At 58.8% G+C, this 57671-nt stretch carries 43 protein-coding genes, 1 other RNA gene and 1 pseudogene (2 of these 45 cut by a window edge); 29 read left to right on the forward strand and 16 right to left on the reverse strand.

The window, feature by feature from the left end; translation table 11 throughout:
- Positions 1–689, forward strand: the 3' portion of a protein-coding gene (locus KQI84_15600; GenBank protein ID MCB2156299.1) for a hypothetical protein. The gene continues 358 nt to the left of window position 1, outside the view; only the last 689 of its 1047 coding nucleotides appear in the window; its start codon lies beyond the left edge, outside the window; it ends in the stop codon at positions 687–689.
- A 28-nt stretch (positions 690–717) separates the two neighbouring features.
- A complete protein-coding gene (locus tag KQI84_15605) occupies positions 718–1152 on the forward strand; it encodes a GNAT family acetyltransferase (protein MCB2156300.1) in 435 nt (144 codons plus the stop codon).
- 16 nt (positions 1153–1168) lie between these two features.
- On the opposite strand, the gene KQI84_15610 is transcribed toward KQI84_15605, so the two are convergent.
- Both KQI84_15610 and KQI84_15615 read right to left on the reverse strand, forming a co-directional pair.
- On the reverse strand, positions 1169–1696 hold the full coding sequence (locus KQI84_15610) for a DinB family protein (protein ID MCB2156301.1): 528 nt from the start codon (positions 1694–1696) through the stop codon (positions 1169–1171).
- A 76-nt stretch (positions 1697–1772) separates the two neighbouring features.
- Positions 1773–3395 (reverse strand): hypothetical protein, encoded by a 1623-nt coding sequence (locus KQI84_15615; GenBank protein MCB2156302.1) that lies wholly within the window; start codon positions 3393–3395, stop codon positions 1773–1775.
- Between the two features lie 308 nt (positions 3396–3703).
- On the opposite strand from KQI84_15615, the gene bcp reads away from it, so the two are divergent.
- A complete protein-coding gene (gene bcp / locus KQI84_15620; GenBank protein ID MCB2156303.1) occupies positions 3704–4201 on the forward strand; it encodes a thioredoxin-dependent thiol peroxidase in 498 nt (165 codons plus the stop codon).
- Between the two features lie 6 nt (positions 4202–4207).
- Here bcp and KQI84_15625 read toward each other — a convergent pair whose 3' ends face one another.
- Entirely contained in the window at positions 4208–5044 is an 837-nt protein-coding gene (locus KQI84_15625; protein MCB2156304.1) for an alpha/beta hydrolase, read from the reverse strand.
- Positions 5045–5306: 262 nt separating this feature from the next.
- Between KQI84_15625 and KQI84_15630 the strand changes: the two are divergent.
- The 5 genes and pseudogenes from KQI84_15630 to KQI84_15650 all read left to right on the forward strand — a co-directional run bounded on the left by KQI84_15630 (position 5307) and on the right by KQI84_15650 (position 11492).
- A pseudogene (locus KQI84_15630) lies at positions 5307–6182 on the forward strand (4Fe-4S dicluster domain-containing protein).
- Positions 6168–7520, forward strand: a complete 1353-nt coding sequence (gene hybB / locus KQI84_15635; GenBank protein MCB2156305.1) for a Ni/Fe-hydrogenase cytochrome b subunit — start codon at positions 6168–6170, stop codon at positions 7518–7520. The pseudogene KQI84_15630 and the gene hybB overlap by 15 nt, the downstream one beginning before the upstream one ends.
- Positions 7517–8602 carry a cytochrome c family protein gene (locus tag KQI84_15640; GenBank protein MCB2156306.1) on the forward strand — a complete coding sequence of 362 codons (1086 nt, stop codon included), beginning with the start codon at positions 7517–7519 and terminating at the stop codon, positions 8600–8602. Before hybB ends, KQI84_15640 begins: the two co-directional genes overlap by 4 nt.
- On the forward strand, positions 8599–10884 hold the full coding sequence (locus KQI84_15645; protein ID MCB2156307.1) for a cytochrome c3 family protein: 2286 nt from the start codon (positions 8599–8601) through the stop codon (positions 10882–10884). Before KQI84_15640 ends, KQI84_15645 begins: the two co-directional genes overlap by 4 nt.
- 200 nt (positions 10885–11084) lie before the next feature.
- Positions 11085–11492 carry a heme-binding protein gene (locus tag KQI84_15650; protein ID MCB2156308.1) on the forward strand — a complete coding sequence of 136 codons (408 nt, stop codon included), beginning with the start codon at positions 11085–11087 and terminating at the stop codon, positions 11490–11492.
- Positions 11493–11562: 70 nt separating this feature from the next.
- On the opposite strand, the gene KQI84_15655 is transcribed toward KQI84_15650, so the two are convergent.
- The 3 genes from KQI84_15655 to rnpB all read right to left on the reverse strand — a co-directional run bounded on the left by KQI84_15655 (position 11563) and on the right by rnpB (position 14426).
- The gene (locus KQI84_15655; GenBank protein ID MCB2156309.1) at positions 11563–13071 is read right to left on the reverse strand and encodes an alkaline phosphatase; all 1509 of its coding nucleotides are present in this window, start codon (positions 13069–13071) and stop codon (positions 11563–11565) included.
- A gap of 151 nt (positions 13072–13222) precedes the next feature.
- Entirely contained in the window at positions 13223–14020 is a 798-nt protein-coding gene (locus tag KQI84_15660; protein ID MCB2156310.1) for a hypothetical protein, read from the reverse strand.
- A 25-nt stretch (positions 14021–14045) separates the two neighbouring features.
- Positions 14046–14426: RNase P RNA component class A (gene rnpB / locus KQI84_15665), an RNA gene on the reverse strand.
- Positions 14427–14611: 185 nt separating this feature from the next.
- On the opposite strand from rnpB, the gene KQI84_15670 reads away from it, so the two are divergent.
- Positions 14612–14899 carry a hypothetical protein gene (locus tag KQI84_15670; GenBank protein ID MCB2156311.1) on the forward strand — a complete coding sequence of 96 codons (288 nt, stop codon included), beginning with the start codon at positions 14612–14614 and terminating at the stop codon, positions 14897–14899.
- Between the two features lie 35 nt (positions 14900–14934).
- Here KQI84_15670 and KQI84_15675 read toward each other — a convergent pair whose 3' ends face one another.
- Positions 14935–18234, reverse strand: a complete 3300-nt coding sequence (locus KQI84_15675) for a VCBS repeat-containing protein (GenBank protein MCB2156312.1) — start codon at positions 18232–18234, stop codon at positions 14935–14937.
- A gap of 217 nt (positions 18235–18451) precedes the next feature.
- The gene (locus tag KQI84_15680; protein ID MCB2156313.1) at positions 18452–21643 is read right to left on the reverse strand and encodes a VCBS repeat-containing protein; all 3192 of its coding nucleotides are present in this window, start codon (positions 21641–21643) and stop codon (positions 18452–18454) included.
- Positions 21644–21921: 278 nt separating this feature from the next.
- On the opposite strand from KQI84_15680, the gene KQI84_15685 reads away from it, so the two are divergent.
- The 6 genes from KQI84_15685 (at position 21922) to KQI84_15710 (ending at position 29345) form a co-directional block, all read left to right on the forward strand.
- Positions 21922–22875 carry a radical SAM protein gene (locus KQI84_15685; protein ID MCB2156314.1) on the forward strand — a complete coding sequence of 318 codons (954 nt, stop codon included), beginning with the start codon at positions 21922–21924 and terminating at the stop codon, positions 22873–22875.
- Between the two features lie 217 nt (positions 22876–23092).
- Positions 23093–24613 carry a B12-binding domain-containing radical SAM protein gene (locus tag KQI84_15690; GenBank protein MCB2156315.1) on the forward strand — a complete coding sequence of 507 codons (1521 nt, stop codon included), beginning with the start codon at positions 23093–23095 and terminating at the stop codon, positions 24611–24613.
- A gap of 244 nt (positions 24614–24857) precedes the next feature.
- On the forward strand, positions 24858–25904 hold the full coding sequence (locus KQI84_15695) for a PepSY-like domain-containing protein (protein MCB2156316.1): 1047 nt from the start codon (positions 24858–24860) through the stop codon (positions 25902–25904).
- 202 nt (positions 25905–26106) lie between these two features.
- On the forward strand, positions 26107–27231 hold the full coding sequence (locus tag KQI84_15700; protein MCB2156317.1) for a metallophosphoesterase: 1125 nt from the start codon (positions 26107–26109) through the stop codon (positions 27229–27231).
- A 6-nt stretch (positions 27232–27237) separates the two neighbouring features.
- Positions 27238–27936 carry a response regulator transcription factor gene (locus tag KQI84_15705; protein ID MCB2156318.1) on the forward strand — a complete coding sequence of 233 codons (699 nt, stop codon included), beginning with the start codon at positions 27238–27240 and terminating at the stop codon, positions 27934–27936.
- Entirely contained in the window at positions 27933–29345 is a 1413-nt protein-coding gene (locus KQI84_15710) for a sensor histidine kinase N-terminal domain-containing protein (protein ID MCB2156319.1), read from the forward strand. The genes KQI84_15705 and KQI84_15710 overlap by 4 nt, the downstream gene beginning before the upstream one ends.
- Before the next feature lie 2 nt (positions 29346–29347).
- Here KQI84_15710 and KQI84_15715 read toward each other — a convergent pair whose 3' ends face one another.
- Positions 29348–30631: an Nramp family divalent metal transporter gene (locus tag KQI84_15715; GenBank protein MCB2156320.1), complete on the reverse strand. Its 1284-nt coding sequence runs from the start codon at positions 30629–30631 to the stop codon at positions 29348–29350.
- A gap of 160 nt (positions 30632–30791) precedes the next feature.
- Positions 30792–33266, reverse strand: coding sequence for a PQQ-like beta-propeller repeat protein (locus KQI84_15720; protein MCB2156321.1), 2475 nt, complete (start codon positions 33264–33266; stop codon positions 30792–30794).
- 432 nt (positions 33267–33698) lie between these two features.
- On the opposite strand from KQI84_15720, the gene yajC reads away from it, so the two are divergent.
- The 4 genes from yajC to ilvC are packed head-to-tail and all read left to right on the forward strand — an operon-like array spanning position 33699 to position 38637.
- Positions 33699–34061, forward strand: a complete 363-nt coding sequence (yajC, locus tag KQI84_15725; GenBank protein MCB2156322.1) for a preprotein translocase subunit YajC — start codon at positions 33699–33701, stop codon at positions 34059–34061.
- A gap of 42 nt (positions 34062–34103) precedes the next feature.
- The gene (locus KQI84_15730; GenBank protein ID MCB2156323.1) at positions 34104–34838 is read left to right on the forward strand and encodes an HD domain-containing protein; all 735 of its coding nucleotides are present in this window, start codon (positions 34104–34106) and stop codon (positions 34836–34838) included.
- A 27-nt stretch (positions 34839–34865) separates the two neighbouring features.
- A complete protein-coding gene (secD, locus tag KQI84_15735; protein MCB2156324.1) occupies positions 34866–37592 on the forward strand; it encodes a protein translocase subunit SecD in 2727 nt (908 codons plus the stop codon).
- A 52-nt stretch (positions 37593–37644) separates the two neighbouring features.
- Positions 37645–38637, forward strand: a complete 993-nt coding sequence (gene ilvC, locus KQI84_15740) for a ketol-acid reductoisomerase (protein MCB2156325.1) — start codon at positions 37645–37647, stop codon at positions 38635–38637.
- Between the two features lie 78 nt (positions 38638–38715).
- On the opposite strand, the gene serA is transcribed toward ilvC, so the two are convergent.
- Both serA and malQ read right to left on the reverse strand, forming a co-directional pair.
- Positions 38716–40305 (reverse strand): phosphoglycerate dehydrogenase, encoded by a 1590-nt coding sequence (serA, locus tag KQI84_15745; GenBank protein ID MCB2156326.1) that lies wholly within the window; start codon positions 40303–40305, stop codon positions 38716–38718.
- A gap of 157 nt (positions 40306–40462) precedes the next feature.
- A complete protein-coding gene (gene malQ, locus KQI84_15750; protein MCB2156327.1) occupies positions 40463–42049 on the reverse strand; it encodes a 4-alpha-glucanotransferase in 1587 nt (528 codons plus the stop codon).
- 252 nt (positions 42050–42301) lie between these two features.
- On the opposite strand from malQ, the gene KQI84_15755 reads away from it, so the two are divergent.
- The 9 genes from KQI84_15755 (at position 42302) to KQI84_15795 (ending at position 52025) form a co-directional block, all read left to right on the forward strand.
- The gene (locus tag KQI84_15755; GenBank protein MCB2156328.1) at positions 42302–42760 is read left to right on the forward strand and encodes an SUF system Fe-S cluster assembly regulator; all 459 of its coding nucleotides are present in this window, start codon (positions 42302–42304) and stop codon (positions 42758–42760) included.
- A gap of 105 nt (positions 42761–42865) precedes the next feature.
- Entirely contained in the window at positions 42866–44314 is a 1449-nt protein-coding gene (gene sufB, locus KQI84_15760; GenBank protein MCB2156329.1) for a Fe-S cluster assembly protein SufB, read from the forward strand.
- Positions 44315–44389: 75 nt separating this feature from the next.
- The gene (gene sufC / locus KQI84_15765) at positions 44390–45160 is read left to right on the forward strand and encodes a Fe-S cluster assembly ATPase SufC (GenBank protein MCB2156330.1); all 771 of its coding nucleotides are present in this window, start codon (positions 44390–44392) and stop codon (positions 45158–45160) included.
- A 16-nt stretch (positions 45161–45176) separates the two neighbouring features.
- The gene (gene sufD / locus KQI84_15770; GenBank protein MCB2156331.1) at positions 45177–46496 is read left to right on the forward strand and encodes a Fe-S cluster assembly protein SufD; all 1320 of its coding nucleotides are present in this window, start codon (positions 45177–45179) and stop codon (positions 46494–46496) included.
- Between the two features lie 16 nt (positions 46497–46512).
- Complete coding sequence (locus KQI84_15775) at positions 46513–47772, forward strand: cysteine desulfurase (GenBank protein ID MCB2156332.1); 1260 nt, start codon at positions 46513–46515, stop codon at positions 47770–47772.
- Entirely contained in the window at positions 47772–48239 is a 468-nt protein-coding gene (locus KQI84_15780) for an SUF system NifU family Fe-S cluster assembly protein (protein ID MCB2156333.1), read from the forward strand. The genes KQI84_15775 and KQI84_15780 overlap by 1 nt, the downstream gene beginning before the upstream one ends.
- Positions 48232–48564, forward strand: a complete 333-nt coding sequence (locus KQI84_15785) for a DUF59 domain-containing protein (protein MCB2156334.1) — start codon at positions 48232–48234, stop codon at positions 48562–48564. The genes KQI84_15780 and KQI84_15785 overlap by 8 nt, the downstream gene beginning before the upstream one ends.
- Before the next feature lie 6 nt (positions 48565–48570).
- The gene (locus KQI84_15790; protein MCB2156335.1) at positions 48571–49773 is read left to right on the forward strand and encodes a radical SAM protein; all 1203 of its coding nucleotides are present in this window, start codon (positions 48571–48573) and stop codon (positions 49771–49773) included.
- Between the two features lie 206 nt (positions 49774–49979).
- Complete coding sequence (locus KQI84_15795) at positions 49980–52025, forward strand: serine/threonine protein kinase (protein ID MCB2156336.1); 2046 nt, start codon at positions 49980–49982, stop codon at positions 52023–52025.
- Here the strand turns inward: KQI84_15795 and KQI84_15800 are convergent, their stop codons facing one another.
- The 4 genes from KQI84_15800 to KQI84_15815 form a co-directional block, all read right to left on the reverse strand.
- Complete coding sequence (locus KQI84_15800) at positions 52026–53276, reverse strand: HAMP domain-containing histidine kinase (protein ID MCB2156337.1); 1251 nt, start codon at positions 53274–53276, stop codon at positions 52026–52028.
- Positions 53276–54247, reverse strand: a complete 972-nt coding sequence (locus tag KQI84_15805) for a phosphate/phosphite/phosphonate ABC transporter substrate-binding protein (protein ID MCB2156338.1) — start codon at positions 54245–54247, stop codon at positions 53276–53278. The genes KQI84_15800 and KQI84_15805 overlap by 1 nt, the downstream gene beginning before the upstream one ends.
- A 400-nt stretch (positions 54248–54647) precedes the next feature.
- Positions 54648–56003, reverse strand: a complete 1356-nt coding sequence (locus KQI84_15810) for a sigma-54 dependent transcriptional regulator (GenBank protein ID MCB2156339.1) — start codon at positions 56001–56003, stop codon at positions 54648–54650.
- 13 nt (positions 56004–56016) lie between these two features.
- Positions 56017–56889 carry a DUF502 domain-containing protein gene (locus tag KQI84_15815; protein MCB2156340.1) on the reverse strand — a complete coding sequence of 291 codons (873 nt, stop codon included), beginning with the start codon at positions 56887–56889 and terminating at the stop codon, positions 56017–56019.
- Positions 56890–57227: 338 nt separating this feature from the next.
- On the opposite strand from KQI84_15815, the gene KQI84_15820 reads away from it, so the two are divergent.
- Positions 57228–57671, forward strand: partial view of a teichoic acid biosynthesis protein gene (locus tag KQI84_15820; GenBank protein ID MCB2156341.1) — the 5' portion only. Its footprint extends 681 nt past the window's final position; the window shows 444 of its 1125 coding nt (coding positions 1–444); it begins with the start codon at positions 57228–57230; the stop codon falls past the right edge of the window.

A 57671-nucleotide genomic window follows, 5' to 3' on the forward strand; every position in this document is an offset into this window, starting at 1 on the left:
ACGCCCTGATCGCTGCGCTGCTCGCCGGAGGATGGACGTGCTGGGCCTACGTCCATTTGGCATCGCGTTTCTCTTACCCATACGACTTTCCAGCACTTGCATTCAGCGCCCTCGGGCTCGTTGCGATCGTGAAACGTCGCTACTGGGGAATCGTCGCCTGCATCATCATTGGCGGATTCAACAAGGAATCGATCTTCTGGCTGGTGCCGGCCTGGTTCTTCTTTGCGATGTCAGAACCTGCCAATCGCCGCAGCCGGTCCGAATGGCTCCGATCGATCGCTCTGGGTTGTCTTTTTGTGCTCGTCTACCTGACCCCGCGGCTTTTCATTCCCCAGGGAGATGAGGCCTCCGCTCTGACGGTGTCGCTTGTAGAAAGCGATCCGCGTATGAAGCTTCACGGCTCGCCCCTGATCGTACAGAATGCTTATTACTTCTTTACATGCGCGCGAACGCGAGGATTCCCCTGGATGCAGATTTCCGTGATGCCGCACGTGCTGGTTCTGCTGTTATGGCGCCGCTTCCCGAGTGACTTGCGCTGGCTGTATGCCGCGTTGCCGTTCTTCCTGGTACCGACGCTGATTGCAGGAAATGTCTGGGAACTGCGGATCTTCAATGAGATTCTGCCTCTGACGACGACAGCGTTCGTGATTGGCATCTGCAGGACCGGGAGACAGAGAGGAGACTGCTGAAACGGCGGAGCCTATCGTGCCTCAAGAAATCGTCTTTCAAATACTGCGTTACAACGACTCGCATCACCGGGGCGGTGTGGTTGATCTTTGGAATGAGGTCTTCCAGTACAGTGCGCCTCACAACGAACCGGGCCTTTCGATTGATCGGAAAATGGCCGTGGACGATGGCTTGTTCCTGGTCGCTGTGGATTCGAACGGCATTGTGATCGGCACGATTATGGGAGGCTATGATGGTCATCGGGGCTGGATCTACTCTCTCGCGGTCGAACCATCTCACCAGAGAATGGGTATCGGCGCATCGCTTCTTGGGCACGTCGAGAAGATGCTGATCGCTCTTGGGTGTCTGAAGATCAACCTGCAGATTCTTCCCGGCAACGAGCAGGTGCAGGAGTTCTATCGCCGGTTCGGCTATGCGACGGAAGAACGCATCAACATGGGCAAGAAGATCGACGAGAATCAGTGATATTCTGGGGGCGCTCTCAGTCCCGTTTTGCGCCCCGCCAATCGATTCCCACATCGAGTTTCAGCCGCAGCCGGTCCGCCAGTTGCGCGGCACCGTGTTGGATGTGCCGAATGTTGACAAGCTGATGTTCGAGCTTCGGCACCTTGTACCACCAGAACCCACTCTCGGGGCTCAGAATATCCATCGAATCGATCGCGTCATTCACCAGCCCATCGCAGAAATCCCAATACTGCAGAATCTGCTCGCGTGTGTGAGGATCCGGAATCGGCGGCAGGTCGCTCGTCGGATCGGGCGGCCCCGGGATGCAGTCGGGGCACTGGACGTTCGAGACCTGCTGCTCCCATGGCTGGAAGGATTCGGAATCGGGCTGGATATAAAGGTGCGTGAAGAAAAGCGTATGGTAAGCCAGTTGCCAGAATGTGTTTCGGTATTCCCGGCTGATCCACAGGTCATCCGGGCATGGCTCGACGCACTGGCGCAGCATCGCCAGTGCCGCGTGATATTGGCTCTTCAACACGTCGCGAAGCAGTTCCGTCTCGCTCATTGGAATCTCCTGTTTGTTGCAGATTACGCGTAAAGGAGAGCATGGCTGGAACAAGAGGACAAAGAGATTCTCTCGGTCATCGATCGGGCTGAATACCGATGTCGCGAAGACCTATTCCCAGCAGGCGATCGTCGTCTCCCAAACCGAGTGCAGAAGGCGATTGGGCATCCGGGAATCGCAGCACCAGCAGGCAGCGCCCTTCCTTGTCGGGACCGGGCACATGGAATGTCTCAACCTGGTCGGCGAAATCCGGCTGTTCGATACGGGAAATCTCCTCACCATTCCACTCGACGATCATCAGGAAGCGATGGGATTCCACGTTGGGGCTGTATGTGAATCCGCCAATCGAGATGAGCTTTGGACCTGGGCGATCATCTTTCCAGACGACGCGGGCAATCTTCTCCTCGCTCCACCGGAAGTCGCCCTCCGGGCCACTCCACCCCCAGTCGAAGAACAACTGGAAGTCATCCGCCGCACCGATGTGCCCAGTTTCCGGAAGTTCCGGGATTCTGAGAGGTGGAGCCGGCATGTGGAGCCCCCACAGCGCCTGCATGCGTCCCCAGTTCCAGAGTTCCGCGGTGCTTGCCTCCAGCCGATGAATGCGATTCCAACGCGCCGTTTCCTCGTCGAATGCTCCCCTGCCATTGATCAGCATGGAGAGCGTCGAGAGAATTGCGAATGAGCCCCAAACCAGCCACTTGTTGGAATCTCTTCGCGACGCGACATCCATCGATCGCACAAGACAGATCGTCAGGAAAGGTAAGGCGCCGGTCATGAGTCGCGCCCCGTAGCAATGGCCGCCCCACCAGACCGGCCAGCAACTGAGCAGCGCGAGGTGCAGTCCAAAGCCGGCCAGCCCGAGAATCGCTATGTGATCGAGAAAGGACTTCCGATATGCCAAGCCGATCGCGAACACCCACAGGAAAATCGGCGCCGTCACGAGCAGGCCACGTGAGGGACTGAACAGAACGCCAGGCAGTGCCTGCGGAATCGACTTGAGTGTCAGTCCGGAACCCTGGTGGAAGTAGTATGGGAGAGAACTCCCCGTCAGCGCGTGGTGGATGAATGCGAATCCGGCCGCCCAGCAAAGGCCGGCAATCACCGTCGCGAGAAGAAGATTTCGACGGTAGATTGCCTGCCAGCCAACAACCGCGATCACTCCCGTCAGATTAATCGGTCTCACGAGAACAGCCAATGCGAGTAGTGACCCGACCAGGATTCCATGAAGCGTTGGCCGTTTGGGTATGCGCTCAGACGTGACAAAAAGCAGGGCGCCCATCAGGAAGACGATGCCTGTGGTGTCCCCCCAAAGCGCACGGCTGGTTGTGGAGAACACCATCGTCCCAAATGCCACAACGAGCGCAGCCACCGCGGCCAGATGCAGCGGGAGACTCCGCGCGGCGAAGAGGTAGACGAGAAGAACGAAGAACGCACTGAGGAGAGCTGCCAGGTCGCGTTGGATCCGAGTCTCTCCGTCCTGATCGGGCGAGCCATCCTCGCTTCGGGCGCTGACGCCGCCAACATGATTCCACAGCCAAACCATCGGCACGAGAAGCATCGAGGTCGTTGGTGGGTAGCCGTAGTGAAGGTGTCCATTCTGCCAGGTCAGTTGGTACGACGGCGGGGGCGCAGCGGGGTTTCCTTCGGAATCGAAAAGCTGCGGAAAAGCACTGTCGAGTTCCAGCGTTCGCTCGGACATAAGAACTTCAGAGAGCAACACAGTGTAGCGCGTATCGGCTCCATCCTGGTGGACTGGGGCGGTACGAAAGACACACGCGCAGAGAAGAAAGACAAGGCATCCGACAATCCACTGGAGGCGGCGAGCTGCGCGGAGTTCTCCTGTTGGAATCCCGTCATCAGACATAGAAAAAACGTGCTGCCACGCTCCCCGGCGGGCAACGGCAAAGCCTTGAGGATTCCGTCGCAAGACTGAGTTTGGACGATGGAAAGAGGCGCTCTTCTTGCTTCTATTGATGGAATCATCCAAACGAGGAGTCGAAGATCAACATGGCGAAGTCCCAAGATCCAACAACCTCCGAACTGGTGGGCAAGAAAGCCCCGACCTTCACCCTCCCCGACCAGAACGGGAAGAAGCGCAAGCTGTCCGATTACAAGGGGCAGTGGGTTGTCCTATTCGCGTATCCGAAAGACGCCACACCGGGGTGTACAAAAGAAGCCTGCGGCTTTCGCGATGCGGCGGCGGACTTCAGGAAACTCGGCGCCCAGGTGCTCGGCATCTCAATTCTGGACACTGCCTCGAAGAAGAAGTTCGCCGACAAGCATGGCCTCAGCTATCCCCTGCTGGCGGACGAGGATCATGCCGTCGCGGAGAAGTACGGTTTCTGGAAGGAGAAATCAATGTACGGGAAGAAGTTCATGGGGATCAATCGCGAGACGTTTGTGATCGATCCGGAAGGCAAGATCGCCGCGCATTGGCAGAAGGCCAGCGGGAATGAGGCACACAGCGCGGAAGTGCTGGAGTGGATCAAGGCGAAGGTAGAGTGACTGCTTCTACGGCCTCAGGAGCCGATCAAGAAACTCGAAAACCCTGGCGAAGTTCGTGGGAGATTCGAATCGTTCTCCTCCATGTCCCGCGCCATCCAGTAGGTCGAGAGTGACCGAGTCCGCGCCGAGCACGGTTCTGAGCTTCTTGGCGAAGAAGATCGATTGCTCGACGGGAACGATGCCATCCTCAGTTCCATGCTGGACGAGGAAGGGCGGATTGTCGGGGGCGATGTAGGTTTCTGGGTTGGCCTTCGCAACAAGGTCAGGAACTTCCGTGATCGTTGCACCGAGCATGCTGCTTTCGGGCGAATCTGGAAGGCTGTGTGTCGGTTCGCCCTTGCCGCTCTCTTGGAAATGCTCATCCATCTCGAGGAAGTTCGTCGGACCGTACCAGTCGACAACAGCCTGGACCCGACTTGAGAACTCGCGATTCCCAAGCGACAGGTCTTCCAACTCTTCGACTCCCCCGCTGGTTCCGGCAAGCGCCGCAAGGTATCCGCCTGCGGAATCGCCCCAGATGCCAACCGCATCGGGCCTCACGCGAAACCGCTCTGAGTTCGCGCGAAGGAAGCGGATGGCTGCCTTCACATCCTGAATGTTCGCGGGGAAGATTGCTTCGCCACTGAGGCGATAGTTGATCGCGGCTGCCAGGTAGCCGGAAGCCACGAGTGCCTTCGCCCAAACGTGGGTGCTCGACTTGTCGCCGAACATAAAGGCACCGCCATGGACGAGGATGACGGCTGGAAATGGTCCCTGCCCGTCCGGCACGAAAACATCCATCTTCTGTGCAGAAGATTTGTCGGCGTACGGGATATCCGAAAGCACATTCTCGTTCTGGCGCATATTCCCATATTCCACATAAGGTCGCGCCGCGAATTGCACGCACCGTTTCCAATATGAACCAAACGATTGGTGAACCAATGGTCAACGCGTATTGGCCTGGATAGAACACACACCTCCGCCTCCTTGGAGCCCTTCACAGGATCGATGCCACTTGACGCACATTCCCCCATTGCGATATACGTTTAGGCGGAGGATGCGACATTACTTGTCGCACACAAACTGGAGGACGGGAGGTCTCCGCGGGGAGCGGAGATGTGCGTTCATGCTATCAGATAGACGGGAGTTCCTGAAGCAGCTCGGAGCCGTTACCGGGAGTGGCTTGCTGGGGACCGGATCTGCCTTTGCATCCGAGTCCAAGCATGGCCCGGCAGTCTCCGAGGATGCTGTGGGTGTGTTGGTTGACCTGACGCTCTGCATCGGGTGTCGGCTCTGCGAGCACGCTTGTAAGAAGGGCAATGGATTCGATGCAGGACCGGTCGAGAAGTACGATGACCAGTCCGTCTTTGCAGAACAGCGCCGCCCAGCGCCGGACGCTTACACGGTGATCAACGCCGAACCAAATCCGGAAGTGCCCGGCCAAGACGTTTACATCAAGACAAATTGCTTCCACTGCAATTACCCGGCCTGCGTGTCGGCGTGCATTGTTGGCGCATTGCACAAGACGGAAGCTGGTCCGGTTGTTTACGATGCCTGGAAGTGCATCGGGTGTCGCTACTGTATGGTGGCTTGCCCATTCCAGATCCCGGCCTATGATTATCACAATCCGCTGACGCCGGAAGTTCAGAAGTGCGAGCTCTGTCACGAGCGCCTCGAGGCCGGCGGAATGCCGGAGTGCGTAAAGGCCTGCCCGCGCGAGACAATGGTGTTCGGCAAGCGCACTGAGCTTATCAAGCTGGCCCACGAAAGAATTCGCAAGAATCCCGGCAAGTACATCGATCACGTCTACGGTGAGCACGAGGTCGGCGGAACGAGTTGGATGTACCTGTCGAGTGTGCCGTTCGAGGAGATCGGATTCCTCGATCTGCCGAAGGAAGCGCCCCCCGCGCTGACGGAGAAGATCCAGCACAGCGTCTTCAAGTACGGACTGCCGCCGCTGATGCTATACGCTCTCCTGGGCGGTGTCATGTACCTGACGAAGCCGCGCCAAGGATTTGCGCCACTGAAGAAGGAGACCCTGGAGGCACTGGAGAAGGGACCCGAGCCGGAAGCGGAGCCCGAGGCCAAGGCAACCAGGGAAGATCATCCGTGGGAGGAATGGGAGCACGATCACCCGCCGGATCATCACTTACATGCGCACGAAGAAGAACCGGCCCCGGTGAAGGGGAGATTCTTCACGCCTGGCGTCATGGTGTTGATCGCACTCGCTGCCACGGGTCTGTTCTTTGGCCTCAAGCGTTTCATCTTCGGCCTGGAATCCACGACGAACCTGGATCACCAGTACCCCTGGGGTCTGTGGATCGGAGTCGACGTGGCAAGCGGCGTTGCGCTGGCGGCGGGCGGTTTTACGACAGCGTTCCTTGCTCATATCATACATCGTGAAAGATATCACGCAATCGTCCGACCGGCACTCCTGACAGCGATGCTTGGTTACACGTTCGTCTGTCTGGGTCTCCAAGTAGACCTGGGGCGATACTACAACGTCTGGCACCCGATGTTCATGTGGCAGGGCAACTCCGTGCTCTTTGAAGTCGGCATGTGCGTGATGTGCTATCTGACAGTCCTCTACCTGGAATTCATGCCCATCGCGTGCGAGACTTTCATGGCTCAGGATCGCTTCCCACGGATCAAGAAACTTGCAACCTTCGCTTACGGCAAGGTGAACAAGATCATGTTCCTTCTGGTGATCGCAGGCGTCGTTCTTTCCTGCCTGCATCAGTCGTCACTGGGAACGTTAATGGTGATCGCGCCGTCGAAGCTGCATCCTCTCTGGTGGACGCCTCTGTCGCCGTTGCTCTTCCTTCTATCCGCGATCGCGGTCGGTTTCCCGATGGCTATCTGGGAATCGCTGCTCGCGAGCAAGTCATTCAAACTGAAGCCCGAAATGGACGTCCTTGGACCATTGGCGCGCCTTATTCCATTCACGTTGGGCGTGTACCTGATCATCAAGATCGGCGACATGATCTGGCGCGGGACCTATACGTATCTGGGCGATGGTTCAGTGGAGAGCATCTGCTGGATCATTGAAGTCGGTGCCGGTGTGATTCTGCCGATCGTCATGTTCGCCATACCGAAAGTCCGCCGCTCGCCGAAGTTGCTCTTCATCCCGGCGACGCTGGCCGTGCTTGGCGTGTTGTTCAATCGCGTGAACGTATTCGTGATCGGCTACAACCCGCCGTACACGGACAAGACGTACGTTCCGTCCATCGGAGAATTCGCCGTCACGATCGGGCTGATTGCCACGTTGATGCTGGTCTATCGCGTGATCGTCACTTTCTTCCCAGTCATCAGCCAGCCGAAGGCGAAGGTAGCCGCATGAGAGACATCAGACCACGTTACATTCTTCTGCTTGCCATGCTGGCAGTCCTGGGAGTGTTCGCTTCGTCGCAGCTTGTTCTTGCCAATTGCGATGAAGACGAACCGGCGGAGAAGGGTCCGGAGATCGTGATCCTGGACGAGTTGGAGAACGAATACGAGCCGGTTCCGTTCGACCACCTGGCGCACGCCCAGATGGCCCAGATGTGGCACGGATGCGTGACCTGCCATCACTACAGTCCGCACCCGGAGGACGCCTCCAGCACGGCAACAATAGTTCTTTCGGAAACGCCGCGGCAGGAAGAGTCCGCGCAATTCCCGGCCTGTAGTTCCTGCCATGAAGTCGGTCTGGATGAATCGGAAATCACTATGCCGGGCTTGAAGGGCGCCTATCACCGCCAGTGCCTGAATTGCCACAAGGAATGGATGCACGAGAACGCCTGCGTGATTTGCCACGAACCCAAGGATTCAGAAGTGGAGCCCATGCAACCGACGTCGGGAGACATCGTTGGCCGGATGCACCCGCCGATTCCCGAGCCTGGAGACGTGTACTACAAGACACGGTTCACGCCTGCAGATGGTGGAAACGTCCTGTTCCGCCACCAGGAACACACGACGCGATACGACATCCGGTGCGTCGATTGTCACTTTGAAGACAACTGCTCGCACTGTCACGGCTCGGAAGGCGATACAACAGCGCAAAAGCCCCTGAAGCCGGGCATGACATGGGATGAATCGCACGGACCCTGCATGGCCTGTCACAAGGATGATCGGTGTCAGCATTGCCACTTCCACGATGAGACCGATCCCCCACCGATGTTCAGTCACGAAATGACGGGGCAGGTACTCGACGAAGATCACGTGGAGATCGCGTGTTCGGAATGCCACATGAACTTGCGGTGCGATGAAGTGCCGTCTTGCGGTGGCGTTGCTTGCCACAATGAAAAGCCCATCGAGTATCCAACAGATCTGCCAGGGCCAGTCCTGACGCCGACTCCATCGCCGACGCCTCTGCCACCCGTGCGAGGAACCGAAGAAGCAGATGGACAGCCAGATGCGCCGGCTGCAGAGGGAGGCGGTCTATGAACGCCTCCACGATACGGCAATTATTCGGAATCGCGTGCTTGCTGATGCTTGTCTCTGCAGCCCGAGTCTATGCCGTCGACAAACCGACAGAAGCGGTCGATCCCGGTGGCTGCGTCACAACCGAGTGTCACGGAGAAGTCGAAGACTATGCCGTGCTACACGGTCCGGTCGGCGGTCTCACGTGCGATGCATGTCACGAAGTCGTCAGCGTCGAAGAACACACCTTCCGACTCTGGCGAGAGGGCGAGAAGCTCTGCACCTATTGTCACGAGTTCGATACCGGCCTGCTGCCTGTTGTGCACTACCCGGTCACGGCCGGCGAGTGCCTCGGTTGCCACAATCCCCACGGCGGACCGGATCATGCACTGAGTCGCGAAGAGACAATGGCGGATACGTGCGGCCGTTGCCACGAGAGCGTTTCCTACGGCAAGGAATTCATGCACGACCCCATCATGAAGGGCGAGTGCACGAATTGCCACCGTCCCCACGCGTCGAGATTCCCGATGCTGCTGGACATTGTCGGCGACGACTTGTGCCTGGCTTGCCACAAGGACTTCGGCAAGGATATGCAGCAGATTAAGTTCCGGCACGAAGCACTGGATGAGGGCTGTGAAGCCTGTCACGATGTGCATGCTTCCAACTACCCGTCGGGTCTTTCGCTTTCGATCGCTGATGGCTGCCTGCAATGCCATGAGGATGTGCGCGAAAGCACTCTAGCAGATGTGAAGCACCCATCCGTGGTCGATGAACGCGCCTGTCTGTCATGCCACACGGCGCACGGTGGGGACCTGGATGCTCTGATGCGCGACGAGCCCGTTCGCGTCTGCATGGATTGCCACGACGAGAAGATCGAGAAGGACGGCGTGGAACTGATGACCGCGATGGTGCGCATCAACGATCCGTCGCGCTTCAAGCACACGCCGGTGGCGGAAGGCGAATGTGGAGGCTGTCACACGATTCACGGTGGCGATCAGGTCGCGCTACTGCAGAGTGCCTACTCGACAGATTTCCACCAGCAATTCTCCCCCGAGAACTATGATCTCTGCTTCGAGTGTCATGACGAACGCCTTGTGCAGGAAGAGAACGTCGGCGATCTGACTGGGTTCAGAAACGGCGAACGAAATCTGCACTTCGTCCACGTGGCGGAGGGTGAGGACTTCGCCCGCAACTGCAGAGTCTGCCACGGCGTACACACATCCACGTACCCGATGTTGATTCGCGACAAAGTTCCCTACGGCAATTGGATGATGCCGATTCGGTTCGAAAAGACCGAGACCGGCGGAACCTGCATGACGGGCTGTCACACGGACTACGCGTATGATCGCGAGCATCCAGTCGATTCGACAACGCTGATCGCCGCCGATTCGCCGCGTCTGCCACGAGCGGATAAGGATGAGCCGGTACTTGCCATGTTCACGGGGATGAACCTCGACGGAGAAGTCGTTGAGGTTCCCGACGGAAACCGTCCGAGCATCATCATGTTCCTGCGCGGTGGCCAGCCACAAAGCCAGCAGATGATGGAAACGGTTGCGGCAGAGAGCAGCGCCCTTCAGCCGGCGCAGATCGTTGCCATCTTCAGCGGCGAGACGGCCGGTGAGCAGGCAGAACCATACGCCGGCACAAGCAGCGCCCCCTGGCCAATCCTGATTGATCCGGAGTACCATCTCTCCAGCATGCTGGGCGTTGAGGTCTGGCCCGCAGCGTTCATTGTGCAGTCGGATGGCGTCCAGATTGCACACATCGGCGGAGCGCCTCTTTCCCTGGCGGTCTCGCTCGAATCCTACATCCAACTGGCTCGTGGCGAGATCGATCGCGAAGCCGTTCGCCAGCGTTTGGCTTCGAACCAAGTCATCGGCGACGGGTCCGCCAAGAGCGCCATCTGGCACCTGCAGATGGGCGGCAAGCTGCTTGATGAAGGAAAGCCGGAAGAGGCTCGTGCAATGTTTGCAAAGGGCCTCGAACTGGATCCGGAGTCGGTGGATCTGAAGGTTAAGATGATCAGCACGCTCGCGGAACTTAAGAATGCGAAGGATGCTATCAACCTTCTGGATCGCTTGCCCGAGGATGCACTGCCGGAGTGGCAAACGAATCTGCTTCGCGGCCAGGTCATGGCAGCCGTCGGCCAATGGGATGAAGCTCGTCGCCTTGCTGTTGAAGTCCTGAAGCAGCGCCCGAATCTCGGCGATGCGCACTACCTGATGGGCATGGTGTACGAGCAGAACAAGCAATTCGAACTGGCCGCTGAAGAGTACCGCGCAGCAATCAAGGCAGGGGGACGCTAACAGCGCCCCCACTCATTACGGGCGCGATTCCCTGGAGGATTCCCTCCGGCGGAATCGCGCCCTCTTTTGGATTTCCCCGTTCCAGCACTTTGGAGTTCTGATTGCTCTCTGTAATAGTCTTATCCCCTCGGGGTTGCATTGGCTCGGCGAGTGTGACAGGATCGCACAACCTGACGAAGAATGCACTCAAGGAGAGCGATATGTCGGACATTACGCTGGAACAAGCACACGAAGTCCTGATGGCGGCCGTCGCAGCATCGAACGAACTGGGACTGAAAATGGACGTCGCCGTCGTGGATGCCGGGGCGAACTTGAATGCCTTTGCGCGCATGGATGGAGCCTGGCTCGGCAGCATCGATATTGCGATCAAGAAGGCTCGCACTGCCCGGTTCTTCGATATGCCGACGGGAGCGATCGGCGAACTATCGCAACCGGGAGGTTCGCTCTACAACATCGAGCACTCAAATGGCGGGCTGATCACCTTTCCCGGCGGCCTACCCATCAAGAATCCCGCGGGCGAAGTTATTGGGGCCATCGGAGTCTCCGGCAGCACCGTCGTGAACGATCACGCCGTGGCATCGGCAGGTATAGCGGCGGTCTCCTGTTAGGGATCAACGAGAGAAGCCCCTCCCGGGAATCAGGAGGGGCTTCTTTCCTGCTTCTGTTTCGCGGTGCGTCTTACGCCCAGTCGGCCATGCGTCGCTCCGGCACAACATAGGCCATCGATTTTGCTTCCTGCGGCGTCATCGCAGGGTTGCGATACTTGAGGCCGAAGATCTTCGCGACGTTCTCGAACGCGTCTGTGTTCTTGATCAGGCCATTGAAACCATCCTGGCCTGGCCCGACGGCTGCCAGAACGACCATGTCCTGCGTGTGGTTGCAGCCGGTGAATCCAACGCCATTGTGATTGCCGAGAACCTGAGCAAAAATACCTGAGAATCCGCGTTCGAGCTCGTTGACTTCGCCAACGTCCTTGCCCTTTGCGCGATCGAGAATGAGTTGGCATTCATCGAGCGGAAGCTCTATGCCCCAGCCATCCTGGATCATTCCCTTCACAGATTCGGCGGTCGCATCGTTGGACTTCTTCAGTCCCCACTCCAGACCGTCGAAGGAACGCTTTGCCTTCGCAATCCGTTCGAAGAATTCCGTGCTGTCACCGTAGTAACTGCCCATGCCATTTAGGCCCGGATTTGAGTTTCCATGATCGCTCGTTACGATGATCAGCGTGTCGGGGTAGTTCTTCTGGAACTCGAGAGCGATCTCGATCGCGTCGTCGAATGCCAACTGATCCCAGAGCGTGGCTGCGATGTCATTGCCGTGCGCTGCGTGATCGACACGCGCGCCTTCGACCTGCAGCAGAAAGCCCTTCGGGTTCTTCGCGAGCCGATCGAGCGCTTCCTGCGTCATCTCGGCGAGCGTCGGAACGGTCTCCTGCAGTTCCTTGCTGTGATTCTGATCGATCGTGTAGGGAACATGGCTCTTGTCGAACACTCCAAGTAGCGGCTTGTCTTTCGGTGCACCAAGCATTGCCTTCTTCTCGCGAACGACCGCATAGCCGGCGGCTTCGTAGGCACCCGCAACGTCGTCCTTGTTCATGCGACGCATCTCGGGGAAGAAATGCCGCGCTCCCCCGCCAAGGATGACATCGACCTTGTCGATGTACTGCGGAGCGATCAGGTCTTCGTCATCGCGAGAAGACTGCACTGCGCCAAAGCCGGCAGGCGTCGCGTGCGTGACGCGTGCCGTCGTGACCAACCCGGTGCCGACGCCCTGCTCCTTCAGCAAGTGATGAATCGGGCGCAACTCACGACCGTCCGGCAGCACATTGATCGATCCGTTGAAGACGCGGGTTCCGGAACCCAACGCCGATGCAGCGGCCGCCGAGTCCGTAACGAGTGAACTCAACGAGTGCGTCTCGCAGAATCCATGGGCGACCTTGTGATCCTGCAGCAGTTCAGCGAACTTCGTTGGCTTATTGCGCGCGATTTTCGAGAACTCCTCGGCCATCGACGGGACGCCAATGCTCATGCCATCGGAGATCATAAAGATCACGCGGCGGGGCTTCCCCCCAGCAGGCGGGTTCAGACTGGCTCTGCCTTTCTCTTCGGCAGCCATTGCCGTCGGCGCGATCGCCAAAGCGGCGGCCCCCATCGACGCGTTCTTCAGAAATTGTCTGCGTGTGGACATCAAGTTCCTCCCTATCGGAGAGATAATATGGGCATTTTGAAAGATTTCGATCTGGCGACGGCCTGCAATCAGCGGCCATTTCAACGCGGCATTGAGGACCAACTGCCCCGCGGGTTCAACCCATATCGGAACCCGCAGAATCGGCCACTACTCATTGAAGACCGAGCCAAACGAGGAGAAGATAGGCCAGCCCGACGCCGAGTTCCGAGAAACCCACGGCCTTTGCGGTTGGCAGCAGCTTCGGCACGGCCATTCCCACGACGGCCCGTGTAGCCAGCAGCACCCCCGCGGCCACGACCGTAATCCCGAGATCCCCCCGGGCCCATCCTGCCAGCACGATCAGCAGAATCGCGACATGGATCGCGTGGACGGGCCACTGAGCGGGCGATGCTTGAGTGCCCTTTCCGCCCAGCCGATACCGCACGTACGGAATGGTGCCGACTTGGCGCAACGCCAACAGCCCCCACGCCCATGCGGCGACGGCCCAGGTTCCTCCCCCCGACACGACGATGGCCGCAGCCAGTCCCGTGGGGGACAGCGCGCCAATGAGTTCCACCGACAGCGCACGCGCGCCGAGTTTGACGCTCAGGTGGAAGAACGCCATTCCCAGCACCGCTCCTACCGCCAGCGGAACAATTACCGCGAGCGGCTGCTCCCCTGCCGACAGAGCCGCACCCGCCAGCGCCGCCGTCGCGATCGCGAACCCAATGGCAATGGCTCGCCCCGGACCGCCGAATCGCTGGGCCCGGCGAATCGCCTGGCCAGCCCAGAATCCCGTCACACCCGAGGCCGCCAGCAGCGCCCCCGCCCCCGTCGGCGCCAGCAGCAGACCAAGCACGATGGGCTCAGCCAGCGCCACGGTCGCGCCGTGTTCGCTCGGCAACATCACGCGCCGCAACGTCTGTGTGAACGCTCGATTCATCGGGTCCCAAACGAAAGAGGCGGGCACGTGGCCCGCCCCCTCCGGCGAAAGTCATGCGGGTGAACTTGTAAGCCGAATCCTGTACCCGCCCGAGGGCGGATTGCGGTCATTCATCTTGGGCCGATGTCACCATCGGCCTCCAGCGACCTACCCGAGAGTCCCGCGGCAGTGCCGCATCGAGCCGGGCCGGCTCTGCTCTCCTATTTGGTCTTGCACCGAGTGGGGTTTAGCCGGCCGCCCCGTTGCCGGGACGCCGGTGCGCTCTTACCGCACCTTTTCACCCTTGCCTGTGCTCTTGCGAGCCATCGGCGGTGTTGTTTCTGTGCCACTTTCCGTCGGGTTACCCCGCCTTGCCGTTAGCAAGCACTCTGCCCTGTGGTGTTCGGACTTTCCTCCCGCGCCGAAAGGCGCCGGCGACCGCACCGTCCACCCGCGGCGAGAAGCGTGCGTGCAACGCCCGCAGCTTGGCAAGCAGAAGTGGGGAGGGGAATTGACGACACTGATTCTGCGACGGAACATTTCTCCATGAACGGGAACGAGGAAACTAACTCAAGATCGCAGTTTGATCGGCTTCGAGTCTTTCTAGGAGTCGAGGGACTTCGCCGGATCCCATGGGCCATGGGCATTGTCTGCTCGGCATTCCTGATCATCGGCGGCATCACCGCCATCGCTGCGGGGGGACGGAGTTGGATCAACTGGAGCGGCGGCGCATACTTCGGATCGTACTTCTCCGCCAGCATCCTGCTCTACGCCTTCTTGTTCTGTCTCGTTCAGTTCTTGCTGCACGGCTGGAAGCGCCGCGCCGTGTGGCAGATCGTCTTGCTGATCCTATTCGCCTCTGTCCTGCTCGTATTCCACTTCTGCTTCCTGGACAAGGTCCGAGGCGTTGTCATCTGGCCAATGTGAGACGGTGCGTTCGGCCGGCGGCAGGTTCTTTATCCTCACGGCTCATAAGGCTGCGAAAGCACCTCGACTCGTTCCAGGTAAATTGAACTTCCGACGTCCAACAATTGCTGCGATGGGTTTGCGAGCAGGTCGAAGGAGCAGAGCAGGCTTCCGCCCGATCCCATGTTCGGTGGGAAGAAGACGGTGTACTGCTTTGAGTTTCCCACGGTCGGAAGGTCGGCGGCCGAGCCCGTTGCGGCGATGTTCGTGTATTGGCTCGCGCGGAAGCGCGATTCATTCAGGCGCAAGCGGAACTCGGGGACTTTCTGCGGATCCTCGATGTCCGTTCCCACGGTAAAGACGGCCCAGTAGCGACGACCCGATTCGATCGCGACGTTGTTGGACGAATTGAGCGATGAACCCCAGAAGCCAAATTGGAAGTCATCCGTGTCCGCAATGCTAATGCCAAGACGCCGGTTCGCGGCATCGTACGCGAAGGTCGGTTCAGCGAAGACGCCTGGAATCGTGTACGATTTCCAACCATCTTGCCCTTGAAGGAAGGGGTATTCGCGGTCGACGAGCGTGCTCGCCACAAACGGATCAGACATCGATTTGAGATCGACACGATCAAGCATCACCGTCGCCGTCGCCGAGTCCTGCGGATAGAAGTTCAGCATGTCGAAGTAGCACCGGAAAATCGAATCGTGTTCGTCGGATTGGAAGATGAGTGGGTAGTCGCGCCCTCCAGGCGTTGGCGAGAATGCCCCGTCGAAATTCGATTCGATCAAGAGGACCTCTGATTTTCCACCTCCCCCGGTTGTTGTGCGCATCCGAATCTGCGGGGAACGACTGCGATCTGGTCCGTTCGCCGCGACTCGGAAAGTGGCGACATAAATCGAGGTGCCCGGTTCGCCCGCCAGTCTCTCCGTATCCATCCGAGTCGGCATTTTGCCGGGCGCTACGATCTCGTAGGCGGGCGATTGCCAGATGCCCACCTGATTCGTGTTGTCCGTCGCCGTTGTGTCCAGCGTCCCCGGCTCACCCGGCGTGTTACCGAACACAGGCGAGGAAAAGCCGGGATACCCAAATGGCTGCCAGCCCTCTCGTCCAATGGCGAATTCGTAGGACTTGTGCCGGACTGACCCCAGGTTCTCGAACCACGCAACCCGATCGTCGTTTTCGGATGCAGAGAGAACGTCCTTGTCCCCATCGCCATCCAGATCCACGGCGAGCACCGACCTGGGCAGTCTGAGGTTGGTGGAGATGGTTTGCTGGGAACTGAAGGTTCCCGCTCCATCGAGGTTCTCGTACCATGCAATGCGGCCATCTGTACGGGAAGAGGAAAGAACGTCTTCGTCCCCGTCGCCGTCGAGGTCGGCAGCAAAGACCGAGTTGGGGTGATGGGCGTATACTGTGATGGTCTGCTGAGGGCCAAATGCCCCCTTTCCGTCGGTGTTCTCATACCATGCGATGCGGTCATCCCAAGAGGAGGCAGAAAGGACGTCGAGATCGCCATCGCCGTCGAGGTCCGATCCAAAGACGGAATTGGGGCCTTCGGGCTCGAGGGAGATGATCGCTCCAGGGCCGAAGTTCCCCTTTCCATCCGTATTCTCGTACCACACCACTCGGTCCTTTTGGTAGAAAGCGGCAAGGAGGTCGAGATCGCCATCGCAGTCCAGGTCCGCAGCAGAAACCGAGAAAACCACATAGGCCATAGTGGTGATGATCCGCTGGGGTCCAAAGGTCCCTTTCCCATCGATGTTCTCGTACCAGTAGATCCGGTCTTCCTGATAGGAGGCAGAGAGAACGTCGATATCCCCATCATCGTCAAGGTCTGCCGCGAGGATCAAAGAAGCGGTATCGGAGTCAGCGATGATTTGTGCCGGACCGAAGGTCGCTGCTCCGTCGATGTTTTCATACCACACGATCCGGTCATCCCAACCGGATGCCGAGAGGACGTCGTCGTCGCCGTCACCATCCAGGTCTGCCACAATGAGCGAATCAGCATAATCGATGTCGGTGGCGACTATTTGCTCGGGACCAAACGTCCCAGCCCCATCAACGTTCTCGTGCCACGCGATGTGATTGCCGCTGTAGGAGAGAGAAAGCACATCGAGATCCCCGTCGTCGTCAAGGTCTGTAACGGCCATGCAATGGGCTTTCCGGGCGAAGGTCGAGAGGATGTGCTGAGAGCCAAAGGTCCCCGCTCCATCGGTATTCTGGCACCAGGAGATTTCGCCCTCCCACGACTCGGCAGAGAGAATGTCGATGTCTCCGTCTCCATCCAGATCCGCCGCGAAGATGGAGTCGGCACCGGCGGGAATGGAGGTGATCGTCTGTCGAGGACCGAACGTCCCAGTCCCGTCGATGTTCTCGTACCACATGGTCCGACCATATTGGGAAGCGGAAAGGACGTCCTTGTCGCCATCGCCATCCAGGTCCGCCGCGAGAACGGAAAGGCAGCGATTTGCGGCGATCGTGATGGTCTGCTGGGGTCCGAAGGAACCTTCTCCGTCGATGTTCTCATACCATGCGACGCGATCGTCTTCATAGGAACCGGATAGAACGTCGATGTCCCCGTCGCCATCAAGGTCTGCTGCGAAGACGGATTCGGCACGATCTGCAGAGCTGGTGATGGTCTTCTGGGGGCCGAAGGTCCCCGCTCCGTCAATGTTCTCGTACCATGCAATGAGGTCATCGTTTTCGGACGCGGAGAGAACGTCGGCGTCCCCGTCGCCGTCCAGATCCACTGCAAAGACAGATGGGGGGGCATCTGTGGCCCTGGTGATAGTCCTCTCGGAACCAAAGGTCCCATTCCCATCTATGTTCTCATACCATGCAATTCGGTCGCCAGCATATAAGGCTGACAGTACGTCGAGGTCTCCGTCGCCGTCGAGATCTGCCGCGAAGATAGATTCGGCGTAATCGGCGCTGGTTGTGATAGTTCTTCGGGGACCAAAGGACCCTGCTCCGTCGATGTTCTCATACCACGCAATGCGATCGTCAGCCGGAGAGGCGGAGAGAACATCGATATCTCCATCGCCATCGAGATCTGCCGCCAATACTGAATCGGCACGAGTGGTTTCATAGGCAATGGTCCGCTGGGGCCCGAAGGTTCCCCCCCCATCCAGGTTCTCGTACCAAGCAATGTGGTCGTAATTCCCGGTGCCGAAGAGGATGTCAAGATCCCCATCGCTGTCCAGGTCCGCCGCGATGACCGAACGCGGAGCTCCCAGACTCGGGCCTACGACATTTTGCATGGGACCGAAGGTCGTTTGTCCCCGTGATAGGGCCGGGAGCATGGAAGCCAGAATGGCGATCAGGATATAGCAGCGAATCCGACTCGTAAACAGCATGATTACCTCTCTCCAAATCGTCCCGAGCAACATGATCGGAACGATTTTCAATCCTTCTCCTTCCGCTTCGTCACGGCATCCCCCTCCAACGGAAGGACACTTCCCCAGCAGAGGATTCGCGGAAGAATCGTTTACATCCGTACAGGGCGCAAGCAGAGAAACGATTGTCAGGTGCTGGCGAACACGAGATCAGAAATGTGAACCGTTCCGGCTAGGGCTACGGGTTTGGCAGCACCTCGTAGTCTTTCTGCCCGATCGACCAGTAATAGATGGTCCAGGCGTCGGCTCGGTCGACGATGTAGTCGCCGTTGACGTCGAACGCCTGCTTGTCGTTCACGGTGCCGGCGGCGAAATCGCGGGCGAGTTCGATCGCGTCGGACATGTTCGTCGAGCCGTCGAGGTTGTAGTCGCCGACGGGCGGATGGCTGGAGGGATCGCCTTCGTCGCTCGAGAAGTAACGTTCGGATTCGTCCGTAAACCCGTCGCCGTCGGTGTCCGTACCGATCGTCATGTTGTAGTAGAAACTGTAGCCGCCGGACGACAAATCGCGATCGGGGCGATGCAACTGCGGATAGGAACGGTACTGCCCGATCTCGAAATCGTGTTCGACAAGTTCGACGGCGTGCGTGCCAAACGCACCTTGGTACGCATCGTCTGTGCAGGTGACTGTCACAAAGTACATCTTCGTCTGGCCGGGAGCGATGTAGCGTTCGGGATCGGAGTCCACGGTGAAGCTGAATGTTGTGGATGACGAGTTCACGATTGCAGAGGACCGCATCAGGGAATCATCCCCGGCATCGAAGACTCCGTCGCCATTATCGGCGTACAGCTTCACCGAGCTGTATTGATCCCTGACGGATGCGAGCGTCTGTGGATTGCCGAGCACGTCGGTGAACTGGATGGTGAATCTCACAATCTCCAGTTCCGCATCCGACGAACGACCGAGGTGCTCGATATCTGCACGCAATACTGCGGCTTCATGGCCGGGGAACACGTACTTCGGCGCGAGCTTCACGACCTGCATGTCGTAGTCGCCGCCGATTTCCTTGAACATCAGAACCCAGTCGCTATCGGACGATGGAACGGCAATGTCCATCCGTCCATGATTGAAGAAATCCCCCGCCACAATGTCCGGTGCGTTCTCGACGAGATTAGTGAGGGAGGTCCGCGTGAATGACGGCGAAGCCAGGCCGTTATTGAGCAGAACGAGCGCATCGAACTCATTCGAAGCCGTCGTCAGAATGTCCATGTCGCCGTCGCAATCCACGTCTGCAACACGGGCCTCCCGCGGTGTATCGATGGAGGTCTTTCCGATCTGGTAGGTGAATGTCGGATCGGCTGCGCCGTCGTTCTTCATCCAGCCAATGGAGTTCGTCCCGGAGAGCGCCAGAACGAGATCCATGTCGCCATCGTTGTCGAGATCGCCCGCGGTCACCTTGCTGCCGGCATTCGTCAGCGCGCCGAGGCTGGCGGTTATAGTCTGAGAGTTGAAAGTCGGAATCGAGGAGCCATTGTTCTCGTACCAGGAGACGATCGACGCGTTGATGGTTGTGCTGTCCACCTTGTGATAAGCGGCCATATCGAGATCGCCGTCGCCGTCAAGGTCGGCGATTTCCAGAGATTCAACCTGGTCGATTCCGGTGAGCGCCACGGTTCGTTGAGTGAAGGATGGATCTGCAGCGCCATTATTCTGGTACCAAATCAAGTAACCGAAGTCCGTTCCGGCGCTGTTGTAGCTCCCGGTGATGGCCACATCGATGTCTCCATCGCCATCAAGATCGCCGGATTCGACCTGGTGGTTTCCTGGAAGTCCGATGATTGAGTTATCAGTGAAGCTGGGAGTGCTCGATCCATTGTTCTCGAGCCACGCGGCGCGTCCGCTGCCGCCGGACGAAGCATACGCGATATCCAGATCGCCGTCCCCATCGATATCATCGATACTGACATCTTCGGGATCCGTTCCCGTGTTGAACGTATCGATCTTTGTAAAGGTCCCGGGCGAAGAGGAGGAATTCAGTAGAACCCAGATTGCATCGTCATCAATGGAAGCGACAACCATGTCGAGCAGTCCGTCTCCGTTCACATCGCCCTTCTCGATCTTGACGGGATTCTGCATGTTCGTCGCGGCCGTAGGCGCCGGCGCTTCGAACCAAAGCTGACGATGGTAGGAGAAGTTCGTGAAGCGGAAGAGTTCGGACGGATCGATGCCTGAGCCGGAATAGACGCCTTCGCCTGCCAGCAGATCCAGATCGCAGTCATTATCGATGTCCATGAAGACTGACGAGCGGAGGTCTTGCGCTTCGGTGCTCTTGAAGATGGGGCTGAAGGTCAAATCGACGGATGCGAAACCCAGATTCGACCGATCGCCATTGGAGACGAAGTAACTGAAGGGCGCGCTTGTGTTGCCTCGCACAACCAGGAGATCCAGGAAACCATCCCGGTCAACGTCAATGGAGTGAAGACCGGTCAGATCCTGAGCCGTACCACTGGCGGAAACGAAGATCGTTTCAGAGGTTCCATTGGAAGGGGTGCCATCGTTGATTCGAATGCGAATCCATCCGGAGTCGAGATCGGCGACGGCGATGTCCAGTTGGCCATCCAGATTGTAATCTGCCACCTCGATGCGATCGATGCCGGTCGACGTGTAAGAAGTTCGCAGTGTGAACCCCGGAGTCGCTGAACCATCGTTCTCGTAGTAGTACAACCCTGCCGACGACGAGTCCGATCCCATGATGATGTCGTTGTCGCCATCGGAGTCCATGTCGCCGATCCGGACGCTGGTCGGCTTGTCGACCGGGCCGTCCGCGCCAGAACCCGGTGCATCGGGGTCGTCGCTGATCAGATGGAATGTCCAGTTATTCACGGCGTCGCCCGGGTTCTCGACCCATGCGATTCGATCATCCCGGTCATCGACGCCGACGATGTCGAGATATCCATCGCCATTGATGTCGCCGAGTGCGTGGTCGCGCAGGCCGGTCGTGAAGCTGCTGATCGTTGCGGTCTTCGCGCTGAAGCTCGGCACGCCGCCGCTCGGCAGGTTGAAGAGCACGATGATCTGCGATGTGGATTCAAACTGGACGGTCAGATCCGGAAAGCCGTTCTTGTCCAGATCCGCTGTGCGCATGACCTTGATGGGCGTTGAGTAGCCTTTCGCCAAGGTCCGCGTGAATGTGGGCGGATATGTTCGATTATTCTCGTAGTAGTAAATGTCATTCTGGTAGTCGAAGTACACAACCAGATCTTGATCGCCGTCCTGATTGAAGTCCCCTGAAACCATCATTTCCGGGGTCGAGGCGCTGGATCCGTGCGAAATCGTGTCGGAATCGGTGAAATAGGGGGCTCCTGCGAGCAGGCACGTGGGAACCAGTAGAATCATCAAGGCCTGTGCAAAGGCCACGGGGCAACGCATGGGCATCTCTCTCTGATGCCGGAGTGCATACATCCGAGCATCGATATATTTGCAGGTTTCTGACCTTGTGAGGATTGGAAGCTCCCGATCAAGGATAAAATATCTCGACCGCGCCTTGACTGCATCGAAGACACGGGCTTCGAATCGAGGAGGACAGTTGGCAGACCCACTTTGAGTGGGGCTGCCGCAGTCAGCAATGGCTTGTCCCTCCGGGCCTGTGAGTTCAAGCCCCCCATTCATCAGTTTCGGTCCTTCTTTTGCTCTGGACCCCAATCATCATGGCTCCTAAGTACTTTCTTCCCGATCATAGCGGACTGCTGACACGAGTGAGATATCGCCTGATCGATCACCGCGTCCCGACTCCGCCATTCCCCGAGAACGTGCAGATCCAGACTGTTTCCGGCTGCAACGCCAACTGCGTCTTCTGTCCCAACAAGAAGACGGAGCTGGACATTCCGCTGGGCAACAAGATGGAGGATGGGCTGTTCCGCAGCATCGTCGATCAGATCACGGAGCAGCCGACGGTCCGCCGGATTTCGCCGTACCTGATGAACGAGTCGATGCTGGATTCGGGGCTCCCGGAGCGCATCAAGTACATCACGGACAAGAAACAACCTCACCAGTACACGAAGATCAACTCGCACGGGAACGCTTGCACGGAGCGGATGGCCAAGGGACTGCTAGATGCGGGGCTGGATCGTGTGAATTTCTCCGTCCAGGGCATTGATCCAGACGTCTACCAGGATCTGATGTCGCTTCGCCTGGAGAAGACGCTGGAAAACATAGCCCGGATGCAGAAACTGCGCGATGAAGGCGGCTACAAAACGCGCATCCGCGTGTGCATGCTGCGCACGACGGCCATCGAACCGCATCTGCCGGCGATCAAGAAGTTCTGGGCCGAGCGCAATGTCACGCTGAACATCAATCAGCTCGAAAACCGTGGAAACCACAAGAAGATCAAGTCGGTCGAAATCGCGAACCGGGCCCTGCAAACCTATGATTGGTGTCCACGGCTGTTCAATCAAATCTACATCCTCTTCGATGGAAGAATGGTGATGTGCTGTGCGGACTGGGAGCAGACAGGCATTATGGGCGACGCGAGCAAGGACAGGCTATCCGAAATCTGGTCCAACGCGACTTACAAGGAGTACCGCCGGAGATTCCTGGACGGCGATGTAAAGGGCCTGATCTGTGACGGCTGCACCAAAGATAGCGAAGACGACGAAGATTGAGCTGAGTAGCCTCGCCTGGATGGGCGGTCTTGCGAAGAGCTTAGCCGCCCCACAGGCCATCAGGACAGCGGAGGGCCCGAGCCGATCTGTGGACAAAGCCCTATATGTCAATCCATTTGGGAGCCGGTGGGGAGGGTCTTGACAGGTCTTATTCCGGTCTCCTAACGTTCGATACTTGTTCGACCCGACTCTCTCCCGCCGGAGCTCCACCAAATTCATGGCAACAACCGTCGCACTACATCTCGCTTGTTTCCCCCAACTCACGAGGGAGTGGAACAACTTCGCACCGGTCGGACTGGGCTACCTGATCAGCTATGCTCAGACGAAAGTTTCGGGAAAGATGGACTTTATCGTCGAACGCAAGTTCGAGGACGTGCTGGCCGCCAATCCGGACATCGTCGGCATCACCTACGTGACGAACAACGTGAACCCGGCCGCCGATTGCGCCCGGCGAGTCAAAGAAGAGTTGGGATCCCACGTCCCGGTAATCGTCGGCGGCCCGCATATCTCCACGCTGCCATCGCACATGATTCCGAACGTCGACATCGCTGTCCTCGGCGAGGGGGAAGAGACATTCGCCGAACTGATGCAGTTGTGGGACCGCGCTGGGAAATTCGATCCGTCGGATCTCGCAAAGGTGAATGGAATCATCTATCGTGACGAAGATGGTAAGTACCAGCGGACGCCGCCGCGTGGCAGTATCCTGGAACTGGACGTCATTCCTCCCCCGGCGCGGGATCTGTACTTCGACCAATGGATCGACGACAAGAGCGAGGCGGTCCTGATCACCAGCCGAGGATGCCCCTACGACTGCGCCTTCTGCTCCACGGTGCAACACTGGGGACAGAACTACCGCTTCCACAGCAACGAGTACGTCATCCGCGAACTGGAGACCGTGATCGCCCGGTGGAATCCGGAAATGGTCCATTTCTATGATGACCTCTTCATCGTACGCCGCGAGCGCATTATCGAACTCTGCCGCATGATCCGCGAGCGAGGCCTGCACAAAGGGCGCATGTTCACGTGCTTCGTTCGCTCCAACCTGTTGCGTGACGATGTTATGGAGGCCTTCGCAAAGACCAACTTCAAGATCATTCACATCGGCTTCGAATCGGGGTCCGACAACGTCCTGGCAACATTCAACAAGCAGGCCGCGGACATGAAGAAGAACCGCCAGGCCGTGGAATTCGGCCGCAAGTACGGGCTGCGCTTCACGTCGTGCTTCATTCTCGCCGCGCCGGGTGAAACGCGAAGGGACATCCTCGACACGTACCAGTTTGTCGCCGATAGCACGGACGTCTTCTGGACGACCTTCTTCTCTCCGCTGGTCGTCCTGCCCGGCACGGCCGTTTGGCAGTGGGCGAAGGCGCAGGGCGTCTCCGACGAGCATCTCGAGCGGATCATCCTGACAAATGAAGATCTCGCCGACATGGAGGAGTACTACGCCACGAAGTGGGTCTACCTGAACGAGAAGACGATGCCGCGCGAAGAATTCCTCGACCTCTGGAAGATGGGCCGCTGCCTCGAAAATGTCGTCTCGAAGTACTCGGACATGCGTCGGCAACTGGATCGCCTCAATGAGGACAGCCGCAAGGCCACGTTCGCCGCTGAGAACACCCCGATCGTCGATATCGTCGTGGAGAAGACCAAGCGCCGGCTTCACAAGATCATGCCCAGCGGACGAGGCGTTCCGAATCTCGTGACGGGTGATGAACCCACAACACATACGCGCCAATAGTCGCACCGGGCTTCTCGGCCCCAAAATCGCAACATCTCCATCCTGGCACGCAGCCTGACCTGCAATGCGCGGCCTGGCTTCGACATGCCGTCGAGGTTACCGTCTGTCCAATCTGACTGATGGCTTGTATTTTCCCGACAATCCGCCCGGAAATTCAGGTTCACTTCAGGGACACGCTGCAACAGTCCGCCCGGTTGCCGGGGAGCGCGTCCGGCGAAACACTGTGAAAAGAGGAAATTCTTCGATGAAGATTCTGGCAACAATTCTCACGCTGGCGATTGCCGGCGGCGTAGCAGTCACACCGGTTCTGGCGGGCGAACACGAGGATGAATCGGGAGAACGTGGTGAATACCAGGAGCACGGCAATCGAGGGCTGGAGTCACTTCCTCCCGCGATTCAGGCGGCGATCGAGGCTGCTTCGCCGGGCGCAGAGGTGATGGGTGCTCGCATGGAGAACGAGGACGGCGTGAAGTGCTTCGAGGTACGCGCCACTTCGCCCAGTGGTGCGCGGATGGAATTTAAGGTCTCCCCGATCGGCGACGTGATCGAGATCGAAGAGGAATGCGAAGCCGCGGACGCCCCTGCTGCCATCCGGACCCACCTGAAGAATCTCTTCCCCGGCAGTGACATGGAGGAACTGGAGCGCAAGACCTGTACGGTCTATGCGGCCGAGAAGGAGTTCGGACCGACGGTCTACGAGGTCCAGATCGACGCATCAGGTCGATTGCTCTCGATCGAGGCGGAAAATGAAGGAGCAGATGAGGAGGACGAGGACAGCGCCGAGGCCGTGGATGTGACGCAACTGCCGGAAGCGGTCCGGAGTGCCGTCCCATCAGCGCAGGTGAAACGGGCCATGCTGGAGTCCGAAGATGGAACGTTGGTCTACGAGGTCCTGGTCACAAACAGCGATGGAGCGACCCTCGAAGTGGTCGTTACGACCGATGGCGCGTTGATCGAGACCGAGCAACGGACTACGTTGGAGGCCCTTCCCGCAACGGTTCGCCATACTCTTGAATCCGTCCTTCCAGGTTCCGATCTCGACGAACTGGAACGAAAGCAGATCGTGCTCTACGAAGCCGAGTTCGAGGGCGAAGAGCTTTCCTGCGAGGTTCAGATGGATGCAACAGGCCGAATTCTGAAGACCGAATCTGAACACGAGGATCACGAACAAGGCGAGCAGTACAAGCGCGGAGACGACGAAGACGAGCGCGGCGGACGGTACGAACGCGAGCACGATGAAGACGACCGAGGCGGAAGATTCGAACGTGAACATGACGACGACGATGACTGAGTTATCTCGTCACGATGTGCCATGAAGCGCGATCCGAGAGCACCCGGGGGGAGTTTCCAGAGACTCTCCCCGGGCAAACTCTACACTCCCCCATTTCAGTTAACATACAGCTTGGGATACCCAGCAGCATCAGAGATGATTCTTGCGGTTCCTCCAGTGGGTTTATCAGATCAAAGTCGACGGCGAGGGTCGATACCACCATATGAGACTAAGACGAGCGCTGACTTCGCATTACTGGCCACTGCTGGCAGCAGGGATCTCTTACGCGGTGCTCGTCATCCTGGTTCTTGGTAATGAATTGCGTCCCGAGTGGCTGTGGTCCTCGTACTGCGACATCTTCTGCCCAATTCTGGCCGCACTGGGCATCGTCGCCATTGCTATCAGCCTGGTGCGATCTCGGTCCCGCTCAGCAGGACGAAGGATTCTCCTGGTCGCAGCGCTACTGCCGGCGCTGGCTGTCGGAGGTGCTTGGGCAAGGTACGAGATCCAGACCTTCAGCCCGAATGAGGATGGCCAGGTTTTTACGTTCGAGCAACATGATCCTGAGAAGCTGCACGTGGCGGTTCTTGGCGATCCCGGGCGCGGTTCAGCGACCGAGGAACAAATCGGGAGTCTGCTCGGCCAGATCAATGGAGAAAACCCGCTGGATGCTGCATGTCTTCTCGGAGACAATCTGTACGGTCATCAGCCATTCCAGGATGCTGTGAGAGATCGAATCGTTAGTCCGCTGAAGCCTTTGTACGATGCAGGTGTTCCTGTCCATGCGGTAATCGGCAGTCACGATTACAAGGGGGGATATGCGCGCCAGGAAACCGAGGATTCTCGATTCGGGATGAAGAAGGATCGGTATTACATCCTTCGCACCAAAGATGATCTGTGCTCGTTCTTCATGATCGACTCGGAGAAGTTCCCTCACGATCCGGTCCAGTATCGGTGGTTGATGAAGGAACTTCGACAAACCTCGACGAAATGGAACGTGCTCGTGTGTTACGGACCGCCGGAGGCATCCCCTGCGATGCACGGATCCGATGGGAACCTGAGTCGAATCACGCACGAATTCTTCCAGAATGGCACGCTCTCGCTTTCTCTCTCGGGAAAGAACCATTTCTACGAGCGCCGCACCCGCCCCGGAAGTTCCGCAGCGTTCGTCACTGTGGGATCTTCAGGAAAGGTCGACAATCCCGAGTTCACGGATTCCGATCCACATCGCGAGGCAGCCTACTGGGACAATGGCGCCTTCGTCACTGTGGAAATCACTATCAATCAGATCACCGTCGATGCGACGGACTGCCTGGGAACGCCAATCGATCATGTTGAGGTGAAGTGAGAAACGATGCGGATTCTGCTCGTCGAAGATGAAGTCCGATATGCAAAAGGCATTCAAAGAGGCCTGCAAACGGTTCCTTCGTTTGTCGTGGACTTGTCTCACGATGGAGAAGACGGTGAATTCCTCGCCCTGCATAATGACTACGATCTGATTATTCTCGATCTGATGCTGCCAAAGCGCGATGGCCTCGAGGTCCTCCAGGCGATCCGTGCAGCCGGAAAGACAACTCCAGTCCTGATCCTGACGGCGCGATCGACAAAAGAGGATATCGTTCGTGGGCTGGACTACGGCTCCGATGACTACCTGGCAAAACCATTTGATCTTGGCGAGCTGATCGCGCGCTGTCGCGCATTGATCCGGCGCTCCAAGGGCTCACCTGCTCCCCTGCTGGAAGTGGGCGATTTGCGCATCGATACACGACGCCACGTACTCCTGGCGAATGGGACGGAACTCACGTTGCCGGCGCTGGAATATCGCCTGATTGAGTACCTCGCATTTCGGAAGGGCGAAGTCTGTTCGAAGACGGAGTTGCTCGAGCATCTATACGATTACAACTGGGAGAAGTTTTCGAACGTTCTTGAAGTCTACGTTTCATCGATCCGCCGCAAGCTCCAGGGACTGGGGCTTCCCAACATGATCCGGAATTTGAGAGGTCAGGGCTATGTTCTGAGCGATTCGACTCAATGCGAGGAGATCGCTGAATGAGATCCCTTGCGACGCGAATCGGCATTCTGATTCTTGCGCTGCTCCTGCCGCTTCTTGCGATCTTCGGACTGTCAGCGTTCAAGATCAGCGAGCACGAGCTGACCGCGTCATTCGATGCTTCACTTCGGGCCAACGCTGAAGCCTTGGCAACATTGGTAGAAGTCGAAGACGACGGCTGGATCGAGTTGGAATTCGCCGATGAGATCATGACACGCTTCTCTCGCGGATCGGAACCTGACCTGTTCGCCGTCTACGATTCGTCGGGTCTTCTCATCGAGAAGTCACGCTCCTCCACTCAACCTCTGCCGGAGAACCTCGAAGAGTTTCTGTCTGCTGCAAATGACTTTGAGTATGGCGGGGATTCCTATCGGGGAATTGCCGTGGATGCATTTGCGGAGAATGAGGAAGGAGATCGCGATGCTTCTACGATGGTGCGGCTTTTCTTCGCCTCAACGCGTCGCCCCCTTGATGAAGCGCTAACCCGACTCGCCAGTCGAATCGCCTCAACACTGCTGGCGTTGGGGGTGCTCTGCTCGCTGCTGGCTGCATTCATCGCCCGAAAATCCCTGAAGCCCCTCCGCGACTTCGCGAGGCGACTCGATCGCGTTTCGCCGCGCGATTTGAATGAACATTTTGAGGTGGAAGAGGTTCCCACCGAATTACGGCGTCCAGCGGCATCGTTCAACCGCCTGATTGCCCGTCTGAAGGAAGCATTCGACCGCGAGAGGAATTTCAGCGCAGATGCAGCCCATGAATTGCGCACCCCGGTCGGAGCTATGTTGGTCGAGATTCAGGCGGCCCGGCTGTCGCCACGCGATGCAAAGGCCGATGATGAACTTCTCCGCGATCTGGAAGAAGAAACAAATCGACTTCATGCGTTGTGCGAAGGCCTGTTGACTCTGCATGCTCGCCCGGCAGATGAGCCCCAGGCCATGTCACTCAATGATTGGAAGGATTCGGTTCAGAGTACCTGCGATGCCATGCAGACGTTAACCAAGTCCGCCGGAACCCGGTTGGAGTTTCGTTGCAGTGCGAAAAGCCCGTCCTTGGACCTTCTCCGTACATCGCCGGAGATCACGCAACGAATCGTGACGAACTTGATCTCGAATGCACTGGCCCATGGGGGACCGCCCAAGACGATCGAGGTCCAGGCCCAGGTCATCGATGGTCGCCTGGAGTTGGCCGTCGACGACGATGGAAATGGCATCAGCGAGGAATTGGCGCACAGAGTTTTCGAGCGACTTGTCAGAGGAGATTCTTCCCGCTCTCGTCGCGCAGGGGGAGCCGGCCTGGGGCTCACGATCTGCCGGGAATTGGCCCAACGGTGCGGCGGCGATGTAGAGTATCGGCGGAAGGACTCGACCGGGGCGTGCTTTGTCTGGATCATTGCCCCCGCGAAAACTGGGTAGCGCTACCCCGCCAGCAACGACCACATGTAGACGGCGACAAATCCGAGCAGGAAGACCAGGCCGGCCCATGCCAGGATGTGCATCCAGCGCGGTGGGCGCGAGTCCTCGCCGACATTCGGCAACATGACGACGCGATAGTTCAGATACGCCATCAGCGGTGCCGTGATGAACGCGGTGATAGTCGCGATCGTGACCAGGTGGATCATCGTCTTCATCAGCAACCCGACGATGACAAGGGTCGCGATGACGAACGATGTCGTAATGCCCCAGAACAGACGGTCCTGGCGGTGGGATTCCGGGTCGCGACCCGTCAGGCGACAGAAGGCGAAATGCGTCGTGCGCGGAAAACCGTCCAGGCATGTCAGCGACGTGCTGAACATGCAGGTGAACGCTGCAGCAGCGACGATGTAGTACGCCCAGCCGCCAAGCGTCTCGGTATAGAGCGAAACCAGCTTGTTCGAGAAGGCAATCGCCGGCGCGGGGAATTTCTCTCCGGTTGCGAACATCACCAAAGCACCGAGCGCCAGGAATGCCACGGCCAGCACGGTTGATCCGACGTAGCCGATGTAGAAATCGGTCAGGCGCTCTTTCAGCGATGGGCGGTGCCCGGTCTCCTTTTCGCGCTCGCGAGCCCAGATGGACGGCCAGATTCCAACATCGATCGGCGCGGGCATCCAACCCATCAGCGCGAGCAGAAAAGCGATTCCTGCCTTGTCCCATGGGAATTCGACTGCGAGTTCCGGCGTCCCGGCCGGACCGTGAATCGCCGCAGCCACCACAGCGGTGATCGTGGAGATGGCCAGCACCGCCATGACGAGCTTGATCGCCTTGTCGACCGCCGGATAGCGCCCGATCACGATCATCATAAAGCAAACCAGCGAGACAATCGCCGTCCACCAGAAGATCGTCAGCTTAATCTTGAAGAGACTCGCCGCCAGTCCGGCCGTCACGAGCGTTACGACGGCGACACTAAGATAGCCGCTGATCAAAACGATCGCAAACACCAACCAGAGCGCCCAGCGCCCGACACGCTGGTAACCCGCCAGCATGTCTTCACCAGTGGCATGCGAGTAGCGATAGACAAACTCGAAGAACGGCAGTTTGAAGAGATTTGCCAGCAGAACGGCCCATAGCAGCGCGAAGCCGTACTCCGCGCCGGCCCGGCTGCTCTGGACCAGGTGCGAGACACCGATAGCCGCACCGGCGAACATGATCCCGGGCCCAAGGGTCTTTAACAGGCCGGACAAAGTGGAACGGTTCACCGCTCCTGCGGACGCCGTGCTCATGGCGTGCTCCTTCGGGCGATTCAACTGTGTACCATCTTGTGCACCCATCCCGCTTCGGGGGGAATTGCGTCAAGAGGGATGCCGCTCCCCAATAACAGATCGGGAGCCGCATAATGGCCGCTCCCGATCGTTTTGAGATGCTGAGGTTCCGGCAACCTGATTACTCGACTACTCTCCAGAACTCCACTCCGGCAGTCGCGCTGATCAGCACGCTAGCTTCGCCCGCGATGGGCGCGACCTCCGAATTTCCCGCATGATCTGTTGCCGTTGCCGCGAATTCGTAGAGTCCTTCGCCATCAGTGACTTGATAGAGGAAAACACCCATCGAGTCTTCCCCCACCAGACCGGTATCAACGAAGCTGCGGCGTCCGGGTGTTTGAACCCAAAGCCGAACGCTGCTCGCCCCAGTGCCTTCCAAGCCATCGGATACCTCAAAGGGAATCAGAACCTCGGGGCCAGTCTGGGGTGACTCGAGTGCCGAGATCGTCGCCACCGGAGCGGTCGTATCCGCCGCGGTGAACGTCGTCACCCATCCTCTCGGCAAGCCACCTGCAGAAACGATCGTCCCGCCGCAATGCAGACGCCCGCTCTCGAATAACAATTCAAAAACGCCGCCCTCGATGCCCGGATTCCAGGAATTCAGAGCGCCGGTGGTGGCATCGATCTCCGCGATCCCACGTCTGCCTGTTCCGCCAATCGTCGAGAAACCGCCTCCAACGTAGATGGATGAACCATCGACGGCAAGAGCCCCCACTTCATCGTCTGCCCAGGGATTCCAGGCAGCCAAGGAGCTCGTTTGTGTGTCGATCGCGGCAAGGTTCCCGCGGAGTTCGCCTCCGAAACTGCTGAAGTCACCTCCCACATAGAGCGTGGTTCCGGCCAACTGGATGTCATTGAGACTTGAGTTCACATTGTCGGGCCCGAGATTCAGAGATCCCACGGCGCCGGTGGCGGCGCTCACAACCCCGAGGCAGTTGCGGCTCTCACCGCCCAGTTCCTCGAACGAACCCATGACGTACAGGTTCGTTCCATCGTATTCGAAATCCCTCACTTGAGCATTCGCTCCGACATCCCAAGACGTCACATTGCCGGAGAAGTCGATCTCCGCGAGGCGAACCCGCGTGAGTGTATTGATCGTATCGAAGTTCCCGCCAATGAACACGGAAGAATCTGCAGCCACAATAGCCCTGACTCCGTTGTTCAAGACAGGTGCCCAGGGCAGCAGATCGCCGGTTGTCGTGTCGAATGCGGCGACATGGTCGCGCTTCTCGCCATTGATGGCCAAAAAGTCACCGGCTACATAGAGAGTGGTCCCTTTGATATCCATGTCGTGAATGCTGCCAATAAGAGATGGATTCCAAGGGCGTATGTCGCCTGTGGTCAAGTCGATGGCGGCCAGCGTGCTGCGCTGCACGTCCCCGACTCCCTCGATGAGGCCGCCAAAACTGATCAGCGAATCCGAAGCGGCAACGAATTTGGCCCCTCCTGATCCTCCCATGCATTGGATTTCCCATGACCTCAGTTGTCCGGTGCCGCGATCAAAGGCAGCGATGCTGACGTGATCCTGGCCATTTACGAATTCAAAACTCCCGGTAATGAAGATCGAAGTACCGAGAGCGGCGATCGAGTATACTGAGCCCCCGACGTCAGGCGCCCAACTTGTCAGATCGCCGGTGGAGAGTTCGAAAGAGGCTAGACCGGAGCGGGATTCTCCCGAGACCGAAATGAACGCGCCGCATACGTAGAGCTTTGAATCGATGATCTGAAGATCGGAAATGGTTCCATTAGCGCCCGGGTCCCAGGAGGTCGCCTCCGCCGTTGAAAGATCGATCGATGCGAGAGCCGCTCTCGACTGTCCTGCGATTTGAGAGAAATACCCGCCTACATAAAGAGCCGTTCCATCGATGGCGAGAGACTGAACGATATTGTTCGCTCCGGGATTCCAGGGAAGGATGGCCCCTGTCGAAGCATCCACGGCAGCCAGATGGTCTCTCGTTTCGCCACCGATCTGATTGAATGTACCGCCGAGATACAACGTCGAACCGGAAAGGGCCATGTCCAGAACATCGTAATTCGGATTCGGATCCCAGGCGGTGTCCAAATCGCCGGAGGCAGCATCGATTGCAGCCAGTCCGCTGCGAAGGGTCCCCGAGATGGTCGTAAAGTCGCCACTCACGTACAACGTGCCGCCGGAATGAAGCAGATGAAGCACGCGAGCGTCCGGCTCTGGGGTCCATGATGTATCTAGCGTGTAATCGGGCGAGATGTGTGCGAGGTATGCCTGCGCCGCGCCGTCGACATGGTCGAAGTCGCCAGCGACAAACCAACCGCCTTCTCCGTCCGCGACCATGTCATAGACGCCGCCGTCGAATTCGGGGAACCAGGGCAGAATCTCGCCGGTCTCGGGGTCCGCCAGGAATGCGTTGCCTGCATACCGAGCGATCGTGCTGAAATACCCTCCAACGTAGAGGGTATCGTCACTCTCTGCCATGGTAACGATTTGGGCCGCCTGCGCCCACTGAGGATCCACGGGGATTTCGCTCAGCTGCCCCGGAACGACTCTGGGAACTCCCAGGATAGCTCCACTCAGACCCAGAAACACTAGAATGCGATGCAGATAGTACGTGCGAATCATCGTCCTCACTCCGCTCTTCGATTTTCAGATGAACCCTGCCTAGCAGGCATCTCCCTCATCCGAATAGTGGACATGATGCATGTGCAATTTGCGGGTGTCCAGAGCAATATCGATAGATGTCTACACTTCCCTTGTATCTTCGCAATCGTATAGCTTCCTGGGCATTCTCGATTCACTGAAAGGAAACCTTCTGTCGCAGCATCCCCGATTTCCTCTCCCGAGACCAGATCTACATGGGTCTCTGCCGATAGCTCGCGCAGTCCCCCTGGGGGGCTTCTACCCCATCGACCAGATCGAATTACGCCGTCATGCTTTCCGTTTGACACCCAACCGCCCCTCTCCCTACTGTTCCCCGCTCCCGATTCCCGGGCAATTTGCGCGGGGATCGTTAGTTATTGGGCGTCAATCGATCCCAAGTGAGGGTTTCTCTTGTTGTATCACGCGATATTTCTGCTGGCCCAAACCAGTGGCGGGGGCTCGAAACCAGCCAGCCCCGGCGGCGGCATGGAGTGGTTCCTGCCCATCGCCGTTATCCTTGTCCTCTTCTGGCTGATCATTCTTCGGCCGCAGAAGAAGGAGCAGGCGCAGCATCAGAACGCGCTGAAGGAACTGAAGAAGGGCACGAAGGTGATCTCGGCCGGCGGAATTCACGGAACCATCGTGGAAGCCAACCCCGACAAGCCGACGGTTCAGTTGGAGATCGCAAAGGGTACCCGGATCACGGTCAACCGCAGCTCGATCTCGGTGATCAATCCGGATGAGAAAACCGAAGATAAGAAGGGTGGAGAGAAGTAACCGATCCCGCGAATGAGCGGGGTTCTGGAAACTCGCAGTCTCATGGCAACGAAGAAGGCATCAAAGAAAGCTTCCAGCCGCAGCCCGAAGGCTCCGGCGGCTCCCAAGTACAACAAGATCACTTTCGATCAGATCAAGAAAGACCCCGAGGTCCTTGCTTTGATCGAGGGGGCAGATCGGAACCTGGGGGCGTTGAACTTCACGGATCATGGTCTGCGCCATATCGCACGCGTCGCCACGCGGGCGATGCGAATTTGTCGGGAGATGCACTTGACGGCCGATGAGATTCGGCTGGCAGGTGTCGCGGCGTACCTGCACGATATCGGGAATGCCGTTCACCGTATCGGGCATGCGCAGTCGAGCGCCATCATGGCGTATTCGCTGCTGACCGCCCGCAAGATGGACCCGGCGGAAATAGCCGTGGTTCTCGGCGCCATCGGGAATCACGACGAAGGAGTCGGCGAACCGGTCAGCGGCCCGTCGGCAGCACTGATTCTGGCGGACAAAAGCGACGTGTTGCGTTCTCGCGTAAGGAGCGACAAGCCGCTGCTGCACCGCCACATTCACGATCGGGTGAACTTCGCGGCCACCGATTCCAAGATGGACGTTGACCCCGAGAAGCACCTGATCACACTGCGGCTGGCCATCGATACCGATGTGTCGCCCGTGATGGATTACTTCGAGATTTTTCTCGGCCGCATGACGATGTGTCGTCGCGCGGCGAACTTCTTGAACTGCGATTTTAAGCTCGTCATCAATGGGACATCGCTCCTCTAGTTTCTCAACGCGGATAGGAATGCAATAATGGACAAGGTCTTTAACGCCCGATTCATCTTCGTCCTGATCGTCACGGCCCTTTGTTTGTACTTCGTCTGGCCGACGTTCGACTACTTCATGTTTGTTCGAAGTCTCCCGGAAGAACCCACCCGGGAGCAGGTCCAGGAGAAGCGCGACAAACTGGCTGAAGCGAACATGATCAAACTCGGCCTCGACCTGCAGGGCGGCGTCGAGTTCCTGATTCAGGTGGATACCGATCAGCTCGTTCGCCAGAACCTGCGCGATCGTGCCGACAGCCTCCGCCGCCAGTTCCAGACTGAGTCCGTCGACGCCACGGTCGAGTACAAGGAAGACAACAACACGATCGACGTCAAACTGGACAATCCGACCGACGACGCGAAGATTGCCGCCGATGTTCTGGAGCGCCAGAGCAGCGTGTTCGACTGGGATGGCAATGCGGCCGCCAGGTTGGGGGGCGACCAGGCCCTGACGCTTCGTCCGGAAGAGAAGCAGCTCAATTTCGAGACCACGAATGCCATCGAATCCGCCCTCAAGACCGTCCGTCGCCGCGTCGACGAATACGGCCTGACGCAGCCGGAAGTGGTGAAGCAGGGCTTCGACCGCATCCGCGTTCGCATTCCGGGCGAGACCGATCCGGAACGCATCCGCAAGGGCCTGCTCCGCACGGCATATCTGGAGTTCCGTCTTCTGCATCCGAATCATGCCGAAGTCATCACTCAGTTCACCAAGCCGGGAACCCAGATTATCCGCGACGAGTTCCTTGAAGACGTTTTCGTTGAAGAGACCCAGACAACCGTCAAGAAACTGAAACGGAATATCCCGGGAGTTCCTGCCGGTTACCAGTTGTTCCTCGGCAAGGACACACGGACCTCCAACACGGGCGAGGTCACGACGACAGAGAATATTGCCTATCTGCTTGAGAATAAGGCCGAAGTCACCGGCGGAGACCTTCGCCGAGCCAGTTCCATCACGGATATGCAGGACATCGAGAACCCCTACAAGGTGACGCTCGAATTCGGACCGGAAGGCACGGAGAAGTTCGCCGACGTCACGCGCTACCATACAGGTGAGCAGTTCGCGATTGTCCTGGACGGCGAGGTCAATTCGGCCCCGCGTATCAATGAACCGATTCTGACCGGACGATGCGAAATCTCCGGCAACTTCACGCAGCAGGACGCGCACGACCTTGCTCTGGTTCTGAAGGCCGGTTCGCTTCAGGCACCGTTAAAGGTCATCGAAGAAAACGCCGTGGGCGCCAGCCTCGGGCAGGATTCAATCATCGATTCGGGCCGTGCCCTGATGATCGGCGGTGTGGCCGTCGTCATCATGATGATTGTCGTCTACAATGTCGCCGGTGTTGTCGCCGTGCTGGCGATGCTTCTGAACGTCTTGCTGATTCTCGCAATTCTCTCGCTGGCAGGCGCCACCCTGACGCTGTCCGGCATCGGCGGTATCCTGCTTACGATGGGTATGGCCGTGGACGCCAACGTGCTGATCTACGAGCGACTCCGAGAGGAACTCGACTCAGGCAAACCAATGAGACCGGCAATGAACGCCGCCTTCGGCAGCGCATTCTCGGTTATTCTCGACTCGAATATCACGTCGCTGCTACCGGCCCTTGTGCTGATTCTGTTCGAAGTCGTCGAAGGCTCGATCCGCGGCTTCTGGACGGCACTGGCCATCGGCCTGATCGCCAACCTCTACACCGGCCTCACGGTGACCCGCGCTCTGATCGAGGTCTGGGTTGCGAAGTTCAAGAAGATCAGCGTCGGCAAGCTTCGTCTGCTGAACAAAGTCAACTTCGACTTCATGGCCTACCGTAAGATTGGCTACCCGATCTCACTGGTCCTGATCGGCGTTTCGGTCTTCTACCTGACCGTACACGGCGTGAACCCTGGCATCGACTTCACGGGCGGTGTGCTCGCAACTGTCGACGCAAAGAGCGCCCAGGTCGAACGCGCCGACATCCAGCGCGCCGTTGACGAAACGTTCCACGATGCAAAGGTCGTCCACGTCCTCAATACGACCTTGTATCAGGTCACCGTTCCCCAGGCAGCGGACGAGACCCTGGAAGACATCCAGACGACGCTGGGCTCGATCTTCAACACCGACAAGGACTACATGCCCGCAAATAGCGTGGTCATCAAGTCCACGCAGAGCGTTGCCCAGACGGTTGGTGCGGAGTTCCAGTGGACTGCCTTCTGGACGATCCTCGTCGCGTCACTCATTATTCTGGGCTATATCGCGCTGCGATTCCGGCCGGTATTCGGTATGGGCGCCGTTGCCGCTCTGCTCCACGACCTGATCATCACGCTCGGCATCTTTATCGTGCTGGGACGGAGTATGACGCTCGATATTGTGTCCGGTCTGCTGATTGTCCTTGGCTACTCGGTCAACGACACCATCGTTGTGTTCGACCGAATTCGCGAGACGATGGGCGAAAAATACGGCCGGAACATGAAGGAAATCATCAACCTGGCCATCAACCGTACGCTGTCGCGTACGTTGTTCACCTCCGGTTCGACGCTGCTGACGGTTCTGGCGATGCTGATCTTCGGCGGCGTTGGTCTTAAGGACTTCGCCCTGGTTCTGCTGCTCGGTATCATCACGGGTACGTACTCGTCGATCTTCGTCGCCTCCGCTCTCGTCGACTCCTATATGACCTATCGCGAGAAGAAAGAGGGCCTCGAGGCAGTCCACGGCAAAAAGAAGGCCGTGAAGATCGGCGCCTGATCCACCCGCGAAGACAAAAATCGACCCGAAGGAACTGATCATGTCGACGAAGTTGCAAATGTACTACGAAAAGAGCGCCGACCCCAGCGTCTTGAAGAGCAAGACCATCGCGGTGGTCGGCTATGGCAGCCAAGGTCACGCCCAGGCTCAGAACCTGCGCGACCACGGCTATAACGTCATCATCGGCCAGCGCCCCGGCGGCCCGAACTACGATCTGGCCAAGGAGCACGGCTTCGAAGTCTACTCCGCCGCCGAGGCCGCCAAGAAGGCCGACGTCATCCAACTGCTGATTCCGGACGAGCGCCAGGGCCAGTGCTTCAAGGAGGAAATCCTCCCGAACCTGACCGCCGGCAATGCGCTGGTCTTCAGCCACGGCTTCAACATTCATTATCAGATCATCCAGCCGCCGAAGGACATCGACGTCTACATGGTGGCTCCGAAAGGCCCGGGCCACCTGGTCCGCAGCGTCTACGAAGAAGGCGGCGGCGTTCCCTGCCTGATCGCCGTCTACCAGGATGCCTCCGGCAAGGCCAAGGACCTCGCTCTCGCCCACGCCTGTGGCGTTGGCGGCGGTCGCGCGGGCATCATCGAGACAACCTTCAAGGAAGAGACCGAGACCGATCTCTTCGGCGAGCAGGTGATCCTCTGCGGTGGCGTCTCGGAACTGATCAAGTCGGCATTCGACACACTGGTCGAGGCAGGCTACGCGCCGCAGATGGCGTACTTCGAGTGCCTGCACGAACTGAAGCTGATCGTCGACCTGATCTACCGCGGTGGCCTGTCGATGATGCGTTACTCCGTCAGCGATACTGCCGAGTACGGCGACTACACGCGCGGCCCGCGCATCATCACCGATGAGACGCGCGCCGAGATGAAGAAGATCCTGACCGAGATCCAGAACGGCCAATTTGCGCGCGACTGGATGCTGGAGAACATCTCCGGCCGGCCGCATTTCAACGCCGTTCGTCGCCTGAACGCCGAGCACGGTTCGGAAGAGGTCGGCAAGGAACTGCGCGGCATGATGAGCTGGCTGAACAAGAAGTAAGCTCTCAGAATAGACGACAAAGAAACGCCCCCGCATCGTCATGATGCGGGGGCTGCTTTGTTCCAAGTATCGAGTTTCTTACAGGCGAATCGCGCGCGCCGAGTTGATGTTCGGCAACGCACGCAGTTCCTCAAGCATCTCCTTGGAGACTTCACCGTCGACGTTGATGATCGTCATGGCTTCGTTCTCTTCGCCACGGCGACCCCACGTCAGTTCTCCGATGTTCATGCCCTTCTTTCCAATAAGCGTAGCGACTTCGCCGATCACGCCCGGAACGTCCTTATTGTCGATCACGATCAGGTTGCCTTCCGGCACAGCCACAAACGTCTTGCCGTTCACAATCACGATGCGGCCGTGATCTGGCTCGAAGACGCTGCCGGAGACTTCGTTCACGGTGCCGTCTTCGTGCTCGGTCTCAATGGTGATCAGGTTGCTGAAACGATGCAGCTTGCTGTGGCGCGTCTCGAGAATCTCGATACCGCGCTCACGCAGGATCGGCATGGCGTTCACGTAATTCACTGGCCGATCGGTCGAGGGTTCGATCCAGCCTTTCGCCAGGGCCGTCGAGAGCGGCTCCGTCGGGTAGTCCAGAATCGAACCGCTGAAGCGACAGGTCAGGCGCGTCACGCGCGAACTGTCGAACTGTGCCGCGAATCGCCCGAGGCGTTCGCTCAAACGCAGATACGGCGTCAGTGCCTTCAGCACTTCCGGATCGACCGACGGGGCGTTCAGCGCATTGCGGATGTTGTCGTTCTTGAGAACGTCGACGATCTGCTCGGCCACCTGAATGGCAACGTTTTCCTGCGCTTCGGTCGTTGAGGCCGCGATATGCGGAGTCAGGACGACATTCGGCAGGCTGCGCAACTCGTGGTCGGCGGGAAGCGGTTCGGTCTCGAAGACGTCGAACGCCGCGCCGGCCACGGTGCCGTTCTTGAGCGCTTCAATCAGCGCTTCTTCATCCACGATGCCGCCGCGCGCGCAGTTCACGATGCGCACGGTGGGCTTCATCGTCTTCAAGCGATCCGCGTTCAGCATGTGCCGCGTTTCGATCGAGAGCGGCGTATGAATCGTGATGAAATCGGCGCGCTTGCAGAGCTCGTCCACGCTGACCGATTCAAGTCCAAGCTGATCGAGCCGTTCCTTCACGACGAACGGATCGTGCGCAATGACGGTCATTCCAAATGCCTTCATGCGGCGCGAGACTTCCTGGCCGATGCGTCCGAGGCCGATCACGCCGAGTGTTTTTTTGTTCAACTCGACGCCCATGAACTTCTTCTTATCCCACTTGCCCTGCTTCATGCTGGCGTCGGCTGCTGGAATCTTGCGAGCAACCGCCATCATCATCGAAATTGCGTGCTCGGCGGTCGAGATCGTGTTCCCACCAGGCGTGTTCATGACGATGATGCCGCGCTGGCTGGCAGCGGCCACGTCCACGTTGTCGATTCCAACGCCCGCGCGACCGATGACGCGCAGATTATCGGCCTTCGCCAGGATCTCCGCCGTCGCCTTGCTGCGACTGCGAACGACCCATGCGTGGTATTGCCCAATACACTCCTGAATTTCGTCCTGCGTGATTTCCGGAGTGTGATCGACTTCGAATCCTGCGTTGCGGAAGACCTCCAGGCCATCTTCGCTCAGTTTGTCACTAACGAGCACTTTGTAAGTCATGAGTTCCCCGTTGCTGGTCGAATTGTCGGACGGATCCCCTCGTCCTGAGATGTGGATCATTCGCCTCGACGGAATTGCGCTCCAAAGGCCCTGAGCGCAAGCACCGTCTCCCTGCGAAGTTTGTCATCGCGCCGCCGACCGCTCGTCGCTCCCCCACTTACGGCTTCCGCGCGCGCTCTTCGTCCGATTGACTCGCGATCAGGCTCTCTGCGATCTGCTTCTGCTGAGCGTGACGCTCGAACAGCAGCAGATCCTGGGCGATGCCCTTCGCCAGCGCCTTCGAGGCAGCGCCCTTCTTCAGACGCCATGTCCAGTTCCCGGCCTCGCGACCCGGGAAGTTCATCCGCGCTTCCTTGCCAAGACCAAGGAAGTCCTGCATCGGTACCAGTGCAATCGCTCCGACCGACGCGAATGTCTGGCGAATCAGTTCTTTGTGCGCCTCCTTGCCATCCGTGCCCGTGTAGGCCTTGAAGAGTTTCTGCTCTTCCTTCGAGGCGAATTCCCTCCACCACTGGGCGGCCGTCGCGTTGTCGTGCGATCCCGTGTAGACGACGCTTGTGGGCTCGACCTTGTGGGGCTGGAAATCGCAGCCTGGGTCCGGAACCAGCGGCTTCGTCCCGGCGACGGTCCAACCGAACTGCATGATCTTCATGCCAGGAAGGTCGAACTGCTTGCGCAGGTCCTCGACCTCTTCCGTGATCACGCCGAGGTTTTCCGCGATGATCGGCAGCTCGCCGAGCGCCTTGCGAAGCGCCTTGAAGAGCGGCGCACCGGGCCCCTTAACCCAGCGGCCGTTGATCGCAGTCTCCTCGCCGAATTTCACCGACCAATAGCCTTCAAATCCGCGGAAGTGGTCCAGACGCACGATGTCGACGAGCTCCAGCATCGCCTGCATACGTGCAACCCACCACTTGTAGCCGCGGCGGTGCATCTTGTCCCAGTCGTAGAGTGGATTCCCCCAAAGCTGGCCGGTTTCGCTGAAATAGTCCGGCGGAACCCCCGCGACGCGCTTCGGGTCGCCGGATTTCTTGAGCTGGAAAAGATCCTGGCTCGCCCAGGTGTCGGAGCTGTCGTAAGCGACGTAGATCGGCATGTCGCCGACGATCTGGATGCCGCGCTCATGCGCCGCCTTCCGCACGTCTGCCCACTGATCGAAAAACAGGAACTGGATGAACTTGTGCATCCCCACTTCGTCGGCGTGATCCTTGGCTGCCTGCTTCAGTGCCTTCGCGTCGTGCCTGCGCAACGGCGCGGCCCACGTATTCCACACCTGCCCACCATGGGCGGATTTCAAGGCTGCAAAGAGCGCGTAGTCGTCCAGCCAGGCCGCGGTGCTGGGCTTGCTGACGAATGCATCCAGACGCTTCTGGAGTTTCGGAAACTTGCCGGCCTTGAAGCGCTCGTAAGCCTTGCGCAGCAGGGTGTTTTTCCACTCGATCACCGGGCCATATTTCACGTTCGCTTCGGAGAACTTCGGCCGTTTCAAGTCTGCGGGCTTCAGCAGGCCTTCGCGGCGCAAAAGATCCGGGCTGATCATGAACGGGTTGCCGGCAAAGGCGGAGAAGCACTGATAGGGCGAGTCCGCAAAGCCTGTCGGGCCCAACGGCAGGACCTGCCACAGGGAAAGACCCGCGGCCTTCACCCAGTCGAGAAATCGAATCGCCTCGGGCCCGAGATCGCCGATTCCGTACGGGCTTGGCAAAGAAGTGGGATGCAGAAGAACTCCGGCCTGGCGTCGATTCAGTTTCAAGGCAGCGCTCCTTGTGGGAAGGATGTTTGATCGGACGCGCCATAGTGAGAAGGCACCCGATGGCGGTGCAAGGACTTCCCGGGGTGTGCCTTGGTTTCGGCGCTAAAGCCCTTTTAGGGGCGGCTCAAATCTGCCGAGTTATACCGTCAACGCCGTTTTCCCCTTGCCGCGAGTTGGGCATGGAACTAGCTTCCTGACGAGAAACGGGACCAAAAGGGTCCAGTTTTCGGCACCTGGTGGGAAACGATGCTCCGAATCACCAAACAGACAGACTACGGGACGCTCCTTCTGACACACATTGCACGTGGGTCTCGGGGTGAAATGTTCTCGGCGCGCGACCTTGCCGCAGAGACCCGAATCCCTCTCCCGATGGTCAGCAAGATCCTCAAGAAGATGGTCCGGGCGGAGCTGTTGGAGTCCCATCGCGGGGTCAAAGGCGGTTACTCGCTTGCGCGCCCGGCTAAGGAAGTGTCCGTCGCGGACATCATCCTGGCCCTCGAGGGTCCCATCGCACTCACCGATTGCAGCGAGCATGCCGACAGCGAGTGCGGCATGGAAGGCGGATGCCCGGTGAGTAATCACTGGCAGCGCATCAACAACGCCGTTGTCGGCGCGCTGGAAGGCATTTCGCTTGAGGAGATGGCGCACCGCCAAGGCTGCGCCTGCGGCACTGCCGCTTTGGCGGCCGGCCTGGAGGCAACCTGAGGAGGGAGCATGATAGCCCCCCGTGTGAGTTTGAATCAGAGACGAATTTCCCGATAGCCGGAGCCATGAAGCGCTCCGGGCAAGTCCAAGCAACAGGAAGAGGATATGTCGACAACCGACGAAACATTGCAGGAGTTTACGAACCGCGAATACAAGTGGGGTTTCACGACGGATATCGAGCAGGATTCTCTGCCGCCCGGCTTGAACGAGGACGTGGTTCGTTTTATCTCGAAGAAGAAGAACGAGCCCGATTGGATGACCGAGTGGCGCCTGAAGGCGTACCGCCACTGGTTGACCATGAAGGAGCCGAAGTGGCCCCACGTCGAATACGACGACATCGACTTCCAGGCAATCAGCTACTACTCGGCTCCGAAGTCCGATAAGGACAAGCCGAAGAGCCTGGACGAGGTCGACCCGAAGCTGCTCGAAACCTACAAGAAGCTCGGCATTCCGCTGCAGGAGCAGAAGCTTCTGGCCGGCGTCGCCGTGGATGCGGTCTTCGACAGCGTTTCCGTCGCGACGACGTACAAGGCGAAGCTGGGGGAACTTGGCATCATCTTCTGTTCGATGTCCGAGGCTGTCGAGAATCACCCCGAGTTGGTAAAAAAGTACCTCGGGACAGTGGTTCCGTACACGGACAACTTCTACGCAACGCTAAACTCGGCTGTATTCAGCGATGGCTCGTTCGTCTACGTTCCAAAGGGCGTTCGCTGCCCGATGGAACTGTCGACCTACTTCCGCATCAACGCCCAGAACACCGGCCAATTCGAGCGCACGCTGATTGTCGCCGATGAGGGCGCATACGTCAGTTACCTAGAAGGCTGCACGGCGCCACAGCGCGATGAGAATCAGTTGCACGCCGCCGTCGTTGAGCTGGTTGCGATGAAAGATGCGCAAATCAAGTACTCGACGGTGCAGAACTGGTACCCAGGGGACGAGGAAGGCCGCGGCGGCATTTACAACTTCGTCACGAAGCGCGGTATCTGCAAGGACGACAACGCGAAGATCTCCTGGACGCAGGTCGAGACCGGTTCGTCCGTCACGTGGAAGTACCCGAGCGTGATTCTGAAGGGCGACAATACGATCGGCGAGTTCTACTCGGTCGCGCTGACCAACATGAAGCAGCAGGCCGACACCGGCACGAAGATGATCCATATCGGCAAGAACACCGGCAGCACGATCATCTCGAAGGGTATCTCCGCCGGCAAGGGGCAGAACACGTATCGCGGCCTGGTTCAGGTCATGAAGGGCGCAGAAAACGCCCGCAACTATACGCAGTGCGACTCGATGCTGATCGGCGACAAGTGCGGCGCGCACACGTTCCCGTACATCGACGTGCGCAACCCAACGGCAAACGTGGAGCACGAAGCGACCACGTCGAAGATCGGCGAAGATCAGATCTTCTACTGCCAGCAGCGCGGCATTTCCGAAGAGGATGCCGTCTCCATGATCGTCAACGGCTTCGCAAAGGAAGTGCTTGCCGAGTTGCCGATGGAATTCGCCGTGGAAGCCCAGAAGCTCCTCGGCATCAGCCTGGAAGGAAGCGTCGGCTGACGTCCGACGGATTCGAACCTCACAGAGAAAACACACCGACTATTTCGTCCTATTGGAGAGAAGATTACAATGAGTTTGCTGAAGATCACCGACCTGCACGCGAAGGTTGAAGACACCGAAATTCTTCACGGGTTGAACCTGGAAGTGAAGCCCGGCGAAGTGCACGCCATCATGGGCCCGAACGGCTCCGGAAAGAGCACGCTGACGCGTGTGGTTGCCGGCAGCGATGATTACGAAGTCACCGGCGGCGCCATCGAGTACGACGGCAAAGATCTGCTCGAACTTGAGGCCGATGAGCGCGCTCAGCAGGGCATCTTCATGGCCTTCCAGTATCCCGTCGAAATTCCCGGCGTGAACAACTCCTACTTCCTGAAGGCTGCGCTGAACTCCATTCGCAAGGCCCACGGCGAACCGGAGTTGGATGCGATCGATTTCCTGAAGCTGATCCGCGAGAAAGCCGAGTTGCTCGAGCTCGATCCGGAAATGCTGAAGCGCGGCGTGAACGTCGGCTTCTCCGGCGGCGAGAAGAAGCGGAACGAGATCCTGCAGATGGCCGTGCTCGATCCGAAGCTGGCCCTGCTGGACGAGACGGACTCGGGCCTGGATATCGATGCGCTGCGCGTCGTGGCTGGCGCGGTCAACAAGCTGCGCAACGAGAAGCGCGCGATCATCCTCGTGACTCACTACCAGCGCCTCCTGAACTACATCGTGCCCGACGTCGTACACGTGATGGTCGACGGCAAGATCGTGAAGTCCGGCGACAAGGACCTGGCGCTGCAGCTCGAAGAAGTCGGCTACGCCTGGGTGAATGGGGAACTCAAAAAAGCCCAAACCGCCAACGCCTGATAGGGATTGATGACCAATGACTGAAGCAATTGCAGAGAAGAATCTCTACGCGGCGGAATTCGCCGAACTGTCGAAGGAACTTGCGGCAGCGGAGCCATCCTGGCTGACCGAAATCCGCAAGGTTGCCTTCGAGCGCTTCGCCGCTCTCGGCGTCCCGACTCGTCGCCAGGAAGAATACGGCTACACCAGCCTTGATCCCATCGCCGAGAAGCCTTTCTCCGTGACAGGGACGACGGCCGCCGTGACCGCCGACAAGTTGACGCCTTTCCTGTATGGCGATCTGGAGGCGCACCTTCTGGTGTTCGTCGACGGGCGCTATCAGCCGGAGTTGTCGAAGATTGGCGATCTGCCCGCGGGCGTCACCGTGAAGAGCCTGATGGATGTGCTGACGAACGATGCCGACAGCATTCGCCCGCACCTCGCGCAGTACGCCGACTATCAAAGCTACGCCATGATCGCGCTGAACACGGCGCTCATGACCGGCGGCACGTTCATTCACCTGCCCGCCGGTGTGAAGGTCGAGACGCCGATCCACATCCTGAACCTCGTGGTTGGCGGCGACCAGCCGACGTCCTCCCAGACGCGCAATGTTCTGGTAGCCGAGGACGATTCCAGCGCAACGATCATCGAGTCGTGGATTGGAACCGGCAATGCCCAGACCTTCACGAACACGGTGCTCGAAGCGGCTGTCGGCGCGAACACCGACATCGATCACTATAAGCTGCAGCGCGAGCACGTCGAGAATGGCTATCACTATTCGTCGCTGTACGTGACGCAGGGCGATAATAGCCGCTTCCGTTCGCACTCGTTTGCGATGGGCGGCGCGCTGGTGCGCAACGACGTGTTCGGCTATCTCGACGGCGAAGGCATCGACTGTATCTTCAACGGTCTGCTGATCGGCACGGGCAAGCAGCACATCGACAATTTCATGCAGGTCGATCACGCAAAGCCCAACTGCGACAGCCATGAGCTGTACAAGGGCATCCTCGACGACAACGCCACGGCTGTCTTCCGCGGCCGCATTCACGTCCATCCGGACGCTCAGAAGACCGATGCAAAGCAGACGAATCAGAACTTGCTCCTGAGCGACAATGCCCAGGCCGTCGCGAAGCCCCAGCTTGAGATCTACGCCGACGATGTGAAGTGCACACACGGCGCGACTATCGGCGAGTTGGACGACTCGGCACTCTTCTACTTGCGCTCCCGCGGCATTCCGTCGAAATCCGCACGGAACATGCTGATCCGGGCCTTCGCCGGCGACGTGACCGAACGCGTCCACGTCGACCAGGTTCGCGAAACCGTGGAGGAGATTCTCTACAACCGCCTTCCCCACTGACCGGAAGGAGAATCCGATGAGCACCATCAACCAAATGGCCACTGCGCACTCGAACATGACATTCGATGTCCAGAAAGTCCGGAGAGATTTCCCTGTCCTCCATCAGGAGGTCCATGGACATCCGCTGGTGTACCTGGACAACGCAGCGACGACGCAGAAGCCGTCGCAGGTCATTGAAACGATCAGCAATTACTACCTGCACGACAACTCGAATGTGCATCGCGGCGTGCATCTGTTGAGCGAGCGCTCGACTCGTGCTTACGACGGTGCCCGCGAGAAGGTTCGCGAATTCCTGAATGCCACATCGGTGAAGGAGATTCTCTTCACCCGCGGCGTGACGGAAGGAATAAACCTCGTCGCCAACACATTCGGCCAGCAGCACATCGGCGCCGGCGATGAAGTTCTCATCACCGGCATGGAGCATCACTCCAACATCGTTCCATGGCAAATGCTCTGCGAACGCACGGGTGCGCAGCTGAAGGTCGTTCCGATCAACGATGACGGCGAGATGATCTTCGAGGAGTTTGCGAAGCTCCTCGGCCCGAAGACAAAGCTCGTCGGTGTCGTGCATGTGTCGAATGCCCTGGGAACGATCAACCCGATCAAGCGGGTCATCGATGCGGCGCATGCCCAGGACACTCCGGTCCTAATCGATGGCGCGCAGGCAGTAGCCCATGTCCCGGTCGACGTTCAGGAACTCGATGCCGATTTCTACTTGCTTTCCGGGCACAAGATCTACGGCCCTACGGGTATCGGGGTCTTGTATGGGAAGCAGAAGTGGCTGGAGTCCATGCCTCCCTGGCAGGGCGGCGGCGACATGATCAGTTCCGTCACGTTCGAAAAGACGATCTACAACGATCTGCCGCACAAGTTCGAAGCCGGCACGCCCAATATCGCCGGCGCGATCGGCCTGGGTGCGGCGATCGATTATGTAAACGACCTCGGGCTGGAGGCTGTCGGCCGGTACGAGGATGAAGTCCTGGAGTACGGCATGGAGGCTCTCGCCGCAGTGAAAGGCTTGCGTCTGATCGGCACGGCGAAGGAGAAAGCGGGCGTGCTTTCCTTCATCCTTGAAGGAATTCATCCGCACGATGTGGGGACGATCCTGGACCAGGAAGGGATCGCCATCCGCACAGGCCACCACTGCGCACAGCCGGTCATGGATCGCTTCGGCGTTCCGGCCACGTCGCGCGCCTCGTTGGCGGCCTACAATACGAAGGAGGAAATTGATGCCCTCGTGGAGGCCATTCACAAGGTCATCAAGATGTTCGGGTAATGTCTGACTTGCGCGACCTATACCAGGAGACAATCCTGGATCATAACAAGCACCCTCAGAACTTCCGCGAGATGGAGCAGGCCAATCGCCACGCGGAAGGCTTCAATCCGCTGTGCGGCGACCGGGTTCAGGTGTATCTCTTCATCCAGGATGGAGTCGTCAAGGACGTCAGTTTCAAGGGTGCCGGTTGCGCGATCTGCATGGCGTCGTGCTCCCTGATGACGTCGGCTCTGAAGGGCAAGACCGAGAAGGAGGTAGAGAACATCTTCACAAGCTTCCACGAACTTGTCGCCGGCGAGGCCGATTTCACCGAGAAGATGGAAGAACTCGGGAAGCTGGCCGTTTTCCAGGGTGTTCGCGACTACCCGATTCGCGTCAAATGCGCGACGCTGCCGTGGCACACTCTGCGTGCCGCCCTCCACGATCAGGACAAACCCGTCTCCACGGAGCAGGATGACAATGAGTGACGAGCAGGCCAAAGGCGCCGCCAAGAATACCAAGGAGATGATCGTCCAGACCCTCAAGACGGTCTACGATCCGGAGATCCCCGTAAACATCTACGAGATGGGGCTGATCTACGATATCGAGCTGGACGAGAAGGGGAACACGACAATTACGATGACGTTGACGTCGCCGAATTGCCCCGTGGCCGAGACGCTGCCCGTCGAGGTTGAGCAGAAGGTCATGGCCGTTCCCGGCGTCAATCACGCCGTCGTTCATATCGTCTGGGAGCCTATCTGGAACCCGGACATGATGTCCGAGGCCGCGAAACTCGAACTCGGGATGTTTTAACATCGCATGACCGCTGTCGAGCAATCCCACGGAAACGTCCCCGCCCTGGAACTCGACGATCCCAGGGCAGTGAACGGCGTGCTCGCGCTGCTCGACTCCACTTGGCTCGACGATCGAATTTACTCCCAACCAACGCACTACGATGTGGCGACTTCGGTCGTGTGCAACATCCGTTGCCCTCTCTGTCCGCGCCAGACGTTTAAGTCCGAAGTGAAGTCGGGCCTGATGAAGGCCGAGCACTTCGAGCCGATCCTCCCCCACCTCGAGGTCGCCGAACGAACCGGCCTCTTCGGTCTGGGCGAGCCCTTTCTGAACAAGGAATTCTTCAACTTCCTCGCCTCCGCAAAGGAGCGCGGGACCTACTGCATGACATCGAGCCACGGGATGAGCCTGACGCCCGAGGTCATCGAGAAGATTCTCGATTCCGGCCTGGATGAATTGTGCGTCAGTATGGACGGCGCAACGGCGAGGACGTTCAACTTCCTGCGTGAGGGTGCGGACTTCAAGACGGTCTGCCACAACGTGGGTGAGTTGTTGCGTCGACGGAACGATCGCGGCCAAAGCACGCCGCGCGTTCATATCGCCTGTGCGCTCTCCAAGTACAACATCTGGCAAGCCTGCGCGATGGTGCGGCTGACGAAGAAACTCGGCGCCGATCGCATCGCGTTCTCCAACCTCGTGATCGACCACGAGGAGCATGCGCACGTGTCCGTGGTCGGAACGCGGATCTTCCGATGGAACCTGGATCGAGCCCAGAAGCTGGCGGAGCGCCTCGGCGTCGATTGCGTGTACTTCCCGCAGAAAGCGCTGGCATTTCGGAAGGAGCCCCCCCCGCAGATCGCGCCGGGGGTTCGGTACGGCTGCCCATCCGCATGGCGTGCGCTGATCATTGAGCGCGACGGCAATCTGAAGCCCTGCTGCTATCTGGAGACCTCCTACGGAAACTCCAAGGCGGCGCCTCTGATGGACCAGGTCAACGGCTCCATCGCCCGCGAGTTCCGCCGCACGTTCACTGAAGGCGAGTACCTTGAAACCTGCAAGGGATGCGGCCAATTCTACCAGATAACCGACCAGCAGACACGGGAGATTCTGGACGAAGCCTCGGAGAAAATCGAATCGGGGAACTTCACCGAGTCGACTCGGGCTGACCTTCGGTCTAAACTGGAACATTTTCAGAAACTTGCGGACGCTGCTGATTCGAGCGAATAAAGCGTAATTATTCTGAAATCGGCACAAAATGGGCTGGCTCCTGTTCCAATTGGAACGGATGATGCCTTATGCACGTGCGGCCAGGCGCGCTAAGTCTTTTGGCTTCAAGTGCCTTGGCACGATCAAACGATGGCGTTGCTGGTGCCCTGTTTTTTGCTCCTGCACTGCAAGGATCGGCACAACCTGCTTGCAGTGTAGGCGAATATATGGTGTCAAAGAGCAACGTTGATGACTTGGCGGCGACCATGATCGATGACGGCCGGCAATCGGAAAGCTCCGAGCCCGAGGAGAGAAGCGGCGCCCCCTACGCCGATGAGACTCAGGCCGCGCCCAATAATGAGATCACTCGCACCCCGCCCACGGTGATCCCTGACGGATCGCCGGAGGACGATACGCGCTACCTGAAGGCCGATGCGCTGCCTGATCGGGTTGAGGGCAGCGACATGATCGGCCCCTTCCAGATCACGCGGAAGCTCGGCCAGGGCGGCATGGGCGTCGTCTATGAGGCCTACGATGCGAATCTCGATCGCAAAGTGGCCATCAAGGTCATGACCGATATGCTGGCGGAAAATGAAACCGCCCGCGAACGCCTGAAAGTCGAGGCGCAATCCGCCGCTCGCCTGAATCACCCCAACATCGTTTCCGTCTATGCCTTCGGTTCCGTCGGAGAATCTTCCTATATCGCCTTCGAGTTCATCGAGGGCGAGGATCTTGGAGCAATCATCCGCCGCAAGGGCGCGCTGCCGTTAGGAGAGGCGCTTCCCATACTGCGCCAGACGGTCGAGGCGCTGCGTTTTGCCTGGGCTGGCAAGGTGATCCACCGCGATATCAAGCCTGCCAACCTGATGGTGACGAAGTCCGGCCAGATCAAGGTCGCCGACTTCGGACTCGCGAAGCGCATGGACATGGACCTGGGCTTGACGGCAACAGACATGATCCTGGGCTCTCCGAATTACATGGCGCCGGAGCAAAGCTCCAGCGGATCGGCAGACTTCCGAACGGACATCTATTCGCTCGGATGCACGTTCTACATGATGCTGATGGGCGATGCGCCGTACAAAGCATCGACGCCGTTTGGCGTGTTGCTGGCGCACACACAGTCGCCACTGCCCGAGCCGGATGCACTGAAGCAACTGCTGGGCGGGCGCGTGCTCGGGATGATCCATCGTATGATGGCAAAGAAGCCCGAGGATCGTTTCACGTCCTACGATGAGTTGCTGGCCACGATCGATGAACTGATCGATCTGGAGCAGGGCGCACAGCCGCCCACGATCGTCTCTCAGCGCCCTTCGCCCCAGGAGATGCCGACGGTCCTGACCTCGCCATCATCAATGGCCAGGCCATACACACCGCCCGCACCGGAGAAGACAAGCAAGCTCTGGTACATCCTGGGGGGTGTCGCGGTGATTCTGTTCGGCGTGTTCGCGGTGGCAACACTCGGCCCATTCGGCAAATCGAAGCCAACCACATCGCCTGCGCCTGCAACGGCAGCAGCGGCGCGTCCACAGCCCACTCCGATGCCCGAACCGACGACGATTCCAACGATGTCTCAAGTGGGCGAAGTGGCGCCTTCGGAATTCAACTCCTCCAATCCGACATCCGCCAATCAATCGTTGGATTCACGAATAATCGACTTCGTGTCGCGTGCTTCTCGACTCAGCTACGATATCACTCAAGGCAAGTGGACAAACGCCCTAGATGCGATCGGGCGTGCCGCTCTTGGTCCAACAGCTTCGGAGACCAACCGCGAAGAGATCGTCATGCTTCAAAAGACGATCGGGGTCGCCCGCGACAGGGAATTGGAACTTCTGGAGAAAGCCGGCACGATGGTGCCGTTCGAGGTTCACGACGCGAATCGAATGGTTCGCGTGGAAGAAGCCTCACGAAAAGGAGTCAAGACTTCGGACAAGAACGGCGGGAACAGCACATTCATCGAGATGGGCAAGGTGACCATCGATCTGCGCGGGAGTATCGCCCGCTACGTCGTCATCAATGACCCGTCGAACGATCCGAATGAGATCTTCGCCGATGCTATCGTTCTGAAAGCGATCAGCCCGACGGACGGCGAACTGCAATGGTCGCAGTTCGCACCGAGGTTGGCCGGCGCACCCGAATTGGAAAACTGGAAGGCCGAGTGGGAGCAGTGGGATCGAATCACGACGATGGGGCGGAAGATTGAGTCGCCCGAAGGCCTCCCCGGCGGTGCGCTCCGCCGTCCTGGTGGGATGCTGCCTCCGCCCCGCCGACGGTAGTTATTCGCTGGTCTGACATGGAATCGTCATGCGGAAGCGCGCACCATGATCGCGCTGCGGGGCTTCGATAACGATGTCGCCGCCCAGGTCGCCCAGGATCTTCGAACAAATGTAGAGCCCGAGTCCGGAACCTCCCTGTTCACCGCGCGTCGTAATGAACGGTTCGAACAGATCCTCGCGCAGTTCCTCAGGAAGCCCTGGCCCGCTGTCCTCGATGACGACGGCGAGGCGATAGTCCTCTTGGTTGACGCTGACCCACAAGCTACCCCGCCCCTCCATCGCCTGGAAGGCATTCAGGAAGAAATTCGAGAACAACTGGATCAGGCGATGCTGTGGAGCAAAGACCAGCGGCAATGATCCATCCCGCGGCACATCGCATTGCACGTCCACGTCGCCGCGTTCGTACTTCACGAGCGACATCGCCCGATCGATCGTCTCTGCGATATCGCAGTACTCACTCTCCTCTTCGCTAACGCGCACGAAGTTCTCGAATCCAAGCTCGCGCAGCATCTTCAGGAAGAGCTCTGTCTGCGTATGGACAGCCTGCAACAACTCATCGCGATCGATCGGAGAGCCCTCGAGCGCATCGCTGACCTCGTGCTTGATGTTCAGTACCGGCTTCTTCAGATCGTGGAAAATGTTCGCGGAAAGCTGCCCTGCGAGCGCGAGACGCTCGAGACGAATGACCTCGGCGCGGCGTTGTTCCAACTCCGAAACCGTGCGGCTCAGTTCCACTTCTTTGCCGCGCTGGCGGAAGACGAGAACACCCAGGCAAACAAACAGCAGCAGACCAAAAACCCAGACCGCCCGGTCGACCGCCTCGCGATTCTTCGGCGCCAGTTCGACGTATAGCCAACCATGAGGCGACGTCGGATCCCCGACGGGAAGCCGCTCCCAACTTTGGACTTCGGTGCGCCAGTCCGGATGCAGCAGCTCGTAGTAATACGGGTACAGCAAACGTTCCCGACCGCCGAGGGCTTGCTTCGTCACGAACAATCGCGCGACCAGATCGCTTTCTTCGAGGCTGCGCGCGAGCGATTCGACCTGAGAGAAGCGCACGGAAACATTCTCCGGACGCCCCAGCGCGTCGGTGCGCTCGAAGACGCGAACCGCGTTGGAGAGAGACGTCTCCTCTTCGCTCACGAGTCGCCCACGAATCCACAGCAGTGTTGCGAGTGCCGCGACGAGGAGCAGAACGGCCAATACAAGGGGCCAGCGGGCAGGTGCGCTGTGCGTCGTCTCGGCTTTCATTAGCGCCCGATCTCCCCGACGCGTTCGTCGAACTCCGTCAGCAGAAGGCGCACTTCCTGATAGTCCGAGTCGCGTGCGCTCTGCAACTGAACGCGACCGAATCCGCCCTGCAGCGAAAAGTCTCTCAGCGCACGCTTCAGTTCGCGGCCGAGTTCACTGACCTGCGGCGCGAGTCCTGGATGCACGATCACGGGGTCGGTCATTACCGGATTTGTGCGAAGAATCACACGGCGGACATCGTTCTTCTGTTCAGCGTTCAGTCCGGAACGATCCAGCGTCTCCTCCATCGCCCCTTCTTCGCACGCACCGACATCGACAAGACCGGCAACAACGGCTTTCGTGACCTCGGCGCTCGACTCGAACCAGATCAATCCGCCCCGAGGGCGCTGAATGCCAAAGCGCCGGCTCATCTCCAGCAATGGTGCCACGAACCCGGCGACGCTCTGCGATGCGACCACGGCGATGCGCTGGTCGGTCAGGTACTCGGCCACATCATCGTCGCTCAGTTCGTCCTGAGCGAATAGGGGGGACCGGGCACTGATGACAATGACGCCGCGCTGCAGCACGCGCCCGCCACGGGACGACGTGAAGTCGCGCTCGCGACGGGTCTGCAAAATGACGGTGTAGCCGGTCTGCTGCTCGGCCCAGGCACGGGCGGGCACGAATGCGACATCGAATTCCAGAGCGTTCAGCCGACGAAGCATGTCGCGCCCGCCGTCAGTACTGAATAACCCAATGCCTTCGTAGCCTTCGGTCTCCATCGCGGCTGTGACTTCGGGAACGGCGAGGAGATATTCGCGAAGAGCTTCAAGCTGGACCGGCGTCATGTCCGCCTCGCCCTCCGGTCGCAGGAAGCCAATGCGCAGCAGTCGATCCGTTCGATGGGTCAAGGTTCCGGACGTGGGCTCGTCCTGCGCCCAGGCCGGGAGGCAGAAGATGACTGCAAGCAGAAGGAGAAGAAAGCGCCGCATCGGGTCCATTCCAAGTGGCTGACACAGAGGACCTAGCGCATCCCCGGCGGGAAGGCAAGCGCCTGTGCCTGCCTTAAACGGACTACGGCCGAACCTGAAAGGTCGGCCGTAGGCATCACGTTAAGTGGTTCGTTTTGCTGAACCAGCGACCTCTCCCCACCTGGTCAAGGAGGCTGGAGCGTACTGAGCAGGTTTCCTCTCTCCCCTCCCAGGGATTCTTCCTCGCCCGTCCGCCGGGCTCCCTCGCCCTCCGGAAATCTCCCAATTTGCCCTCAACGCGATCAATGTACGGAGAAGATGAGCGCCCACGCAATCGAAAAATGCTAAAGGCGATAATATTTGTCCGAATTAGTCTGTCAAATAACGGAACGTTGTGTCCCGAATCCAGGCTGTCCTGGGATCAATTCTCTAGACCGAGTTCCTTGATTCGCCGCTGAAGCGTGCGCCGACTGATGCCGAGAATCTCCGCGGCACGCGTCCGGTTTCCATCGACTGAGGCGAGGGTGCGCTTCAGGTAACGCGTTTCGACCTCTTCCAGCGGCAAGCCAAGCGGAACTGTCAGACCATCGGTAACAGGTTCTCTCTCGCGAGAGATCGAGCTCGGAAGGTCATCAGCCTGAATGGTGTCGCCCTTCAAGAAAACGAAGGTGTTCTCCATCACGTTGCGAAGTTCGCGGACGTTTCCGGGCCAATGATAGCCCTGGAGAATCTCGATCGCGTCGCGCGAGAGATTGGGCACGGGACGACCGTTTTCTTGCGCGAAGTCGCCCAGGAAGTGCTGGGCCAGAAGCGGAATGTCGGCCCGACGATGGCGGAGCGGCGGGACTTCGACCTGCACGACTTTCAGGCGGTAGTACAGGTCCTCGCGGAAACGCCCTTCGGCGACTTCTTCTTCCAATTCGCGATTGGTCGCGACGATCAGACGGACATCAACTTTCAGCGTGCTCGTGCCACCGACGCGCGTGATCTCGCGCTGCTCGAGGACTCGCAGAAGCTTGACCTGCATGGAAAGAGGGATTTCGCCAATCTCATCCAGAAACAAGGTGCCGCCATCGGCCATTTCAAACCTTCCCGGCCGACGAGAGATCGCGCCGGTGAAAGCGCCGCGCTCGTGACCGAAGAGTTCGCTCTCCAGCAATGTCTCCGGCAACGCCGCGCAATGCACAGCGACAAACGATTTCTTCGCCCGCGGGCTGATCTGGTGCAATGCCTTCGCAAACACCTCCTTGCCAACGCCGGATTCGCCTTCGATCAGGATCGTGGCCTTAGTCGGACCAACCTGGCGAACGATGTCGTAGAGTCGCTGCATTTCATTGGACTCGCCGATCATGCCTTCGATGCCGAAGCGCTTGTCGATCTGCTGGCGCAATTGCAGATTCTCACGCACCAGCATACGATGCTGTGCCGCCTTCTCGACCAGCACGCGGAGTTCCTTCACGTTCACCGGCTTGGTCAGGTAGTCGAACGCGCCTTCCTTCAACGCATCCACGGCCGATTCAATCGTTCCGAAAGCCGTCAGAATGATCACAGCCGGCGAGGGCTCCAGGCTGAGAGCATGGCGCAGTACACCCAATCCATCGATTCCGCCCATCTTGAGATCTGTCACAACGACATCGACCTCTTCGGAATTCAGGACCTGAATCGCTTCCTCTCCGTTGCTTGCCGTCATTACGTTGTTGTCTGTGCGGCCAAAGGCCAGGTTCAGGCCTTCCAGCACATCGGGTTGGTCATCGACCAGGAGGAGATTCGCAGGCATTTTCGTGTTCCTTTCAGCTGGGCGTCTTGTCGCTCGGCGCGCTTTCGTCGGGGCTGTCATCAGGTTGCCGCTTCACGGCCTCGACGAGTTCGGGTGGGATTTCGGATGTCAGCGGCTCGGACGGCGGCAGGTCGGGCTCGGTATCCAGCCCAACGAACGGATGTGTGTGAATAGCGTTCGGGGCCAGGATTCCGCCCGAGATAATGAGGCGAATGCCGTCTTCGACGCTGAGGTTGATATCGTGGACGTCTTCCATCGGCAGCATAAGCAGAAAGCCGCTCGTCGGGTTCGGTGTCGTGGGGAGGAAGACCATCACGAGGGCTTCGCCGTCCGGCTTTCGGATGATCTCGCCGGTGGCATACGCCAGGCACCAGATGCCGCGCCGCGGGTACTCGATCAGGACAACGCGCTTCAGCGAATCCCGACGCGTCGTCAGCGTGTTGATCACTTCCTTCGGCGTCAGGTAGAAGAACTTCACCAGAGGAACGCGCGTCACCATTCCTTCGCCGATCTGAATCAGTCGACGGACGAACAGGAAGCGCGTGAGCCAGCCGACCATCGTAATCGTGACGACGGCCACGATCAGGGCGAAGAACGTGGACAGCGGCGCCACAAGGCGATCCGCCGGCACGCTGTCGTTCGCCAGCAACTTGACCAGTTTCTCGATCGGCGGTTGGACGAACGGGCCGAAGATCGAATCGATCCGCCCCACGATCAGGAAAATCACCCAGATCGTGATGACCACCGGGATGACGGTGATCAGGCCCGCGATGAAGCGGCGCCGGAAGACATCCCAGCGTGTAGCCTTTGGCGATTGCCGCTCCTCGGGGGGAACGCGTGCGCCTTGCTCGTCCATATTCGTGGCCTTCAGAGGTTCGCTGGGCAAGTGCGTGTCTGGTCCTGTTTAGGTATCTGGCAATTCAATCTGAATGGTCCGCCCGGCTGATGCGCGATCACCAATCCTCAAGCCATTCTGGGACAACTTGGCGCCCGCGACAAGTCGAATCGGCAGATGGGCAGATTTTCCAATCGAGGTGTGCAAAAATGGCCACCCCAACCTGCTGGGGCGCCGGGAATTCACGGCTCCGGCGCTGACATCACCCGCTGATTCGCAAGACTTCGGCCCGTTTTACTAACTGCGATTTTACATCCCGTTCGCATTCTCTTAGAGAGTGCCTGCTCGACTCCCCGCGACCCTGCAGAACCCTACCGGTGGAGGGCGCAATGAGCAAAATCTTCTTCAGCCTGTCCGGCGAGGGCCGCGGCCACGCAACCCGTGTGCGTGCGCTTGTCGAGCGCCTGCGTCTCGATCACGATATCACGATCTTCGCTCCAGAGGACGCCTACCGACTCCTGGCTCCGATCTATGCGGAGACCGACGTCCGGGTCTGTTGGATCCCGGGACTTGTTTTCCACTACACGCGCGGCCATCGGCTGGATTTCGCCCGAACGACTCGCGAAGGCCTCGGCTATCTCGCCTCACTCAGTCGCCTCGTGAGTCGCCTCGAGGGCGTCATCCGCTGGGAACGGCCGGACCTGGTGGTGACGGATTTCGAGCCGTCACTCCCCCGCGCAGCGCATCGCTGCGGCGTTCCGTTCCTTAGCGTCAATCACCAGCACTTCCTGCTCTACAGCGATCTCAGCAGTTTGCCGCTGCACCTTCGCGCG

The organism is bacterium, assembly GCA_020444065.1.
Lineage (GTDB): Bacteria > Sumerlaeota > Sumerlaeia > SLMS01 > JAHLLQ01 > JAHLLQ01.

Bases quoted from the DNA above. Each gene is read 5' to 3' on its own strand.
- KQI84_15610 (MCB2156301.1), bottom strand. From the start codon at position 1,696: ATGAGCGAGACGGAACTGCTTCGCGACGTGTTGAAGAGCCAATATCAC.
- KQI84_15615 (MCB2156302.1), bottom strand. From the start codon at position 3,395: ATGTCCGAGCGAACGCTGGAACTCGACAGTGCTTTTCCGCAGCTTTTC.
- bcp (MCB2156303.1), top strand. From the start codon at position 3,704: ATGGCGAAGTCCCAAGATCCAACAACCTCCGAACTGGTGGGCAAGAAA.
- KQI84_15625 (MCB2156304.1), bottom strand. From the start codon at position 5,044: ATGCGCCAGAACGAGAATGTGCTTTCGGATATCCCGTACGCCGACAAA.
- hybB (MCB2156305.1), top strand. From the start codon at position 6,168: ATGTACCTGACGAAGCCGCGCCAAGGATTTGCGCCACTGAAGAAGGAG.
- KQI84_15640 (MCB2156306.1), top strand. From the start codon at position 7,517: ATGAGAGACATCAGACCACGTTACATTCTTCTGCTTGCCATGCTGGCA.
- KQI84_15645 (MCB2156307.1), top strand. From the start codon at position 8,599: ATGAACGCCTCCACGATACGGCAATTATTCGGAATCGCGTGCTTGCTG.
- KQI84_15650 (MCB2156308.1), top strand. From the start codon at position 11,085: ATGTCGGACATTACGCTGGAACAAGCACACGAAGTCCTGATGGCGGCC.
- KQI84_15655 (MCB2156309.1), bottom strand. From the start codon at position 13,071: ATGTCCACACGCAGACAATTTCTGAAGAACGCGTCGATGGGGGCCGCC.
- KQI84_15670 (MCB2156311.1), top strand. From the start codon at position 14,612: ATGGGCATTGTCTGCTCGGCATTCCTGATCATCGGCGGCATCACCGCC.
- KQI84_15675 (MCB2156312.1), bottom strand. From the start codon at position 18,234: ATGCTGTTTACGAGTCGGATTCGCTGCTATATCCTGATCGCCATTCTG.
- KQI84_15680 (MCB2156313.1), bottom strand. From the start codon at position 21,643: ATGCGTTGCCCCGTGGCCTTTGCACAGGCCTTGATGATTCTACTGGTT.
- KQI84_15685 (MCB2156314.1), top strand. From the start codon at position 21,922: ATGGCTCCTAAGTACTTTCTTCCCGATCATAGCGGACTGCTGACACGA.
- KQI84_15690 (MCB2156315.1), top strand. From the start codon at position 23,093: ATGGCAACAACCGTCGCACTACATCTCGCTTGTTTCCCCCAACTCACG.
- KQI84_15695 (MCB2156316.1), top strand. From the start codon at position 24,858: ATGAAGATTCTGGCAACAATTCTCACGCTGGCGATTGCCGGCGGCGTA.
- KQI84_15700 (MCB2156317.1), top strand. From the start codon at position 26,107: ATGAGACTAAGACGAGCGCTGACTTCGCATTACTGGCCACTGCTGGCA.
- KQI84_15705 (MCB2156318.1), top strand. From the start codon at position 27,238: ATGCGGATTCTGCTCGTCGAAGATGAAGTCCGATATGCAAAAGGCATT.
- KQI84_15710 (MCB2156319.1), top strand. From the start codon at position 27,933: ATGAGATCCCTTGCGACGCGAATCGGCATTCTGATTCTTGCGCTGCTC.
- KQI84_15715 (MCB2156320.1), bottom strand. From the start codon at position 30,631: ATGAGCACGGCGTCCGCAGGAGCGGTGAACCGTTCCACTTTGTCCGGC.
- KQI84_15720 (MCB2156321.1), bottom strand. From the start codon at position 33,266: ATGATTCGCACGTACTATCTGCATCGCATTCTAGTGTTTCTGGGTCTG.
- KQI84_15730 (MCB2156323.1), top strand. From the start codon at position 34,104: ATGGCAACGAAGAAGGCATCAAAGAAAGCTTCCAGCCGCAGCCCGAAG.
- secD (MCB2156324.1), top strand. From the start codon at position 34,866: ATGGACAAGGTCTTTAACGCCCGATTCATCTTCGTCCTGATCGTCACG.
- serA (MCB2156326.1), bottom strand. From the start codon at position 40,305: ATGACTTACAAAGTGCTCGTTAGTGACAAACTGAGCGAAGATGGCCTG.
- KQI84_15755 (MCB2156328.1), top strand. From the start codon at position 42,302: ATGCTCCGAATCACCAAACAGACAGACTACGGGACGCTCCTTCTGACA.
- sufB (MCB2156329.1), top strand. From the start codon at position 42,866: ATGTCGACAACCGACGAAACATTGCAGGAGTTTACGAACCGCGAATAC.
- sufD (MCB2156331.1), top strand. From the start codon at position 45,177: ATGACTGAAGCAATTGCAGAGAAGAATCTCTACGCGGCGGAATTCGCC.
- KQI84_15775 (MCB2156332.1), top strand. From the start codon at position 46,513: ATGAGCACCATCAACCAAATGGCCACTGCGCACTCGAACATGACATTC.
- KQI84_15780 (MCB2156333.1), top strand. From the start codon at position 47,772: ATGTCTGACTTGCGCGACCTATACCAGGAGACAATCCTGGATCATAAC.
- KQI84_15785 (MCB2156334.1), top strand. From the start codon at position 48,232: ATGAGTGACGAGCAGGCCAAAGGCGCCGCCAAGAATACCAAGGAGATG.
- KQI84_15790 (MCB2156335.1), top strand. From the start codon at position 48,571: ATGACCGCTGTCGAGCAATCCCACGGAAACGTCCCCGCCCTGGAACTC.
- KQI84_15795 (MCB2156336.1), top strand. From the start codon at position 49,980: ATGGTGTCAAAGAGCAACGTTGATGACTTGGCGGCGACCATGATCGAT.
- KQI84_15800 (MCB2156337.1), bottom strand. From the start codon at position 53,276: ATGAAAGCCGAGACGACGCACAGCGCACCTGCCCGCTGGCCCCTTGTA.
- KQI84_15805 (MCB2156338.1), bottom strand. From the start codon at position 54,247: ATGCGGCGCTTTCTTCTCCTTCTGCTTGCAGTCATCTTCTGCCTCCCG.
- KQI84_15810 (MCB2156339.1), bottom strand. From the start codon at position 56,003: ATGCCTGCGAATCTCCTCCTGGTCGATGACCAACCCGATGTGCTGGAA.